General features: G+C 72.5%; 48 protein-coding genes (2 of these 48 cut by a window edge). 25 read left to right on the top strand and 23 right to left on the bottom strand.

Annotation, left to right across the window (positions count from 1 at the left end):
- The 5 genes from AB0C25_RS08410 to AB0C25_RS08390 all read left to right on the top strand — a co-directional run.
- Nucleotides 1–271, top strand: partial view of a RidA family protein gene (locus AB0C25_RS08410; protein ID WP_357252990.1) — the 3' portion only. It extends 191 nt beyond the left edge of the window; 271 of the gene's 462 nt are visible here — the last part of the coding sequence; its start codon lies off the left edge, out of view; the stop codon is at nucleotides 269–271.
- Between the two features lie 122 nt (nucleotides 272–393).
- Nucleotides 394–1,230, top strand: coding sequence for an MBL fold metallo-hydrolase (locus AB0C25_RS08405; RefSeq protein WP_357370887.1), 837 nt, complete (start codon nucleotides 394–396; stop codon nucleotides 1,228–1,230).
- On the top strand, nucleotides 1,227–4,844 hold the full coding sequence (locus AB0C25_RS08400) for an adenylate/guanylate cyclase domain-containing protein (protein WP_357370885.1): 3,618 nt from the start codon (nucleotides 1,227–1,229) through the stop codon (nucleotides 4,842–4,844). Before AB0C25_RS08405 ends, AB0C25_RS08400 begins: the two co-directional genes overlap by 4 nt.
- Before the next feature lie 168 nt (nucleotides 4,845–5,012).
- Nucleotides 5,013–5,516 carry a hypothetical protein gene (locus tag AB0C25_RS08395; RefSeq protein ID WP_357370883.1) on the top strand — a complete coding sequence of 168 codons (504 nt, stop codon included), beginning with the start codon at nucleotides 5,013–5,015 and terminating at the stop codon, nucleotides 5,514–5,516.
- Nucleotides 5,517–5,546: 30 nt separating this feature from the next.
- On the top strand, nucleotides 5,547–7,043 hold the full coding sequence (locus AB0C25_RS08390; RefSeq protein ID WP_357370881.1) for a serine/threonine-protein kinase: 1,497 nt from the start codon (nucleotides 5,547–5,549) through the stop codon (nucleotides 7,041–7,043).
- Here the strand turns inward: AB0C25_RS08390 and AB0C25_RS08385 are convergent.
- Nucleotides 7,030–7,371, bottom strand: a complete 342-nt coding sequence (locus tag AB0C25_RS08385) for a hypothetical protein (protein ID WP_357370879.1) — start codon at nucleotides 7,369–7,371, stop codon at nucleotides 7,030–7,032. The genes AB0C25_RS08390 and AB0C25_RS08385 overlap by 14 nt on opposite strands.
- Nucleotides 7,372–7,539: 168 nt before the next feature.
- Here AB0C25_RS08385 and AB0C25_RS08380 point away from each other — a divergent pair, with 168 nt between their 5' ends.
- Both AB0C25_RS08380 and AB0C25_RS08375 read left to right on the top strand, forming a co-directional pair.
- The gene (locus AB0C25_RS08380) at nucleotides 7,540–8,481 is read left to right on the top strand and encodes a transporter substrate-binding domain-containing protein (protein WP_357370877.1); all 942 of its coding nucleotides are present in this window, start codon (nucleotides 7,540–7,542) and stop codon (nucleotides 8,479–8,481) included.
- Nucleotides 8,478–9,671, top strand: coding sequence for a hypothetical protein (locus AB0C25_RS08375; RefSeq protein WP_357370875.1), 1,194 nt, complete (start codon nucleotides 8,478–8,480; stop codon nucleotides 9,669–9,671). Before AB0C25_RS08380 ends, AB0C25_RS08375 begins: the two co-directional genes overlap by 4 nt.
- Before the next feature lie 22 nt (nucleotides 9,672–9,693).
- Here AB0C25_RS08375 and AB0C25_RS08370 read toward each other — a convergent pair whose 3' ends face one another.
- Nucleotides 9,694–10,386, bottom strand: coding sequence for a hypothetical protein (locus tag AB0C25_RS08370; RefSeq protein WP_357370873.1), 693 nt, complete (start codon nucleotides 10,384–10,386; stop codon nucleotides 9,694–9,696).
- 70 nt (nucleotides 10,387–10,456) lie between these two features.
- Here AB0C25_RS08370 and AB0C25_RS08365 point away from each other — a divergent pair, with 70 nt between their 5' ends.
- Entirely contained in the window at nucleotides 10,457–10,804 is a 348-nt protein-coding gene (locus AB0C25_RS08365; RefSeq protein WP_357370871.1) for a PadR family transcriptional regulator, read from the top strand.
- Nucleotides 10,801–11,814, top strand: a complete 1,014-nt coding sequence (locus AB0C25_RS08360) for a hypothetical protein (RefSeq protein ID WP_357370869.1) — start codon at nucleotides 10,801–10,803, stop codon at nucleotides 11,812–11,814. The genes AB0C25_RS08365 and AB0C25_RS08360 overlap by 4 nt, the downstream gene beginning before the upstream one ends.
- Before the next feature lie 118 nt (nucleotides 11,815–11,932).
- Here AB0C25_RS08360 and AB0C25_RS08355 read toward each other — a convergent pair whose 3' ends face one another.
- From AB0C25_RS08355 to AB0C25_RS08325, 7 genes are all read right to left on the bottom strand, one after another.
- Complete coding sequence (locus AB0C25_RS08355) at nucleotides 11,933–13,123, bottom strand: acyl-CoA dehydrogenase (RefSeq protein WP_357370867.1); 1,191 nt, start codon at nucleotides 13,121–13,123, stop codon at nucleotides 11,933–11,935.
- A gap of 13 nt (nucleotides 13,124–13,136) precedes the next feature.
- A complete protein-coding gene (locus AB0C25_RS08350; RefSeq protein WP_357370865.1) occupies nucleotides 13,137–15,173 on the bottom strand; it encodes a biotin carboxylase N-terminal domain-containing protein in 2,037 nt (678 codons plus the stop codon).
- A gap of 17 nt (nucleotides 15,174–15,190) precedes the next feature.
- The gene (locus tag AB0C25_RS08345; protein ID WP_357370863.1) at nucleotides 15,191–16,792 is read right to left on the bottom strand and encodes a carboxyl transferase domain-containing protein; all 1,602 of its coding nucleotides are present in this window, start codon (nucleotides 16,790–16,792) and stop codon (nucleotides 15,191–15,193) included.
- Nucleotides 16,789–17,985 carry an acyl-CoA dehydrogenase family protein gene (locus tag AB0C25_RS08340; RefSeq protein ID WP_357370861.1) on the bottom strand — a complete coding sequence of 399 codons (1,197 nt, stop codon included), beginning with the start codon at nucleotides 17,983–17,985 and terminating at the stop codon, nucleotides 16,789–16,791. The genes AB0C25_RS08345 and AB0C25_RS08340 overlap by 4 nt, the downstream gene beginning before the upstream one ends.
- Nucleotides 17,986–18,158: 173 nt before the next feature.
- A complete protein-coding gene (locus AB0C25_RS08335; protein ID WP_357370859.1) occupies nucleotides 18,159–19,835 on the bottom strand; it encodes an acyclic terpene utilization AtuA family protein in 1,677 nt (558 codons plus the stop codon).
- A complete protein-coding gene (locus tag AB0C25_RS08330) occupies nucleotides 19,832–20,629 on the bottom strand; it encodes a TIGR03084 family metal-binding protein (RefSeq protein WP_357370856.1) in 798 nt (265 codons plus the stop codon). The genes AB0C25_RS08335 and AB0C25_RS08330 overlap by 4 nt, the downstream gene beginning before the upstream one ends.
- A gap of 39 nt (nucleotides 20,630–20,668) precedes the next feature.
- Complete coding sequence (locus tag AB0C25_RS08325; RefSeq protein WP_357252940.1) at nucleotides 20,669–21,274, bottom strand: TetR/AcrR family transcriptional regulator; 606 nt, start codon at nucleotides 21,272–21,274, stop codon at nucleotides 20,669–20,671.
- 236 nt (nucleotides 21,275–21,510) lie between these two features.
- On the opposite strand from AB0C25_RS08325, the gene AB0C25_RS08320 reads away from it, so the two are divergent.
- Nucleotides 21,511–23,265 (top strand): helix-turn-helix domain-containing protein, encoded by a 1,755-nt coding sequence (locus AB0C25_RS08320; RefSeq protein ID WP_357370854.1) that lies wholly within the window; start codon nucleotides 21,511–21,513, stop codon nucleotides 23,263–23,265.
- 100 nt (nucleotides 23,266–23,365) lie between these two features.
- Here AB0C25_RS08320 and AB0C25_RS08315 read toward each other — a convergent pair whose 3' ends face one another.
- The 3 genes from AB0C25_RS08315 to AB0C25_RS08305 form a co-directional block, all read right to left on the bottom strand.
- Entirely contained in the window at nucleotides 23,366–25,450 is a 2,085-nt protein-coding gene (locus tag AB0C25_RS08315) for a hypothetical protein (protein WP_357370852.1), read from the bottom strand.
- Between the two features lie 227 nt (nucleotides 25,451–25,677).
- The gene (locus AB0C25_RS08310; protein ID WP_357370850.1) at nucleotides 25,678–26,433 is read right to left on the bottom strand and encodes a metallophosphoesterase family protein; all 756 of its coding nucleotides are present in this window, start codon (nucleotides 26,431–26,433) and stop codon (nucleotides 25,678–25,680) included.
- Nucleotides 26,434–26,571: 138 nt separating this feature from the next.
- Nucleotides 26,572–27,249 (bottom strand): Crp/Fnr family transcriptional regulator, encoded by a 678-nt coding sequence (locus tag AB0C25_RS08305; RefSeq protein ID WP_110563686.1) that lies wholly within the window; start codon nucleotides 27,247–27,249, stop codon nucleotides 26,572–26,574.
- Between the two features lie 142 nt (nucleotides 27,250–27,391).
- On the opposite strand from AB0C25_RS08305, the gene AB0C25_RS08300 reads away from it, so the two are divergent.
- The 6 genes from AB0C25_RS08300 (at nucleotide 27,392) to AB0C25_RS08275 (ending at nucleotide 32,751) form a co-directional block, all read left to right on the top strand.
- Nucleotides 27,392–28,054, top strand: a complete 663-nt coding sequence (locus tag AB0C25_RS08300; RefSeq protein WP_357370849.1) for an adenosylcobinamide amidohydrolase — start codon at nucleotides 27,392–27,394, stop codon at nucleotides 28,052–28,054.
- Between the two features lie 56 nt (nucleotides 28,055–28,110).
- Entirely contained in the window at nucleotides 28,111–29,292 is a 1,182-nt protein-coding gene (locus AB0C25_RS08295) for a CapA family protein (protein WP_357370847.1), read from the top strand.
- Between the two features lie 41 nt (nucleotides 29,293–29,333).
- Nucleotides 29,334–30,122 (top strand): endonuclease III, encoded by a 789-nt coding sequence (gene nth, locus AB0C25_RS08290; RefSeq protein WP_357252930.1) that lies wholly within the window; start codon nucleotides 29,334–29,336, stop codon nucleotides 30,120–30,122.
- Nucleotides 30,119–30,820, top strand: a complete 702-nt coding sequence (locus AB0C25_RS08285) for a TlpA disulfide reductase family protein (RefSeq protein WP_357370845.1) — start codon at nucleotides 30,119–30,121, stop codon at nucleotides 30,818–30,820. The genes nth and AB0C25_RS08285 overlap by 4 nt, the downstream gene beginning before the upstream one ends.
- The gene (locus AB0C25_RS08280; protein ID WP_357370843.1) at nucleotides 30,817–31,509 is read left to right on the top strand and encodes a CoA pyrophosphatase; all 693 of its coding nucleotides are present in this window, start codon (nucleotides 30,817–30,819) and stop codon (nucleotides 31,507–31,509) included. The genes AB0C25_RS08285 and AB0C25_RS08280 overlap by 4 nt, the downstream gene beginning before the upstream one ends.
- A gap of 63 nt (nucleotides 31,510–31,572) precedes the next feature.
- Complete coding sequence (locus AB0C25_RS08275) at nucleotides 31,573–32,751, top strand: MarP family serine protease (protein WP_357370841.1); 1,179 nt, start codon at nucleotides 31,573–31,575, stop codon at nucleotides 32,749–32,751.
- Between the two features lie 13 nt (nucleotides 32,752–32,764).
- On the opposite strand, the gene AB0C25_RS08270 is transcribed toward AB0C25_RS08275, so the two are convergent.
- From AB0C25_RS08270 to eccCa, 4 genes are all read right to left on the bottom strand, one after another.
- Nucleotides 32,765–33,469, bottom strand: coding sequence for a phosphatase PAP2 family protein (locus AB0C25_RS08270; protein ID WP_357370839.1), 705 nt, complete (start codon nucleotides 33,467–33,469; stop codon nucleotides 32,765–32,767).
- Between the two features lie 37 nt (nucleotides 33,470–33,506).
- Nucleotides 33,507–34,298: a phosphatase PAP2 family protein gene (locus AB0C25_RS08265; protein ID WP_357370837.1), complete on the bottom strand. Its 792-nt coding sequence runs from the start codon at nucleotides 34,296–34,298 to the stop codon at nucleotides 33,507–33,509.
- 53 nt (nucleotides 34,299–34,351) lie between these two features.
- The gene (gene mycP, locus AB0C25_RS08260) at nucleotides 34,352–35,689 is read right to left on the bottom strand and encodes a type VII secretion-associated serine protease mycosin (protein ID WP_357370835.1); all 1,338 of its coding nucleotides are present in this window, start codon (nucleotides 35,687–35,689) and stop codon (nucleotides 34,352–34,354) included.
- A gap of 74 nt (nucleotides 35,690–35,763) precedes the next feature.
- Complete coding sequence (gene eccCa, locus AB0C25_RS08255; protein ID WP_357370833.1) at nucleotides 35,764–39,747, bottom strand: type VII secretion protein EccCa; 3,984 nt, start codon at nucleotides 39,745–39,747, stop codon at nucleotides 35,764–35,766.
- A gap of 101 nt (nucleotides 39,748–39,848) precedes the next feature.
- On the opposite strand from eccCa, the gene eccD reads away from it, so the two are divergent.
- Entirely contained in the window at nucleotides 39,849–41,252 is a 1,404-nt protein-coding gene (gene eccD, locus AB0C25_RS08250; RefSeq protein ID WP_357370831.1) for a type VII secretion integral membrane protein EccD, read from the top strand.
- A gap of 32 nt (nucleotides 41,253–41,284) precedes the next feature.
- Here the strand turns inward: eccD and AB0C25_RS08245 are convergent, their stop codons facing one another.
- Entirely contained in the window at nucleotides 41,285–41,791 is a 507-nt protein-coding gene (locus AB0C25_RS08245; protein ID WP_091403280.1) for an inorganic diphosphatase, read from the bottom strand.
- 393 nt (nucleotides 41,792–42,184) lie between these two features.
- Between AB0C25_RS08245 and dacB the strand changes: the two genes are divergently transcribed.
- The 3 genes from dacB (at nucleotide 42,185) to tilS (ending at nucleotide 46,001) form a co-directional block, all read left to right on the top strand.
- Nucleotides 42,185–43,837, top strand: coding sequence for a D-alanyl-D-alanine carboxypeptidase/D-alanyl-D-alanine-endopeptidase (dacB, locus tag AB0C25_RS08240; RefSeq protein ID WP_357370829.1), 1,653 nt, complete (start codon nucleotides 42,185–42,187; stop codon nucleotides 43,835–43,837).
- 91 nt (nucleotides 43,838–43,928) lie between these two features.
- On the top strand, nucleotides 43,929–44,999 hold the full coding sequence (locus tag AB0C25_RS08235) for a zinc-dependent metalloprotease (RefSeq protein WP_357370827.1): 1,071 nt from the start codon (nucleotides 43,929–43,931) through the stop codon (nucleotides 44,997–44,999).
- Nucleotides 45,000–45,008: 9 nt separating this feature from the next.
- The gene (gene tilS / locus AB0C25_RS08230) at nucleotides 45,009–46,001 is read left to right on the top strand and encodes a tRNA lysidine(34) synthetase TilS (protein ID WP_357370825.1); all 993 of its coding nucleotides are present in this window, start codon (nucleotides 45,009–45,011) and stop codon (nucleotides 45,999–46,001) included.
- Between the two features lie 48 nt (nucleotides 46,002–46,049).
- Here tilS and AB0C25_RS08225 read toward each other — a convergent pair whose 3' ends face one another.
- On the bottom strand, nucleotides 46,050–46,733 hold the full coding sequence (locus AB0C25_RS08225) for a hypothetical protein (protein WP_357370823.1): 684 nt from the start codon (nucleotides 46,731–46,733) through the stop codon (nucleotides 46,050–46,052).
- Nucleotides 46,734–46,755: 22 nt separating this feature from the next.
- On the bottom strand, nucleotides 46,756–47,718 hold the full coding sequence (locus AB0C25_RS08220) for a helix-turn-helix domain-containing protein (protein ID WP_357370821.1): 963 nt from the start codon (nucleotides 47,716–47,718) through the stop codon (nucleotides 46,756–46,758).
- A 99-nt stretch (nucleotides 47,719–47,817) separates the two neighbouring features.
- Between AB0C25_RS08220 and AB0C25_RS08215 the strand changes: the two genes are divergently transcribed.
- The 4 genes from AB0C25_RS08215 to folE all read left to right on the top strand — a co-directional run bounded on the left by AB0C25_RS08215 (nucleotide 47,818) and on the right by folE (nucleotide 51,877).
- A complete protein-coding gene (locus AB0C25_RS08215) occupies nucleotides 47,818–48,006 on the top strand; it encodes a hypothetical protein (protein ID WP_357253067.1) in 189 nt (62 codons plus the stop codon).
- Between the two features lie 100 nt (nucleotides 48,007–48,106).
- Nucleotides 48,107–48,682: a hypoxanthine phosphoribosyltransferase gene (hpt, locus tag AB0C25_RS08210; RefSeq protein ID WP_357252898.1), complete on the top strand. Its 576-nt coding sequence runs from the start codon at nucleotides 48,107–48,109 to the stop codon at nucleotides 48,680–48,682.
- 475 nt (nucleotides 48,683–49,157) lie between these two features.
- The gene (gene ftsH / locus AB0C25_RS08205) at nucleotides 49,158–51,176 is read left to right on the top strand and encodes an ATP-dependent zinc metalloprotease FtsH (RefSeq protein WP_357370819.1); all 2,019 of its coding nucleotides are present in this window, start codon (nucleotides 49,158–49,160) and stop codon (nucleotides 51,174–51,176) included.
- Between the two features lie 35 nt (nucleotides 51,177–51,211).
- Complete coding sequence (gene folE, locus AB0C25_RS08200; protein ID WP_357371076.1) at nucleotides 51,212–51,877, top strand: GTP cyclohydrolase I FolE; 666 nt, start codon at nucleotides 51,212–51,214, stop codon at nucleotides 51,875–51,877.
- A 100-nt stretch (nucleotides 51,878–51,977) separates the two neighbouring features.
- Here the strand turns inward: folE and AB0C25_RS08195 are convergent, their stop codons facing one another.
- Both AB0C25_RS08195 and AB0C25_RS08190 read right to left on the bottom strand, forming a co-directional pair.
- Nucleotides 51,978–52,697 carry a hypothetical protein gene (locus tag AB0C25_RS08195; RefSeq protein WP_357370817.1) on the bottom strand — a complete coding sequence of 240 codons (720 nt, stop codon included), beginning with the start codon at nucleotides 52,695–52,697 and terminating at the stop codon, nucleotides 51,978–51,980.
- 28 nt (nucleotides 52,698–52,725) lie between these two features.
- Complete coding sequence (locus tag AB0C25_RS08190; protein ID WP_357370815.1) at nucleotides 52,726–55,305, bottom strand: FtsK/SpoIIIE domain-containing protein; 2,580 nt, start codon at nucleotides 55,303–55,305, stop codon at nucleotides 52,726–52,728.
- Nucleotides 55,306–55,499: 194 nt separating this feature from the next.
- Between AB0C25_RS08190 and AB0C25_RS08185 the strand changes: the two genes are divergently transcribed.
- Nucleotides 55,500–56,057: a hypothetical protein gene (locus AB0C25_RS08185; RefSeq protein WP_357371074.1), complete on the top strand. Its 558-nt coding sequence runs from the start codon at nucleotides 55,500–55,502 to the stop codon at nucleotides 56,055–56,057.
- A gap of 2 nt (nucleotides 56,058–56,059) precedes the next feature.
- Here the strand turns inward: AB0C25_RS08185 and AB0C25_RS08180 are convergent, their stop codons facing one another.
- Complete coding sequence (locus AB0C25_RS08180) at nucleotides 56,060–56,659, bottom strand: hypothetical protein (RefSeq protein WP_357252886.1); 600 nt, start codon at nucleotides 56,657–56,659, stop codon at nucleotides 56,060–56,062.
- Between the two features lie 13 nt (nucleotides 56,660–56,672).
- On the bottom strand, nucleotides 56,673–57,671 hold the 3' portion of the coding sequence (locus AB0C25_RS08175; RefSeq protein ID WP_357370813.1) for a M23 family metallopeptidase. Its footprint extends 177 nt past the window's final position; 999 of the gene's 1,176 nt are visible here — the last part of the coding sequence; its start codon lies off the right edge, out of view; it ends in the stop codon at nucleotides 56,673–56,675.

Below are 57,671 nucleotides of genomic sequence, written 5' to 3'. Positions count from 1 at the left end.
GAAGGATCTGGCCCAGCGGTGCGCGCTCAACGCGCTGGCCGCGGTCGACTCGCTGGTCGGCCTGGAAAATGTGGTCAAGGTGGTCAAGGTGACCGGTTTCGTAGCCTCCGCGCCCGGCTTCACCGGTCAACCCGCAGTGATCAACGGTGCCTCCGACCTCTTCGGCACCGTCTTCGGTGAGGCCGGCCGCCATGCCCGCAGCGCCGTAGGGGTGGCCGAGCTGCCCCTCGACGCCCCGGTCGAGGTCGAGCTGATCGTCGAGGTCGCCTGACGCTCCGCCACACCCCGCGATCTTGCGCGTCCGGCGCGGAGAAAAGCCCTGAACGGTGACGAATCAGGGTCCGCGCGGGCAAGATCGTGGGGTGTTGCGGGCGGGGTCGTACGATCGCAGCCATGAGCGGGCACGTGACGGCGCCGGCGGCGGCGGTCGCCGACGAGCTGCCGACCTGGGTGACACTGCTGCGTGCGCCGAACCCGGGGCCGATGACCCTCGACGGCACCAACACCTGGGTGCTGCGCGCCGCGACAGCCGAGGCCGCCATCGTGGTCGACCCGGGGCCGGCCGACGAGGGGCACCTGGCCCGGATCGCCGAGCACGGCCCCGTCGGGCTGATCCTGATCACCCACGGCCACCCCGACCACACCGAGGGTGCGGCCCGGCTGAGTGAGCTGCTCGGCGGTGTCCACGTCCTCGCCGTCGACCCGGCGCACACCATCGGCGGCGCGCCGCTGACCGAGCCGGGCGAGCACTTCGGCGGCTTCGGCCTGGCGGTCCGTCTGCTGAAGACCCCGGGGCACACCGCCGACTCGGTCTGCTTCCTGGTCGAGCACGGCGACGAGCGGGTGGTGCTCACCGGTGACACCATCCTCGGCCGGGGCACCACCGTGGTCGCCCACCCGGACGGGCACCTCGGTGACTACCTGACCAGCCTGGAGCTGCTGTCCGCGTACACCGGGATTCCGGCGCTGCCCGGGCACGGCCCGGCGCTCGCCGACTGCGCCGCCGCCGCCGACTTCTACCTCGCGCACCGCAAGGCCCGGCTGGACCAGGTCCGGGCCGCGGTCGCGGCCGGTGCCGCCACGCCCGCCGACGTGGTCGCGGCGGTCTACGCCGACGTGGACCGCTCGCTGTGGTGGGCGGCTGAGTGGTCGGTCCGCGCGCAGTTGGAGTATCTGGGTGTCGGCACCGGGGAATCCGCGCCGGGGGTCAGTGGGTTGGAGCACATGTGACCTGCCCCGTGTGTGGAACCGTTGCCGTTCCCGGCGCGCGGTTCTGCCACAACTGCGGTGCCGCGCTGCCGGCCGCCGCCACGTTGCCGGCGGCCGAGCGTCGGGTGGTCACCGTGCTCTTCGGCGACCTCTCCGAGTTCACCTCCTGGTCGGAGGATCTCGACCCGGAACGCGTCGGCGCGGTCACCGACCGGGTGCTGGCCGCCCTCGCCGGTGCCGTGAAGACCTTCGGCGGGCACGTCGACAAGCTGACCGGCGACGGGATCATGGCGGTCTTCGGTGCGCCGGTGGCGCACGAGGACGACGCCGAACGCGCGGTCCGGGCCGCCCTGTCCATGCAGCGGGCCGTCCGCCGGGTGCTCGACGACGAGCGGGGCGGCGGCGCGCCGCTCGGGCTGCGGGTCGGGCTCAACACCGGCGACGTCATCGCCGGCATCCAGGCCGCCATCGAATACACGGTCATCGGCGACACGGTCAACACCGCCGCCCGGCTGGCCGACGCCGCCGCGGTCGGCGCGGTCTACGCCGGCGGGCGCACCGCCGCCGCCACCCGGCACGTGTCCTCCTGGCGGGCACTGCGCCCGCTGCGGCTCAAGGGCAAGCGTGAACCGGTCGAGGCGTACGAGTTGCTGGGTCTACTGGACGCGCCCGGTACCCGTTCGGGGCTCGGCGACGAGGCGCCGTACGTCGGCCGGGAGACGGAGATCGGCCGGATCGCCGGGCGGCTCGCCGAGGTGATCGACCAGGGTGACCCGCGGGTGCTGCTGATGACCGCCGAGGCGGGCATCGGCAAGTCCCGGTTCGCCGCCGAGGTGGAGCGCCTCGCCGCCGGGTACGACGTGGGCGCCGGCCGGTACGCCGCGCACACGGGCGCCCGGGTGCTCTCGGTGCGCTGTGCCGCGTTCGGTGAGCGCCGCCGCCTCGCGCCCCTGGCCGACCTGGTGCGGGCCGCCGTCGGCCTGCCCAGTGACGCCGCCACCGCGCTGACCCGACCGGCGGTGGAGGAGAGGCTGCGGCGGCTCGGGCAGCGGCTCGCCCGCTCCGGCGGTGAGACCCCGCCGATCGCCACCGAGCAGTTGCTCGCCCTGCTCGGCTACGCCGAACTGGCGGCACACGGCGGCACCGACACCGGCGAGTGGAGCGGATCGGGCACCCCGGCCGCGGATGCCGAGGTGGTGCCGAACGCGGTCGCCGACCTGCTCAGTGGGCTCGCCTCGGAGGCGCCGCTGGTGATCGTGGTGGACGACCTGCACGACGCCACCGCCGAGACGATCGGCGCCCTCGGACTGACCCTGTCCAGGCTCACCGGCCCGGTGCTGGTGCTGCTGCTCGGCCGCCCCGAGCTGGTGCGTACCGCCGGGGCGCTGACCCGGGTCGCGGACGCCGAGGTGCACTCCCTGCCGCCGCTGCGGGGTGCCGACGCGGCGCGGCTGCTCACCAGCTACCTCGGCGGCGGCAAGTTGCCACCGGCCGACGCGGACCGGCTGCTCGCCACCGCGCAGGGCAACCCCTTCTACCTGGCCGAGTTGGTCACCCTGCTCATCGAGCGGGGGGCGCTCACCACGGAGACAGCGCGCGGTGTCCGTGCACCGTCGGAGCGGGACCAGAGCACCTCGGCCGGCTGGCGGTTGGTGCCCGGTTCGCTGGGCAGCCGGCTGCTCTCCCGCGACCTCGCCGCCGTGCTCGCCGCCCGGATCGACGCGCTGCCGCCGGACGCCCGCTCGGTGCTGCGTGACGCCGCGGTGATCGGTGACACGGTGCCGACCGGCGCGCTGGAGGCGCTGCGTGAACAGCGCGCCGGCCGCGACGGCCGGCCGTCGGCAGTGGTCGCGGTGGAACTCGACCGAGCCGTCGAGGAACTGCTGCAGCGCCGGATGCTGCACCGCTCCCGGGCCGGCTACTCGTTCGCGACCCCGCTCATGCGGGAGGCCGCGTACGCCGGGGTGAGCAAGGCGGAGCTGGCCGAGCGGCACGCCGCGTTGGCCCGCTGGGCGGCACCGGCGGACGGCACCACGGCCGGGTCGCCGGGCGGGTTCACCGACGAGGCCCGGGACGACTTCGTGGCGACGCACGTCGAGCGGGCCGCCACGCTCGCCGACGCGGTGAAACTGCGCCCGGACGCGCCGGCCCGGGCGGTGGTGCCGCTCGGCATCGCCGCGCTCGGCCGGGCCGCCCGACGGTCACTGTCCGCCGGTGAGCCGGTGCTGGCCATCGAGTACGCCGAACGCGCCACCGAGTTGGCCCGCGACGGGCTGTCGGCGGCCGACCGGGTGGTGCACGCGCGGGCGCTGCTCCAGGTCGGTCGCGTCGCCGACGCGCTGGCGTACGCGGAGAAGATCGCCGCGAACGCGGGGGACGAGGCCACCCGGGTCGGTGCCCTGCTGCTCGCCGGGCAGGCCCAGGAGACCCTCGGTGACCAGGGCCGGGCGATGACCGCCTGGCACGAGGCGTTGCAGGTCGCCACGGCCGGTGGGTTGCCCGTGCAGCGGGCGACGGCGATGCGCCGGCTCGGCATGGCCGACTTCGTGGCCGGGCGGCTGAGCCAGGCGAGCAGCCGGTTGGCTGCCGCGTACCAGGTCAGTCTCGGTGCGCAGGACCGACGCGGGCAGGCGTGGTCGTTGCAGAACCTGGCCTGGGTGACCACCACCCGGGGTGACTTCGCCGGCACCGACGCGGTCCTCGGCCGGGCCGCTCGACTCTTCGCCGAGCTGAAGGACCCGTACGGGCGGGCCTGGCTGCGCGGCACCACGGCGTTCGCCCGGCTGCTCGCCGGCCGACTGCGCGAGGCGTGTCGGATGGCGCAGGTGTTCCTGCCCTTCGGTGAGCGGGTCGGTGAGGCGTGGGCGGTGGGCACCTTGCGTGCGGTGGCGGCGTTCGCCACCGCCGAGTTGGGCGACCTGGCCGAGGCGGACCGGGAGGCCCGGCGGGCGTACCGGGAGTTCGCCGCCGCCTCCGACGACTGGGGCCGCGGGTTCGCGCTCGTGGTCCGGGCGGTGGTGGCGCGTGGGCTGGGCGAGCCGGAGCACGCTGCGGACCTGCTCACCGACGCCCTGGCGTACGCCGAGCGCACCTCGCACCCGCTGCTCACCGGAATGGCCGGCACGTTGCGCGGCTTCGTGGCGTTGGACCTGGGCGACTGCGAGACCGCCGAGCGGGTGGCCCGCTCGGTGCTGATGGCCGTGGAGCCGCACAACCCGCAGGCCCCGGCCCAGGTGGCACCCCGGGTGCTGCTGGCGACGGCCCGTCTGGCCGCCGGTGACGCGGCGACCGCCGTCGGGCTGCTCGCCCCGGTGGCGACGGCCGCCGCGAACGCACCCTCGTTGCTCCTCTCCCGCCGCCAGACGATGGCCCAGTACGCAGCGGCCCTGCTCGCGCACGGTCAGCGGGAGCAGGCGTTGGACTGGGCTCGGCGGGCGGTCACCGCACCGGCGGAGGACGTGCGCAGCCAGGTGATCGCGGCCGGTGTGCTGGCCGAGGCGCTGGCGGCCTGCGGCTACCTGGCGGAGGCGCGGTCCTGCGCGGACGAGGCGGTCCGCCTGGCGTACGCGACCGAGCAGCGCAGCGAACGGGCCGCCGCCAACGCCCTCCGCGCCCGTCTGACCACCTCGGCCTGACCCTTGGTGACGCCTCCCTGACCGAACCCTCTGATCGGCCGGTCAGGGGTGTTGGTGGCACGGTTTTTGTCGGTTCTGGGGATGTGGCGGTCGGGGTGAGGGGCTAGCGTGTCACCACCGTGTGCCGGTCCACAGTGGTGACCGTCGCCGTGCCTGGGGAGGCCCTTCATGAAGCTGCCGCGTTCCATCGCGGGCTGGACCATCGCGGTCTTCGGCGTGTTGGCGCTGGTGCTGGGCGCGGTCGGGCTGCTCTGGCCGGAGGCGCAGTTGCGCATGCTCGGGCTCGAGGTGCCGGCGACGCGTGCCGTCGGTGACCACACCGGCACGTTCCTGCTGGCGTCCTCGATGGCGGCGTTCAACATGGGCGTCTACTACCTGCTCGCCACGATCACCGAGTGGCGGGCGTTCTACCGGTTCACCGTGGTCTTCCGACTTGTCACGTTCACCGTGTTCACCATCGCCGTGCTCTCCGACATCGCTCCGGGCCGGTTCTTCGGGGTGGCGGTCTGGGAGGGTCTGGGGGCCGTGGCCACCGCCGTCGGTCTGCGCCTGGATGCCCGCCGGGGCGCGTCGGCCGGCGGAGTCGCCTCGTCCGACGGTGCCGGGGCGGCTGCGCCCGCCGAGGAGGGTACCGGCCCGTCCGGTGCCGCTCCGGCGGACACGGTGCGCTGAGCCGCCGGCCGGGTTGGGTATTTTCGAGCGGTGACCGACACCCCGACCGGTGGCCCGCCGGTGCCGATCGTGCCGGGTCTGACCGATTTGCGGGTCTTTGCCCGGGGCGGGTACGCGACCGTCTATCAGGCCACCCAGATCTCGGTGGGCCGCGAGGTCGCCGTCAAGGTGGAGAACCGGACGCTCGACAGCGAGCGGGACCAGGCCCGTTTCCTGCGCGAGGCGCGCGCGGCCGGCCGGATGTCGTCACACCCGCACGTGGTGGACCTCTTCGACGTCGGGGTCACCGTCGACCAGCACCCCTACCTGATCATGGAGCTCTGCGACGGCTCGTACGCCGAACGGATGCGGACCTCGCCACTCGACCCGGTGGAGGCCCGCGACCTCGGCATCAAGATCGCCGACGCGCTGGCCCACTCGCACGCGGCGGGGGTACTGCACCGGGACGTGAAACCGGCGAACATCCTCCACTCGGCCTTCAACTCGGCGGTGCTCGCCGACTTCGGGCTGGCCGTGCTCGCGGAGCACCGCGACGCCTCGGTCACCCTGGAGGTGCTCACCCCGGCGTACGCGCCGCCGGAGATGTTCAGCCACAGCCCGCCGTCACCGGCCGTCGACGTGTACGCGCTCTGCGCCACCCTCTACGCGGTGATGCACGGTCGGCCGCCCCGCTGGCAGTCCGAGCGCAACCCCAGCCTGATCACCGTCCTGGAGATGTTCAACCAGCCGCTCCCCGCCCTGCCCGGCGTCCCGGACGAACTGATCGACGTGCTGCGCGCCGGCATGGCCAACGACCCGGCCGAGCGGCCCTCCGCACTGGAGTTGCACGACCTGCTCGCCAACCTGCCACTCGGACCACCGTCGGCCCCGGTCAGCGGCGCCCCGGTCAGCGGTGGCGCGACCCGCCCCGGCCCGTACCCGCCCAGCCGGCCGGTGCCCCGGCCGCCCATCGAGGACACCCAGCAGGTCGTCCCCGGCGTCCGACGCTGGCGGCGCTGGTTCCTCGGCGGTGCCGGGGTCCTCGCGCTCGCCGGCTCCGCGACCGCCGGGGCGTGGTTCGCCGACCACGCGGCACCGCCGACCCCGAGCCCGACGGCCACCCAGGTCGCCGCACCGGCGACCGGGCCGCTGCCCGGCTGCACGACCGGCAGCGGCACGCCCACCGTGCTGCCCGAGGGCGCCCGGTGCCTGCCCGAGCTGGAATGCTTCGGCCCGATGCGCATCCGCGGCGACCGCGCCGAGGCGGCTCGGCTGTCCTGCACCGGTCGGCACACCTGGGAGACGTACGCCGAGGGCATCCTGCCGGTGCCCCTGGTCGGCGCCAACTACGACGACGTGGTCGCCGCCGCGCAGGTGCGACAGGTGTGCAGCGCCAAGACGTTCCGGTTGACCACCGGGATCGCCGAGCCGAGCGGCTGGCACCTGGAGGTGCTCCCCCCGGTCGACGGGAGCATCGACCGGACGTACCGGTGCCTGGCCGGGCGGGGCGTGGATGCGCTCACCGCGCCCACCCTCACCGGCCGCTGATCCCGTCCGACCCGCGTCGCCGGTCCCGCACCGCCCGCAGGGCATCCCGACTGTCCAGGGCGTCGAGGGTGTCCGCGTCGATCCCGTACGGCATCAACTCCGCCGGCCCGGTGGTCGCCGGCCGGTCCTCCGGCTCCGGGTCGTCGGCCTGACGGGCGGCGGAGAAGGCGACCCCGGAGACCGTGGCCAGCAGGACGCAGAGCAGGGCGAGAACCACGCCGACCAGGTCCTGTCGGCGCCAGACGACCAGCAGGGCCAGTGGTACGAGGGCTCCCAGTGCCGCGAGCACCGCCACCGTCCGCGCATCGGGCCTGGACAATCGACTCATTCGTTCAGCATGTCGTGACATCGGCGGCTGTCAACCGGAGAGCGGGCGGCGCGCCGATCGACACCGGCCGACCGGTCCGCCCGACGTGCCCGGTCGGTGTCGCTACGGAAAAGCGTGCAGTCGCTACCCTGGGTGTTCCGCAGGCTGGTCCGTCAGCGAGGTCACCCCATGAACGTACGCAGTTCCCGGTCCCGGCTCCGTTCGGTCGCGACGACACTGGCGGCCGCCCTCACCCTCACCCTGGCGGCCGCCGCCGGCTGCGACAGCCGGCGGGAGCCGGAACTGCCGTCCGTGCAGCAGAAGATCCGTGAGTCGCACATCTACCGGCAGGCGCAGTTGCGCATCGGCGTCGCCACCAAGGAGCCGTTGATGGGCGACCTGCGCAACGGCCAGCACGTCGGGTTCGACGTCGAGATCGGCAGGTACATCGCTGCCTCCCTGGGCTACGAGGGTGAGCAGCGGTTGGCGTTCGTATCGGTGGCCACCGAAAATCGGATCCCGGCGTTGCAGGGCGGCACTGTCGACCTCGTGGTGTCCAGCTTCTCGATGACCGAGGAGCGCGAGAAGCTTGTCAGTTTCGCCGGGCCGTACTTCGTCACCACGCAGGAGGTGATGGTGCCGGTCCGCCTCAAGGACCGGATCCGCACCATCGAGGACCTTCGCGACCCGGCGTACAAGGTCTGTACCAGCGGCGGGTCCACCACGGAGGCCGAGCTGGAGAAGCACGGGGTCAAGACGTTCGTGGTGAAGGACGTCGGGGACTGCGTCGACGGCATCCGGGGCGGCCGGTACGACGCGGTCAGTTCGGACGAGACGATCCTCGCCGGGTTCCTCGCCACCTATCCCAAGGAGTTCGAGGTCGTCGACATGCCCTTCGGCACCAGCGAGCTGCTGGGCATCGGCGTGCCGATCGGCGACCCCGCGTTGCGCGACCTGGTCGCGTTCTTCCTGCAGAAGAGCTACGAGCGGGGTCGCGACGGGCAGGTGAGCCCCTGGCAGAGCGCCTACAACCGCACCCTGGGTCCGTGGCTGAAGGTCGAGAAACGCCAGCCTCAGCCGCTGCAGGTGCCGAAGCTCGTCGACTTCGACGACAAGGCGCCGTCGACGTGAGTACGGCGCCGACCGCAACCGGCGCCGACGGCCCGGTTCCACCACCCCGCGCGTCCGTGCCGGGTGTCGCCGCCGCGCCGGTCCCCGACGGCACGGCCGCAGCCGAACCGCCGGCCGAGGTGGTGGACCGGCCTGGCTGGCCGGTTGGCGTGCCGGTCGCCGAACCAGCCGACCCGGTCGTCGCCGACGTCGAGCCCGGGCGGGTCCGTTGGGACCCGGCGGAACGGCGTGCCCGTGCCAGCCAGTCCTTCTGGACGGCGCTGGTGGGCGTACCGGCGATCTTCTCGGTGCTCCGCCTCGGGGTCGAGGCGGGCGGCGAACTTCAGACCACACTGCTGCTGGTGGCGAACGTCGGCCCGGTCAACCTGCTCGCCGGCTTCCTGACCACGGCGGCTCGGCTGCTCTCCACCGGAATGGTCGCCGTGTTCGCGCTCGGGGCGGTGCTGGCCGTCGGGGCGGACCGGCTGCCACCGGGGACCCGCCGTCGCCCACTCTTCGCCCGCTGGGCCGACCTCACCCCGGCCTGGGTGGTGCTTGCCGCTTTTCTGCTTGCCCTGATCACCTGGCCGCTGCTCTACCTGCCGCTGCTGCTGCCGGCGTTCGCGGCCGCGTTTCAGCTGCGCCCCGGGCGACTGCACGAACGGTTGGTGCCCCGACTGGTCATGATCGTCGCACTGCTCGCCGGGTACGGCTGGCTGCTGCTGCCGACGCTGCGGGACGCCGGGAAGCAGGGCGAACTGTTGGTGTTGGCGCTGCTCGCGGTGCCGCCGCTGCTGGCTCTCTTCATCGCGGGGCCGCTGCCCGGTGTGGTGATCCGGCCGCTGGCGTCGGTGACCGAGGTGGCGATGCTCGCCATGCTGGTCTGGGCCGCGGTGCCGGTGATCAGCACACCGGTGTTGCCGCTGACCGTCACGACGGTGGGCGCGGAGAGCGGACCCACCGAGGACGTACGCGGGCACGTGATCACCACCGACGACGTCAACATGGTGATCCTGCAGGAGCGGGGTGGTGTGCGGTACGTGCCTGTCGATCTGGTCCGCGCGCAGGTGCTCTGCCCGAGCGAGGAGGAGTTGCCCCGGTACCAGCTGCGCATCCGGGACTTCCACGTCGAGGACTCGCTGCTGGAGGGCATGGGCCGCCGGGTCCGCCCGGTCCACCGCATCGACGCCGCCTGCCGGATCCCCGGCTGACCCCCGACGGGTGGCCCGCCGATCAGTGCGACAGACGCGCTGTCGCGTCGGCGGCGTCGGCCAGCTCGTCGGCGACCTGAGGGTCGGTCGAGGAGATGGCGGCGGTCCACAGCACGTCGGTGGGCGTCGCGCCGGCCAGCCAGCGCCGCATCGACTCCTGCGCCCGGTCGGGCAGGGGACCCTGGTGCGACAGGCCCTCGAGGACGTCGGCCAGGTGCCGCGCGGTGGCCTCGCCCGGGATGGCCGCGAACTCGGCCAGGTACGGCCCGAGGTCGATCTCCAGCCCGGCGACCGCCTCCAGCAGGCCCCAGGCCGAGGTGGTGGACGGGAACTCCGCGAGGATCCGGTGCCACCAGCCGAGGAGGAACCGCTCGACGGCTGCCCGCTCGGCGGCCGGCCAGCCGTGCCACTGGTCCCGCATCCGCTCGGTGACGGCCTCCGGCGGCAGGTACGACAACTCGCCACTCGCGGCCGCATCGAGCAGCCGGGGCAGCAGGTGCGGCACCTCGGTCCCGTCCCCCCAGGTGCCCCCGTTTCCCAGGTAGTCATCGATCTGGTCGGTGCTCAGCTGCCGCAGCGGGGTACCGACGAAGAGGGCCAGGTCCGCCGGCTCCACGCAGTGCGGGCAGGCCTCCATGTCGGCGGGCATCGGGTGGTCGGCGAAAGCGGCGTAGAGCCCGTCCACCAGCCGATCGAACTCGACGTCGTTGCGCACCCGCTCAGTATTTCCGACGAACCGCTCGGAGGGTGCCCGCATATACAGTCGGACTGTATATACTGCGGCGATGGTGAAGGCTTCCCTGCACGAATCGACCTATCTGATCCTCACCGCGCTCGTCGAGGCCCCACGGCACGGATACGCCGTCCTCGACGAGGTCCGCCGGATCTCCGACGGGCGCGTCGACCTGCGCGCCGGCACCCTCTACGCGGCGCTGGACCGGCTGCGTACCGAGGGCCTCATCGACATCGAACGCGAGGAGCAGGTGCAGTCCAGGTTGCGCCGCTACTACCGACTCACCGCCGCCGGAGTGCAACGCCTGGCCGAGGAGTCGGCGCGCCTGCGGAGCAACGCCGACGCGGCGAGCGTGCGGCTGCGCCGTGCCGGCCTCATCTTCGAAGGCGGTGCGGCGTGACGTTGCCCCAGGTCTACCGGTGGCTGCTGGCCTGCTACCCCCGCGCGTACCGGCGGCAGTACGAGGACGAGTTGATCGGGGTGTTGCTGGACGACGCCGCGCCGGGCCAGCGCAGGCCCTCGGCACGAGACGTGTCCGCCCTGCTCGGCGGGGCGGTTCGGGCGCACGTACGGCAGGTCGGCGCCCGATTCTCGGTCGACACGTGGCGGGACGCGGCGCAGGTGCTCGGCCTGGTCGCCGCGCTGCTGCTGTGCGTGCGCTCCGCGCGCGTTCCGGTGCTGCACCTCAGCATGTACGCGCAGAGCTATCCCGAGGGGATCGGTGAACCGTTCGTCCTCTGGCCGCATGGTCCCCTGGCGGCGCTCTGGCTCGTCGTGGCGGTGTTCACCGCACTCGGGTGGGGGCGGGCGGCGGCGGCGATCGCCGTCGGCGGCGTGGCGTTCGAGGTGGTACGGGTCGCCGAGGCCTACGGGTATTATTCGACGGTCTTCGACATCTGGCCCGTCGTGCTCGCCGCGATGATCCCGCTTGCCCTCGCCCTCCGCGCTCCCCGTTCCGTAACGGCTGTCCTCGCGCGCTGGCGGCTCGGCACACTGGCGGCGGCGACGGTGGTAAGCGTCGGCGCGCCGAGCGTCGCCCTGGTAACCGCCGCTGACGTTTCGACGTCGCCCATCTACGGCACCTGGATGTTCACCAGCGGTGTCGGCCGCGTCGAGGCGATCCTGTTGATCGCGGGGTACCTGCTCTTCGCCCTTGTCGTCCTGTCGACGCCGACGGCGCTCCGACTGCGCCTGCTCGCGCTCGTCGTCCCGGTGGGCGTCACGCTGATTCTCACCCGGGTGGGGCTCGGGACCACGGGGACGTACCTGGAGCACCCCAGCCGCGACGGTGTCCCCGACCCGCTCACCTCGGCGCAGTGGCTGACGTTGGTGCTGGCACCCGTGTTGCTCTTCGCGGTGGCCGCGGCGATCCTGCACCGCCGCGAGCGTTCCGGTCCGCAGCAGGCGTAGGCAGGGATCGGTCCGCCTGGGTGATCGACTCGGTTTCCGCGAAGTCGGGGCGTCGATAGGCCTTGGACGCCCCGGAATCAAGAAGACGGAGTCGATCACCCGTCCGGAACGGGCCGGCTCAGTAGGACTTGTCCTGGCCGAGGACGTGCTGGGCCACGAAGTTGAGGATCATCTCCCGACTGACCGGGGCGATCCGGCCGGCCCGCACCGCGCCGAGCAGGGTAGCCACCCCGTACTCGGTGGTCATGCCGGCCCCGCCGAGCACCTGGACGGCGGTGTCGACGGCGAGCGCGGCTGCCTCCCCGGCCGCGTACTTGGCCATGTTGCCGGCCACCCCGGCCTCCAGGTCGCGGCCGGCGTCGTACAGGGTGGCGGCCTTCTGGATCATCAGGCGGGCCAGCTCCACCTGCACCGCCGCGTGCGCCAGCGGGTGCGACACCCCCTGGTGGGAGCCGATGCTCCGGCCACCCCAGACCTTGCGGGTGGAGGTGTACCCGCTGGCCCGCTCGATGGCGTACCGGCCGGTGCCGGCACCCATCGCGGCCACCGTGATCCGCTCCGGGTTGAGCCCGGCGAAGAGCGCCGGCAGCCCGGCGTCCAGCGACTCACCGAGCAGCGCGTCGGCGGGGACCCGGACGTCGTCCAGGTAGAGCAGGAACTGGTTCTCCGGGGACACGATCTCCATGTCCAGTTTGGACCTGGTCAGCCCGGCCGCGTCGGTCGGCACGAGGAACAGCGCCGGCTTCAGCTTCTGCGGAGACGCGTCCGCTGCACCGGTTGGGCCGTCCTCGACGGCGACGCGGGCCACCACCAGGACGTGATCCGCCTCGTCGACACCGGAGATGTAGCACTTGCGGCCGTTGAGCAGCCAGCCGTCGCCGTCCCGGCGAGCCACCGTGCCGAGCCGGTGGAAGTTGGATCCGGCCTCCGGCTCGGTGATCGCGAAGACGATCTTCTGGGAGCCGTCCGCCAGGCCGGGCAGGTGCCGTTTGCGCTGGTCCTCGGTGCCGTGCCGGGCGAGCACGGTGGCCGCGATGGCGGGGGAGACCACCAGCAGCAGCAAGGGGCAGCCGGCGGCCGCCAACTCCTCGCAGACGATGGCCAACTCGGTGATGCCGCCGCCGCCACCGCCGTACTCGGTGGGGATGTTGACGCCCAGGTAGCCGAGCCGTCCCGCCTCGGCCCACAGTTCGGTGGTGTGTTCTCCCGACTTCGCTTTCGCCACGAAATAGCCGTGGCCGTAGCGGCGGCCGAGCGCCCGCACGGCGTCGCGAAGCTGGTCCTGCTCAGGGGTGAGATCGAAGGTCATCAGGGGGTCCTCCTCAACAGATGTCGATGACGGCCAGCACGGCGCCGGTGCGCACCTGACCACCGGTCGGCACCGGCAACTCGCTGACCACGCCGTCGGTCGGGGCGAGCACGGGATGTTCCAGCTTCATCGCTTCCAGGGTGAGCAACGGCTCGCCGGCCACGACCCGCTGGCCGACCTGGACGTGCACCCGGGTCACCGCACCGGGCAACGGGGCGAGCAGCGACCCGGCCGCCACCTCCGCCGTGGGCAGCGGGAGACGGGGCAACTCGACGAGGCTCGCCGCCCCGTCCGGGCCGTCCACGAAGACCGCCGACCCCACCCGGTGTACGCGGTACGCGCACCGCACCCCGTCGACGTCGAGCACCACCCGGTCCGGGGTGGCCTCGACAAGCGCCACGTCCGGTCGTCCGGCGGCGGGGCCGATGCCGGCAGGGCCAGCGGTGGCGGGTTCAGCGGCGGTGCGGTTGGCGGCGGAGTTGGTGGTGGTCGGGTCGGCGGACCACTCGGCGAGCCCGCCCACGCGGTCCAGCCGGTAGCGGACCTCGACCTCGCCGTCCGGACCACCGAACCGGGTGACCTGCGGGACGGCCGGCACGTTGCGCCAGCCGGACGGCAACCCGGCCAGCACCTTCGCCCCGGCGCGACGGCCGGCGGCCGAGGCGAGCGCCGAGGCGAGCGCCACCAGCGGGCGCCGGCCGGCGGGCAGCAGCGGGGCGAAGACCTCCGCATGCCGGTCCAGGAACCCGGTGTCGATCTCCACGGCGGCGAACGCCTGACTGCGCAGCACCTGGACCAGCAGGTCCCGGTTGGTGGTCACCCCGTGCACCTCGGCCCGGCTCAGCGCGGTGGACAGCAGTCGGGTCGCCTCCGTACGGGTGCGACCCCAGGCGATCAGCTTCGCCAGCATCGAGTCGTAGTGCACGCCGACCACCGAGCCGGCCACCACCCCCGAGTCGAGCCGCAGCCCCGGTCGGTCCAGCCCACCGAACTCGGTCGTCACCTGAGGGACCGCGAACCGGTGCAGGGTGCCCGTGGCCGGCCGCCAACCCGCCCCGGCGTCCTCGGCGCACAGGCGTACCTCGATGGCGTGCCCGGTGCCGACCGGCAGCGTCGCCGGCAGTGGCTCACCCTCGGCGACGAGCAGTTGCAACCCCACCAGGTCCAGACCGGTGCACAGTTCGGTGACCGGGTGCTCGACCTGAAGACGGGTGTTCATCTCCAGGAAGAAGATCTCGCCACCCGGGGCGAGCAGGAACTCCACAGTGCCCGCCCCGACGTAGTCGACCGCGCGACCGGCGGCCACCGCGGCCTCGTGCAACGCCGTGCGCACCCGCTCCGGAACGACAGCCGGCGCCTCCTCGACGATCTTCTGGTGCCGACGCTGGATCGAGCACTCCCGGTCACCGAGAGCCACCACCCGGCCGTGGGTGTCCCCGAAGATCTGCACCTCGACGTGCCGGCCGCGCTCGACGTACCGCTCGATGAAGACCGTGCCGTCGCCGAACGCGGCAGCCGCCTCGCGGCCCGCGGACGCGACGGCGTCGGCCAGCTCGTCGGCCTCCCGGACGATCCGCATCCCCCGCCCGCCACCACCTGCGGATGCCTTCACCAGGACCGGGAGGTCGGTGACCGCGGTGGTGTCGGTCCAACTGGGCAGCATCGGCACACCGGCCTCGGCGAGCAGCCCTTTCGCGGCGAGCTTGTCGCCCATCACGGCGATCACCTTGGCCGGCGGGCCGACCCAGGTCAGTCCCGCGTCGGTCACCGCCGCCGCGAAGTCGGCGTTCTCGGCGAGGAAGCCGTACCCCGGGTGGACGGCGTCCGCGCCGCACCGCCGGGCCGCGTCCAGGATCAGCTCGACCCGCAGGTACGTCTCGACGGGCGAGTCCCCGGGCAGCCGGACCGCCTGGTCGGCCTCGGTGACGAACGGCGCGTCGGCGTCCGCGTCCGAGTACACGGCCACCGTCTGCACGCCGAGCGCCCGGCAGGTCGCGAAGACCCGACGGGCGATCTCCCCCCGGTTGGCCACGAGCAATTTCGTGATCATCGTCGGCTTCGCCCTCTCTACATCCGGAAGACGCCGAAACCGTCGGCGCCCTCCACCGGTCCGCTGTGGATCGCCGAGAGGCAGAGCCCGAGGACGGTACGCGTGTCCCGCGGGTCGATCACCCCGTCGTCGTAGAGCCGACCGGAGAGGAAGAGCGCTCCCGACTGCGACTCGATCTGCTGCTCGACCATCATCCGCATCGCGGTGTCGGACTCCTCGTCGAAGGAACGTCCCCGGGCGGCGGCGGCCTGCCGGGCCACGATCGACAGCACCCCGGCGAGCTGTGCCGGACCCATCACCGCCGACTTCGCGTTCGGCCAGGTGAACAGGAACCTCGGCTCGTACGCGCGACCGCACATGCCGTAGTTGCCGGCCCCGTACGAGGCACCGAGGTTCACCGTCAGGTGCGGCACCGTCGAGTTGGACACCGCGTTGATCATCAGAGCGCCGTGCTTGATGATTCCGCGCTGCTCGTACTCGGTGCCGACCATGTAGCCGGTGGTGTTCTGCAGGAAGATCAGCGGTGTGTTCGCGGCGTTCGCGAGCTGGATGAACTGGGCCGCCTTCTGGGCCTCCGCGCTGAACAGCACCCCCCGGGCGTTGGCCAGCACACCCACCGGGTACCCGTGCAGTTCGCCCCAGCCGGTGACCAGGGCGTCCCCGTACGCCGGCTTGAACTCGTCGAAGTCGCTGCCGTCCAGGATCCGGGCCAGCACCTCGCGGGGATCGAACGGCACCTTCAGGTCGGCGCTGGTGATGCCGAGCAGCTCCTCCGGGTCGTACTTCGGCGGCTGCGGCACCGCCGTCCGGGGCGCCGGGCCGTGCTTGCGCCAGTTCAGCCGGCGTACGCACTGCCGGGCCAGGCGGATGCCGTCCCGCTCGTCGGCGGCCAGGTAGTCGGCGAGCCCGGACGTGCCGGCGTGCATCGCCGCACCGCCCAGCGACTCGTCGTCGGTGACCTCGCCGGTCGCCATCCTCACGAGCGGCGGCCCGGCCAGGTACACCTGCGACCGGTCCCGAATCATGATCACGTGGTCGGACATCCCCGGCACGTACGCGCCACCGGCCGTGGCGTTGCCGAAGACCACGCTGACCGTCGGGATGCCCGCCGCCGAGAGCCGGGTCAGGTCCCGGAACACCCGACCACCAGGGATGAAGATCTCCGCCTGGGTGGGCAGGTCCGCCCCGGCCGACTCGACCAGGTTGACCATCGGCAGCCGGTTGGCCAGGGCGATCTCACCGGCCCGCCGGGTCTTGGCGAGGGACCACGGGTTCACCGCGCCACCGCGTACCGTCGGGTCGTTGGCGACGATCAGGCACTCCACGCCCTCGACCACCCCGATGCCGGTGACCACGCTGGCCCCGACCGGGAAGTCCGTGCCGTACGCGGCGACCGGTGACAGCTCCAGGAACGGGCTGTCGGCGTCCACCAGCAGCTCGATCCGCTCCCGGGGGAGCAGCTTGCCGCGCCCGTGGTGCCGGGCCACGTACTTCTCACCACCACCCGCCCGCGCCTGGTCCAGCGCGGCGTCCAGTTCAGCCAGCCGCTCCAGCAGAGCCACCCGGTTCGCCGCGTACGCCGGTGCGGACGGGTCGACCGCGCTGTGAAGAGTCGTCATAGGCCCATGCCCTTCGCGATGATCTCGTTCATGATCTCGGTGGTGCCGCCGCCGATGCCGAGGATCCGGGCGTCCCGGTAGTGCCGCTCCACCTCGGCGTCGCGCAGGTAGCCGAAGCCGCCGTGCAGTTGCAACGCCTGGTCCACGACCTGGTCGCAGGCGGCCACCGCCACGTTCTTCGCCATCGCCACCTCGGTCACCACCGGCTCGCCGGCGACCACCCGGGTGGCCACCTCGTGCACGTACGACCGGGCCGCCTCGGCCCGGGTGTGCATCTCGGCCAACCGGTGCCGGATCAGCTGCCGGCTGGCCAGCGGACGCCCGAAGGTCTCCCGGTCCCGACACCAGCGCACCGTCAGCTCGACGCAGCGCTGCGCGGTGGCGTACGCCTGGGTGGCCAACGAGAGCCGCTCCGCCGCGAAGTGCTGCATGATCGCCAGGAAGCCGGTGTTCTCGGCGCCGATCCGGTTGGTGACCGGCACCCGCACGTCGACGAACGACAGCTCGGCGGTGTCCGAGCAGTGCCAGCCCAGCTTCTCCAGCCGGCGTCCCACGGTGAACCCGGGCAGCCCCTTGTCGATGACCAGCAGGGTGAGTTCGCCGCTGCCGGGAAAGTCGGTACACACCGCCGTGGTGACGAAGTCGGCCCGGTGCCCGCTGGTGATGTACGTCTTCGACCCGTTCACCACGTAGTGGTCGCCGTCCCGGCGGGCGGTCGTGCGGATGCCTGCCACGTCCGAACCACTGTCCGGCTCGGTGATGGCCAGCGCACCGATCATCGTGCCGGCCAGGGTGGGGCGGACGTACCGCTCGATCAGGCTGTCGTCGACCGGGGACGCGGTGCCGCCGAGCCGGCCGCCCAGCGAGCCACCGGAGCGGGCGCCGGCCGCCGCGACCATGTGCGGCAACGCGATGCCGTGCGTGAACAGGGCCGCCACCAGGCCGGACGAGCCGCCGGACCGGATCAGCTCCTCGGTCACGATGATCGAGTCGAGCAGGTCCCCGCCGCTGCCGCCGACCGACTCGGGAAAGCCGATGCCGAGCAGACCGAGCTTCGCGGCGGTTGCGTGCAGTGACCGGGGCACCTCGCCGGCCCGCTCCCAGCCGTCCAGGTGCGGCAGCACCTCCCGGATCACGAAGGCCCGGGTCAACTCGCGCAGGTGCCGCCGCTCCGGGGTGTCCACGATGCTCACGGGGCTACCTCTGTTCGCGACTGCGGGGCTCGCAGAAGCGGCTCACTCCTCGCGCTCACGGGGCGACCTCTGTTCGCGACTGCGGGGCTCGCAGAAGCGGCTCACTCCTCGCGCTCACGGGGCGACCTCTGTTCGCGACTGCGGGGCTCGCAGAACCGGCTCACTCCTCGCGCTCACGGGGCTACCCCCGGCGCCACCTCGGCTGGCAGGTCGACGATCCGGGCGCGCAGCAGCTCCCCGAGCGCCTTGGCCTGCGGGTCGAACCGGGTGGACGCGGCCACCCCGGCCCCGAGCAGACCCTCGATCACGAAGTTGACCGCGCGCAGGTTCGGCAGTTCGTAGCGCCGTACCGACAGTGGCGCGGTCTCCGGCAACAGTTCGGCCAGCCGCTCGACGGTCAGCCAGGCGCGCAGCCACGCGTACCCGGCTTCGGTCCGTGCCCAGACACCGAGGTTGGCATCCCCACCCTTGTCCCCGGAGCGTGCGCCGACCAGCTCGCCGAGCGCCCCGCGCCGCGTCGGTCCGCCAACCGCCGTGCCGGCGTACGGGACTGTCTCGTCCGCCGGCACGGCGGCGGTGCGGATCGGTGGGGCGATCGGCACCCGTTGACCATCGGGCAGTACCGCGACGTGTGCCACCGCGTCCTGCGGCGTCGAGTCGGCGGTGAAGACGCCGTACGGGGTCGCGTCACCCGGCAGGGTGGTCAGTGTGCAGCCCGGGTACGAGGCCAGCGCCAGCTCCACCGCGGCGGCCGAGAAGGCCCGTCCGGCCCGCGTCCGGTCACCGTCCCGCAGGTGTACGTGCAGCAGGGCACTCGCGGCCTCGGTGTCGGCGGCGTCCACGTGGTCGGTGCGGGCCAGCGTGAACTCCAACCCGTCCTTTCCCACCGCCTCCTCGACCTGCCCCCGGACCAGGGTTGCCTTCGCCTCGATGTCGAGTCCGCAGAGGACGAAGGTCATCGAGTTGCGGAAGCCACCGAGGTTGTTGACGCCCACCTTGAGCGTGGGCGGTGGCGGCGTACCCCGGGCACCGGAGACCCGCACCCGGTCCGGTCCGTCCTGGCGCAGCGTCACCGTGTCCAGTCGGGTCACCACATCCGGCCCCAGGTACGCCGGCCCACCGATCTCGTAGAGCAGCTGTGCGGTGACCGTCTCCACGGTGACGGCGCCACCGGTGCCCGCATGCTTGGTGAGCACCGTCGAGCCGTCGGCGTGCACCTCGGCGATCGGAAAGCCGGGCCGGTGCCCGCCGTCGGGCAGCTCCGTGAAGAAGCTGAAGTTGCCACCGGTGACCTGAGCGCCGCATTCGACGAGGTGCCCCGCCACGGTCGCCCCGGCCAGCTCGTCGAGGTCGTCGCGGCCCCAGCCGTACCGGGCGATGGCCGGGCCGACGACGAGCGACGCGTCGGTGACCCGACCGGTGACCACCACGTCCGCACCGCCGTCGAGGCACGCCGCGATGCCGAACGCGCCGAGGTAGGCGTTCGCGCTCAACGCGTCCGGCCGCTGGAGGGCGTCGCCCTCGACGTACCCGACCCGGGCCGGCAGGCCCAGCCGGACGGCGAGTGCGGTGATGGCGGCGGCCAGGCCGGCCGGGTTCAACCCGCCGGCGTTGGTCACGATCCGCACCCCCCGTTCCAGGGCGGTGCCGAGGCACGTCTCCAGTTGCCGCAGGAACGTCTTCGCGTACCCCAGGTCGGGGTCGCGCAGCCGGTCCCGGGCGAGGATCAGCATGGTCAGCTCGGCCAGGTAGTCACCGGTCAGCACGTCCAACTCGCCGCCGTCGAGCATCTCCTGCCAGGCGGTGAACCGGTCCCCGTAGAAACCGGAGGCGTTGCCGATCCGGATCATGCCGGCGTCCCCTTCCCGCCGGCCGGCTGCCGGCCGTCGCCGGGCGGCCCGGCGAACGCCTGCGCCACGTCGAGCCACTCGTCGGCGACCGGCCCGGTGGCGACCAGGGCGAGGTCCGCGCGGTGTCGGCGCTGGGTGACCAGCAGGCAGAAGTCCAGGGCGGGGCCGCTCAGCCGGTCGGCGGCGTCCGCCGGACCCCAGGTCCAGACGTCGCCGCCGGGCCCGACCAGCTCGACCCGGACCGGCGTCGTCGGTATGTCCCGGCCGTGGGCGGCGAACCCGTGCCCGAGGGTACGCACACCGAGGTGCGCGACGTGCCGGAGTCGGTCGCTCGCGGGTCGGACGACGCCGAGCGTGTCGGCCACGTCCTCGCCGTGTGCCCAGGTCTCCATGATCCGGGCGGTCGCCATCGAGGTGGCCGACATCCGGGTGCCGAACCACTGCAGTTTCTCGCCGGCCGGTACGGCGGCCAGCGCGTCGGCGAGCGCCGCCCGGCCGGCCCGCCAGCGGGCGAGCAGTTCGGCGGGCGGGGCGAGGAACTCCTCGGCGCCGTCATCGACCATGCGGGTCGGGTCCGGCGCGGCGGTCACCGCCGCGAAGAACGCCTCGGCGTCGGTGGCCGCCAGCAGCGACACGTGATCGGTCCAGGCGAGGTGGGCGATCTGGTGCCCGATGCTCCAGCCCGGCGCGAGGGTCGGTCGAGCCCAGTCGGTCGCCGGTAACGGCGCCACCAGGCTGTCCAGTTGGGCGGACTCGGCGGCCAGATCCGCGAGCAGGTCGGTGAGATCGACCATGGGTGCCTCCGGTCGGTTTGTGGCCGGCGCGGCCAGCGGTCAGGGCGTGAGCAGGGTGGCGAGTTGGCGCTTCCAGGTGCTCAGCAGGGCGGTACGGCGGGCCGAGTCGTCGTTGAGCAGGTTGGCCACCCCGAGCCCGCGGAGCAGGTCGAGAGTGGCCTGGACCGCCTCGCGAACACCGGGTCGACGCTCGTCGACACCGAGTAGGGCCACGGTGAGGCGGTGCATCTCTCGGCCGACCGTCGCCTCCAGCGGCACCAGGGCGTCGCGGAGTTCCTGGTCGGTGCGGGCGGCGACCCAGAGTTCGAGGGCGGCCACGAACAGCGGCCCGGTGAACGCCACGCCGAGCAGGTCGATCACCCGGTCCAGCCGCTGCGGACCGGCCGGCAACGCCTCGGCCTCGGTGCGTAGCTCGACGGCCCGCCGCTCGGCGAGATGGGCCACGGCGGCTGTCACCAGCGCCGCCTTCGTCGGGTAGTGGTGCAGTTGAGCGCCGCGCGAGACACCGGCCCGCGCGGCGACGACTGTGGTCGTGGTGCCGGACCAGCCGTGCTCGATCAGGCAGTCGACCGTCGCCTCCAGCAGACGGGCCTGGGTGGCGCGGCTGCGCTCCTGCTGAGGGACGCGCGTCGATGCGGTGGGCACGGAACCAGCCTGCGGCCTCGGAAACAAACAGTCAAGACTGACTTTTTTGGCCCTGTCGCTCCACTCGCCGCCGGGGCGTCGGCGCGGTACCGGTCGGCGGCCAGCCCGAGCGTCGCCCTGGTTGCGGCGGTTGTTCTGGTTTGAGCCGCACGAGGTAGCGGTACGCCGAACGATCGGCTTGAATCGGTCCGCACGGCTGTGGGCGCGCTGGCAGAGACGCGGGGGACGAACGGTCGATGGCGAACGAGCGGTACAACAACGGCACAGCACCTGACCCGGCGACCGCCGGGTCGGCTGCCGAGTTTGTGGCCCAGATGCGGGCGCTACGGCAGTGGTCCGGACTGACCATTCGGCAGGTGTCGAAGAGGGCACGGGATGCCGGCGACGTGCTCCCACACAGCACCCTGAACACCGCCCTGGGCCGGGCCAACCTGCCGAGGGAGACGCTTGTCGCGGCGTTCGCCCGGGCCTGCGGAGGCGATCAGAACACGGTGGACCGCTGGGTCGCCGCGCGCAAGGCGCTTGCCGCGGCCACCGCAGGTCAGCCCGAGCCGGTCGCCGTCGCCGTCGCCGCCGATCCGGGCGTGGCCGATGCCGACTCGTTCGTCGACGAGCCGAGGGTCCGCCCACCGTGGGGGCTGCTCGACGCGGTGCCACCCCTGCCGGCGGAGTTGGCACCGGGACCCGGCTGGGGGCTCGACGACTCGACCGCGTTGGCAGCCGAGACCGCGGAACGCACCGACGACTCGGCGGCTGGTGGTGAGCAGCCTGTCGCCGTCGCGGCGAGCGCCGGTGAGCCGCTCGTCGCCGATGCGCGGGATGCCGGCGGGCAGCCTGTCGCCGCCACGGCGGGCACGAGCGAGCCGCACGGTTCGGTCGCGTTCGGGCCGGGTCCGGGTGTCCCGGGCCGGCGCGTGCCGAGTGACGAGTCGCTGAGCCGCGAACCCGACGCGGCGAGTGGGCGGCCCGAGCCGGTCGCTGCCGAGTCGACGCCGATCGAGGACACGCCGGTCCGTCCCCTCCTCTACGCCGATGGACCGCTGGCCACGGCCGTGAAGGGCCAGCGCAACAGCGCCTGGGCGGGATTGCACCGCAAACGTGCACCGAACGCCGACGCTGCCCCCGCACCACTGCGGCTGCGGGACTTCGTGCCGCCGCTCGCCTTCCGGTTCCGTCGGCCGACACGCGTACTCCTCGGCGTCGTGGTGCTGCTGCTGATCGTGGTGGCCGGCGGCCTGGTCGTCCGGACCCTTCGCGATCCCGACGCGGGCAACGATCCACCGGCGGTGCTCGCCGAGCCGACGGCCAGCCCAGACGTCGACGTGCAGTTGCCGCCCGCGGACGCTGGCGCGCGGACACCGAACCCGAGCCTGCCACCGACCAGCGCCGGACCGGCGGTCACCAGTCCCGCGCCGGGTGCGCCCAGGTCGAGTGCGCCCGCGCTGAGTGCGCCCGGGTCGAGTGCGCCCGGGTCGAGTGCACCCCAGGTGGCGCAGACGAAGGCGGCCACCACGCTGCCCGCCGCGGGGCAGTACCGCATGATGCCGGCAGCCACCGTCGGGCAGTCGTACTGCGTGGGCGTGGGTCCGGAGCCTGGGAACGACCGCCCGGAGGTGGCGACGCTCGTTCCCTGCGCCCAGGCCGAGCCGGCCACCAGCGAACTGCGGAAGGTCGGCTCGAACACGTACCAGATCTACTGGGCGCACCCGTCCGGGGACGGTGGTTGCCTGCAGGTCGACCCCGACCCGAACGGCGAACCGTCGACCGCTGACGGGCAACTGGTGGCCCCCCGCAGCTACTGCAGCCGTCCGGATCAACGATTCGTCCTCGAACCGGCGCAGAGCAGCGCGGGTCAGGGTTACCGGCTGCACGCCACGTCCGCACCGAACAGGTGCATCGGCCCGATCGGCGGCAGCCGGTCCGCGGGTACGGCGATCGCCCAGGTGTCGTGCTCCAACGACACCGCGCAGGTGTTCCTCTTCAAGCGGTGATGCTCTCCGGCCAGCCACTCGTACGTCCTGGTTGGTGGTCGGTCGGGGCGATGTCCCGCGCAGAGCGACCATCGACTGCTCCTGACCGCCTGTTCCCGCCCTACTTGCCGCCGGTCTTCTTCGTGCCCTTGCCACCGGTCTTCTTGGTGTCCTTGTCGGTGTCCGCGGTCTTCTTGGGTGTGGTCTTGTTGCCGGTGGTGGTCTTCTTGGCGGTGGGTGTGGTGGTGGTGTTGCGGGCGTTCTGTTCGCGGAGTTTGCGGGTGCGTTCGGTGACGCAGGTGTCGTAGCCGCCGCACTCGACGCGGGCCTGCCGGTAGGCGGGGTCGTTGTTGGATCGGTTGGCGCGCGTGGTGGTGGTCTTCTTGGTGTCGGTCTTCTTGGTGGTGGTGGTCTTCTTGGGTGTGGTCCGGTTGCCGGTGGTGGTCTTCTTGGCGGTGGGTGCGTTGGTGGTGTTGCGGGCGTTCTGCTCGCGGAGTTTGCGGGTGCGCTCGGTGACGCAGGTGTCGTAGCCGCCGCACTCCTTACGGGCCTGGAGGTACGCGGCGTCGTTGTTGGACCGGTCGGCCTGCTTCTTGAGCTTGGTGTCGAGTTCGCGGAGCTTGCGGGTGCGCTCGACGACGCAGGTGTCATAGCCCCCGCAGTCCTGGCGGGCTCGCTGGTAGGTGGGATCGTTGTTCGACCGGTCGGCCTGCTTCTTGACCTTGGTGTTCAGCTCCCGGAGTTTGCGGGTGCGTTCGACGACGCAGGTGTCGTAGCCGCCGCACTCGACGCGCGCCTGTCGGTACACGGCGTCGTTGTTGGATCGGTCGGCCTGCTTCTTGAGCTTGGTGTCGAGTTCGCGGAGCTTGCGGGTGCGATCCGTGACGCAGGTGTCGTAGCCGCCGCAGTCCCGGTGGGCCTGGAGGTAGTTGCGGTCGTTCCTCGACCGCTTCGCGATGTTCTCGGCCTCCTCGTACTTGATCAGTGCCGGGCCGATCCGCAGCGCCTCGGTCTGTCGAAAGCCCTTCGACCCGTCGAAGTCGCGCCGGGTCTTCTCCCACGGGCTGCGCTCCGGATACTCGCGGTAGTCGGCGATGATGCGCCGGCGCAGCGCCGGATCCTCCATCGCGCGGTGCAGCAGCTTCTCGTCCTCCACCCGGCCGTGCTTGCGGATCTCGTCGGCGATGCCCTGGCCGATCAGGTCGCTGGCGCCGCTGTCGACCCGCGGGCCGCCCGGCCGGAACAGCGAGGACCATGGACGCGTCGCCTTCGGGCCGACGGACCGGGGTCCCTTCGGCTCGGTCCTGGTCGCGCCGGTCGGTGGCTTCTTCGGCCCCTTCGGTTCCTTGGGGCCACGGGCGGTGGTGCCGGAGGCGTCGCCGCCGTCGCCCCTGCGGCGGTCGTAGTCGGCCTTCTCCGCCTCGGCCTCGGCCAGTGCCTTCTGGACGGCGTCGCGCTTCTTCGTCAGCTCCTTCTTGGCGCCTGGCAGAGCACCCCGCCGCTCGGCCTTGGCCAGATCACGGTCCAGATCATCGAGCGTGTTCCGCAGCCGTTTGATGGTCCCGTCGTGGTCGGGCTTGGTGGGCGTCGCATCAAGGAGGCTGCGACGGTTGTTGGCCACGTCCTTCCGCTTCTGTGGCAACTTGGCCGCCGCCTTGGCCCTTTGCTCCGGCGACCGGGTGGTGTCCTTCGCGATCTCCGTCAGCTTCTTGAGCTCTCGTTCGCTCTTCGCAAGCTTCTTTTCCAGGGCCGCAACGCGCTTCTGCGACTTGCGGTAGATCGCCTCGCCGTCCTGGACCAGGGGGTAGAGGTCCTTCAAGCCGAAGCCGGTCTTGCCCTCCGCCACCCACCCCTGGACCCTGTTGATGACCTGGTCCGCGATGATCTTCTTCATGTAGTTCGGGTCGTCCGGGGTCGGTGAGCCCAGGGTCGAAATGTCGTACCCGAGTTTCGCGAGCATCCGGCGGGCTCGCGACATCGCGTTACGGGATTCGGCCGGGTCCGGCGTCGGGCTGGCCGCCGCCGGGCGCTCGTCCGGATCTCCGGGGGCAGCCGACGCTGCCGAGGCCGGGGCGACGAGCAGGAGGCTCGCCGCGACGGCGACCACCGCGACCAGCGGCACCAGCCAACCGCGCACCACCGTCGCCCACCGCGCCAACAGCCAGCCGGTCCGCGTGGAACGGCCTTCCGCATGCCTGGTACCCATCACTGCCCTCCAGTTTTCGTCTGCCACGGTCACCCGCCGCCCAGGGCGGCCGGCCGGCCCGGATCACGACCGGGCCGGTGGGCGCCGGACGTCGCGGCCGGCGCTAACTCGTTCCATGACAGCCGTCCCCACCGTGTCCCGGAAGAGCAGCCGCAGGTCGGGACAGTCCCGGACAGCTCTGGACGGGGTCCGGGCGCAGGGGAGGGGCGGGTAGGGAGGTGAACGGGTCAGACCCGGCTTGAGCGGCCGTCGCGGGGAGCGAAGACGGCGAGCGCCTCGGCGTCACTGTGCCGGGACCGCAGGTATTCCTCGGCCCACTCGGCGGCGTCCGGGAAGGTCGAGTCGGCGGCCACCCGGGCGCAGGCGGCGTCGACATCGAAGCGGGTACGGCGGAGCTGGACGCCCGGCCCGAGCAGCGCCCAGTACGCCCCCGCGCCGCCGTACGGCATGCCGATGCTGCCCGGGTTGACCACCAGACGCCGATCGACCAGTCGGGTGAAGGGCATGTGGGTGTGGCCGCAGACCACCGTCGTCACCTCGGCCGGCACCTCGGCGAACACCTCCGCCCAGCGTTCCATCCGGCTGTCGACGAGGACGACCTCCTCGTCGTCGCGCGGGGTGGCGTGGCAGAACAACGTCGGTCCGAGGCCGTCGATCTCCAGGGTCACCGTCAGCGGGAGCGCGGCCAGCCGATCCAGCTGGTCGTCGCGCAGCTGCCCGGCGGCCCAGTTCGACACCTCGATGGAGGCGGCGCGGCCGGCGCGGGCCTCGACCAGCTCGCGCTCGCAGTTGCCGCCGACCCAGCAGACCCGGTCGCCGAGATCAGCGAGCAGGTCCAACACCTCGACCGGTTGTGGACCGGCCGCGATGTCCCCGGTGAGCACGATCAGATCGGCGGTGGCGACGTCCGGCTCGGCCAGTACGGCCTCCAGCGCGGGCAGCACACCGTGGATGTCGGAGAGGACAGCGACTCGGTTCGGCATCAGCCCACCCTGGGGGCTGATGCTGCGCCGGGTCCAGCGAATCTGCGGCGGGCAGACGACGAAATCCGGCCCGGTCCGCGTGCTGCGGGCCGGGCCGGAACGTCGCGGGCACCGGGGGTGGTAGCCCGGCGCGCCGGGTCAGACGCGGGCGCGCCGGGCCAGGCGCTCCGGGTCCAGGATGATGATGCTCTTGCCGTCCAGGCGCAGCCAGCCGCGCGAGGCGAAGTCGGCGAGCGCCTTGTTGACCGTCTCCCGGGAGGCGCCGACGAGCTGGGCGATCTCCTCCTGAGTGAGGTCGTGGGTCACCCGCAGGACGCCACCGTCGCGGGTGCCGAACCGACCAGCCATCTGGAGCAGGTTCTTCGCGACCCGACCCGGCACGTCCGTGAAGATCAGGTCGGCGAGCGAGTCGTTCGTCCGTCGCAGCCGCCGGGCGAGCACCCGAAGCAGTTGCTCGGCGATCTCCGGGCGGTTGGCCAGCCACGGCCGCAGCGCCTGCTTGCGCAGTCGTACGAGCCGGGTGTCCGTTACCGCGGTGGCGGTCGCCGTACGCGGACCCGGGTCGAAGAGCGACAGCTCACCGACCATGTCCGAAGGCCCCATAACCGCGATCAGGTTCTGCCGGCCGTCCGCTGCGCGGCGACCAACCTTGATCTTCCCGGACAGCAGGATATAGAGGCTGTCACCGGGCTCGCCCTCATTGAAAACGATCTCGCCCTTGCGGACTTCGATCGTCTCCATCTCCTTGGCAAGCGCCTCGGCAGCTTCCGGGTCGACACCCTGGAAGATCCCGCTGCGGGCCAGTACCTCGTCCATCGCGCACCTCCGGTTGCGCGTGCCGTCCGTCGGCCGGGTCCGCCGTCCGCTGATCCCCTCGCGCGCCGCCAAGTCTAGGCGCACATGAGCTTGAATCAGAGGTCGCCCCTGGAATCTTGATCGTTGGCGTAACCTGCCCGACGTGCTGAGCGAGCCAACTCTGACCAGTCGCTCCGAGGACGGGTGGGACATTCCACTGCTCGTCTGGCGCGCCGACGGACCTCTACGGGCCGTCAGCAGTGGCCCGCTGGGCGGTGGAATCGGCGTCCGGCACTGGGTGCTGAACGCGACAGTGCCGATGTCGTACGACCGGGACGACCCGGCCGCCCACCTGACCGCGCTCGCCGCCGACCTCGCCCTCCACGGACCCGGCGTTGGTCTGCTGACCGGCGTCGACGTGGCCGAGGTGGTGCCCCGGGCCGACACCGGGGTCCGGGCCTGGGCGACGGTCGGGCTCGGCACGCCGGTGCTCGCGGCCGCGCCGGCTCCGGCCGGGCTCGTCCAGCGGGTCGGCACGGTCAACATCGTGGTGTACGTGCCAGCCCGACTCGCCGACTCGGCACTGATCAACGCGGTGGCCACGGCGACCGAGGCGAAGACCCAGGCGATCACCGACCTCGGACTGCCGGGGACCGGCACCCCGACCGACGCGGTCACCGTGCTCTGCCCGGTCGACGGGCCGGAGGCCGCGTACGGGGGGCCGCGCTCCACCTGGGGCGCCCCGCTCGCCCGAGCGGTGCACGCCGCGGTGCTCGCCGGGGGTGCTCGGGCGGTCGTTCCCTGGTCAGAGCAGCTTCCCGACTGAACTTCCGACCGATCGGCTGTCGTCGGCGCGTTGCCGGCCCGGTAGGGTCGCGAGCGATGTATGCTCCCGCCCCTACCGCGTCCCGCCCGCGTCGCCGCGTCGTCCTCGGCCTCGCCGGGCTGCTGGCCACCCTGCTCGTCGCCGGCTGCGGCGACCCCGGCGGCGAGAGGGCCCCCGTCTGGCAGCCCGGTGCCGGCGGCGGCGGCACCGGCGCGCCGGTGACCACGGCCGGCCCGGAGGCCACCGGGCCGGCGGACTCCGCCACGGGCGGCGCGATCTCGCTCTCCGCCACCGGCGACATCATCATGGGCAACGCGCCGAGCCGGCTGCCCGCCGCCGGAGGCAAGGGCTTCTTCACCTCGGTCACCGAGGCGCTCAAGGCCGACCTGGTGATGGGCAACCTGGAAGAGCCGCTGACCGTGGACACCGGCACCGGTAAGTGCGGTGCCAACTCCACCCGCTGCTTCCAGTTCCGCGCCCCACCGGAGTACGCCGCGCACCTGCGCGACGCCGGCTTCGACGTGCTCAACCAGGCCAACAACCACGGCTACGACTACGGGCCGAAGGGCTACGAGAACACCCAGCAGGCGCTGGAGAAGTACGACCTGCGCCACACCGGTGCACCGGACCAGATCACCGTGGTCGACGTCAAGGGCGTCAAGGTCGCGGTGGCCGGCTTCTCGTCGTACGTCTGGTCCAACAGCCTGGTCGACATCGCCGAGGCGAAGGCCGTGGTCGCCAAGGCCGCCACCATGGCCGACCTGGTCGTGGTGCAGGTGCACATGGGTGGCGAGGGCGCGGACAAGACCCGGGTCAAGCCGGGCACCGAGATGTTCCTGGGCGAGAACCGGGGCGACCCGGTCAAGTTCTCCCACGCCATGATCGATGCCGGCGCCGACCTGATCGTCGGACACGGGCCGCACGTGCTGCGCGGCATGGAGTTCTACCAGGGCCGGCTGATCGCGTACAGCCTGGGCAACTTCGCCGGCGGCGGCAACTCGCTGAGCAACGACGGCCGCCTCGGCTGGGGCGGGGTACTGAAGGTGTCGCTGAAGCCGGACGGCAGCTGGGCCGGTGGCTCGTTCACCTCGACGTACATGAACGGCGCCGGTAAGCCGACGATGGACTCGAACGACAGGGGTCTGGGCCTGATCGGCGACCTGAGCGGGAGTGACTTCCCGAAGAGTGGCGCCCGGTTCGACGAGCAGGGCCAGATCTCTCCGCCAACGGGCGGCTGACCCGAGCGGGAACGTCCGGGGCGCGACGTAGGCTGACCGTCGTGACCAGTAGTCCCCCCGGTGCCAGCGAGACCGACCTCGGGCGCACCCGCCGTGCCCGCAAGATCGGCCGGGTGCTGACCGAGACGCATCCCGACGCGCACTGCGAGCTGGACCACTCCAGCGCCCTGGAGCTGTCCGTCGCCACGATCCTCTCCGCGCAGTGCACGGACAAGAAGGTCAACGAGGTCACCCCGAAGCTCTTCGCCCGCTATCCGAGCGCCGCCGCGTACGCCGGTGCCGACCGTGGCGAGATGGAGGAGCTGATCCGGCCCACCGGTTTCTACCGCAACAAGACCGACTCGCTGATCAAGCTCGGCCAGGCTCTCCTCGACCGGTACGACGGCAGTGTCCCCGGCCGGCTCGCCGATCTGGTGACGCTGCCCGGGATCGGCCGTAAGACCGCGAACGTGATCCTCGGCAATGCCTTCGACGTTCCCGGCATCACCGTCGACACGCACTTCCAGCGGCTGGTGCACAGGTGGCGGCTGACCAGCGAAACCGACCCGGTCAAGATCGAGCATGCGATCGGCGCGCTGTACCCGAAGCGCGACTGGACCATGCTGTCGCACCGGATCATCTTCCACGGGCGGCGGGTCTGCCACGCCCGCAAACCGGCCTGTGGGGCGTGCACCCTCGCGAAGCTCTGCCCCTCGTACGGCACCGGCCCGACCGAGCCCGCCGCCGCCGCGAAGCTGCTCAAGGGGCCTCGGGCGCGGGACCTGGCGGTGGCCGCCGGGGTCGACCCGGAGCTGGTGCCCGCCCAGGCGGTCGCCGCGGAGGTGCCATGAACCGCCGCCTCGCCCTGGTGATCCTGCCGCTGCTGCTGACCCTCGCCGGCTGCACCAGCGGTGCCGCCGACGATCCGGCCCCCCGTCGGGCCGCCGCTGAGCGACCATCACCGTTCCGGGACTGCTCCACGTTGAGCGCCCGACCCGCGGCTGCCTCGCCCGGCTCCGCCACACCCGGCGCGCCCGGCGCGACTGCCCCCGCGTCGCCCGCCGCCACGCCCGGCGCGACGGCCTCCGTAACCGGTGCCGGCGCGACGGCCCCCGCCGCTGGTGGTCGGGCGCTGCCGGAGCTGACGCTGGCCTGCTTCACCGGCGGCGCGCCCGTCGCCCTCCGGGACGTGGCCGGGCCGGTGGTGATCAACGTGTGGGCCTCCTGGTGCCCGCCGTGCCGCAAGGAGCTGCCCGCCTTCCAACGCCTCAGCGAGCGGGCCGGCGGTCAGCTCCAGGTGCTCGGGGTCAACAGCCGGGACAGCCGCAGCGCGGCCCAGGCCATCGGTGAGGACTTCGGCATCCGGTTCCCGATCCTGGTCGACCAGGGTGAGGCGCTGCAACGCGAGCTGGAACGTAATTTCTTCCCCATGACCATCTTCGTCGGCGTCGACGGTCGGGTCCGGCACGTCGAGGCCAGCGGTGCGCTCGACGATGCCCAACTCGCCGCGCTGGTCCGTAAGCACCTCGGCCTGACGGTGTCCGCGTGACCCGTCGACCGCCCGAGTGGATCGAGCCGTTGCTGACCCGGCTCGGCACCGCCCGCGCCGAGGACTTCACCCGGCTGACCACTCCGGCCGAGGGTGGTCGGGAGAGCGCCGTGCTGGTGCTGCTCGGCGAGCAGCCCGGCGTCGGCCCCGACGTGCTGGTCCTGCAACGTGCCGCCACGCTGCGTACCCACGCCGGTCAGCCGGCCTTTCCCGGCGGCGCGGCCGACCCGGAGGACGCCGACGTCCGGGCCACCGCCCTCCGCGAGGCGAACGAGGAGGTCGGCCTCGACCCGACCAGCGTGACCGTGTTGGCCGAGCTGCCGAAGCTGTGGATCCCGGTCAGCGATTTCGTGGTCACCCCGGTGCTGGCCTGGTGGCACGAACCGCACCCGGTGCACCCCCGGGAGCCGGCCGAGGTGGCGCACGTGGCCCGCCTGCCGGTGAGTGAGCTGGTCGACCCGGCCAACCGGCTGCGGGTCCGCCACCCGAGCGGCTGGATCGGCCCGGCGTTCTCCGCACGGGGGATGCTCGTCTGGGGCTTCACCGCCGGGGTGCTGGCCACCCTCTTGGAGATGGGCGGCTGGGCTCGTCCATGGCCGCGTGAGCGGGTGGTGGAGCTGCCGCCGAGCGGAGCGGCCCCAGCCCCGTCGGCGGGCACCGACGACGCCGACGAGAGTGCCCTGCGCTGACCGCGCCTTCACTTTCCGCAAGCGATGGTCATCCGGTGGGCACACTGCCCGTACGCTTGACCCGTGTCCGTCGTGGATCTGCTCCTGCTCCTGCTCATGCTCCTGTTCGCGATCAGCGGATACCGTCAGGGCTTCGCCATCGGCATCCTGTCGCTCGCCGGGTTCTTCCTGGGTCTGTTGCTGGGTCTCCAGCTCGGGCCGCTGTTCGCCAGGCAGTTCGTGGATCCCGTCGCCCGGGTGCTGATCTCGCTGGTGGCGATCTTCGGGCTGGCAGTGATCGGGCAGGCGCTCGCCGGCTGGCTCGGCTCACGCCTGCGTAAGACGATCACCAGTGAGGTGGGCAGGCGGGCCGACGACATCGGCGGAGCCGTCGTCTCACTGCTCGCGGTGCTCCTGTTCGCCTGGCTGATCGCCGTGCCGTTCGGCTCGTCCGCGGTGCCCTGGATCGCCGCCGCGGTGCGCAACAGCGCGCTGATCACGGTGGTGAACCGGGTCCTGCCCAACCAGGCCCACGATCTGACCACGGCGTTGCAGGACACTCTCGACACCGACGGGTTCCCGGACGTCTTCGGTGACCTCGCGCCCACGCGCGCCCGGCAGGTCGAGCCGCCCGACCCGGCACTGGCCGGCTCGCAGGTGGTGGTCAACGGGCAGCGGTCGGTCGTCAAGGTGCTCGGCTCCGCGCCCAGCTGTTCACGCCGCATCGAGGGTTCCGGCTTCGTGTACGCCGACGACCGGGTGATGACCAACGCGCACGTCGTCGCCGGGACCCGCTCGGTCGCCGTGGAGCTGGGCGGCGAGCGGTACGACGGCAAGGTGGTGGTCTACGACCCGGACCGGGACCTGGCCGTGCTACTCGTACCCGGACTGCCCGGTCCGTCCCTGCGGTTCGCTGCCGGCAACGCGGGCAGCGGCGCCGACGCCATCGTGCTCGGCTTCCCGCTCGACGGCCCCTACAACGCGCAGTCGGCGCGGATCCGCGACGTCGACCGGATCAAGGGACCGGACATCTACTCCGACGGTGACGTCACCCGGGAGATCTACACGATCCGGGCGCTGGTCCGCAGCGGCAACTCGGGCGGTCCGCTGCTCTCCTCCAACGGTCTGGTGCTCGGCGTGATCTTCGCGGCGGCGGTCGACGACTCGAACACCGGCTTCGCGGTGACCGCGGCCGAGGCCCGTCCGGTCGCGCTGGCCGGTGCCGAACGTAACCGGCAGGTCGGCACCGGCGAGTGCACCTGACCGCCGTGCGGGGTCAGCTGGGGGCCGGCGCGGCTCGTCGCGCGGTCGGCAGCTTCGCCCGCCCCCACCGCAGCCCGCGGTCCAGCACGGCACGGGCCATGACCGCGACGCAGGTGCCGCCGTTGAGGAAGGACGCCACCACGTCGCTCGGGTGGTGCATCCCCCGGTACATGCGGGTCAACGCCACGCCCAGCGGCACCATCAGCAGCAGCGTCCACCAGGCGACCTTCGCCCCGGTGCTGCGGACCCGCAGGGCCATCAGCACGGCGATGCCGACGTAGAGCGCCACCGCCGCCGAGGTGTGCCCGGACGGGAAGCTCGACGTGGGCGGCGAGACGTCCATGTGCTCCACCGCCGGCCGCTGCCTGTCGATCACCATCGTGGTCAGCAGGAACACCAGCGCCTGGGCGGTGACCGCCGCGCACAGGAACAGGGGCTCCCGCCAGCGCTTCAGCCAGAGCCGCAGCGCCAGCGCCACCAGCACGGTGACCACGACGATCATCTGGGTGCTGGCCAGTGTGCTGAACACCAGCGAGACGTTGTTCCAACCGCCGGTGCGGTCGCCGGCGAACTCCCGATTCACCGCGTCCTCGACGGTGAACGGCCAGGTCCGGGCGAGGACGCGGGTGACCAGCACTCCGAGCAGCACCATGACGCCGAACAGGAGGGACACCGGCAGCAGCACCCGCCGGACGATCTGGACCACGGTGTCGGGCATGAGCCGGCCAGTACCCGTTCGGCGTCGTCGGCACGCCTCAGGTCGCGTCGGGGTGCCGCTCGACCTCGGGAGCGACGCCTTCGCGGGCCGGCCGGACCGGTCGCAGGCCGGTGTGCGCCCGCCAACTGGTGAACGCGGCGGTGGTCGCCGCTACCACCGCCACGCCGAGCAGCCACCCGCCGAGCACGTCGCTGGTGAAGTGCACGCCGAGCGCCACCCGGCTCAACCCGGTCACCACGGTGAGCAGCAGCGCGCCGACCCAGAGCGCGACCCGTGCCACTCCCCGTCCGACGTACGGCAGAAACACCAGCAGCAGCACCCCGGCGGTCAGGGTGGCGTTCAACGCGTGACCGGAGGGGAACGAATAACCGGCGGCCCGCGCCACCGGGTCGAGCAGCTCCGGTCGGTCCCGGCCGACGAGCAGCTTCAGCAACGGGCCGAACAGTCCACCCACCACCATGGTGGTGGTCGCCCAGAGGGCCAGCCTGCGGGCTCCCCGGCGCAGCAGCCAGATCACCACGAGCAGGGCGGCGGCCCGCAGCGGCATCGGCGCGAACACCTCAGTCCAGGTGTGCATCAGCACGACCCAGGCCGGGTGGTCGACGGCGTAACCGTGCAGCGCCTCGGTGACCGCCGTGTCCAGCCGGTGCAGCGGTGCCCAGGCGCCGAGCACCAGCAGCGCGAGCAGCGCGAAAGGCACAAGCACCAGGAACGCCGCCGTCGCGGCCAGGGTCAGCCGCAGCCCGAGCGAATGGTCCGGGTCGAGTCGGCGGTGCCGCCAGGACGGGTGCCGGGCGGTGCCGAGGGTACGTGGGCCGGGCGCGCTCATGCGAACCGTTCTACCCCACCGTTCAGCCGGTCAGGCCTGCCGGTGGGCCTCGATCACTCAGACCGCCGGCGGAGCCGGCGCACCAGCAGGGTGGCGCCGCCGGTCAGGGCGACGAGAAGCATGAACCCGGTCCACAGTTGCTCCGGTGCCGACGTGTCCTCGCCACCAGCCGCCCGGGCCGTCCACCGGCTCTGCTGACGAGGAGCGGCGAGACCGAGCGGATTGCTGCCGGCGCCGGCCACCGAGTCGTCAGCCGAGCCGGGAGCCGGGCCGAAGCCGGTCACCCCCGGCGACGTCTGATCGTCGAGCGGGTTCGCGGTCACCGGTGGCACGTCGGCGCTCAACGCGGCCACCGGGTCGACCATCCCGTACCCGAAGCGGTCGTCCCGGCCGGTCGGCCCGAGGTCCCGGGCGGTGGTCAGCAAGCGGTTGACCACCTCACCCGCGGACATCTGGGGATAGCGGGACCGGACCAGCGCGGCGGTGGCCGCCACCAGTGGCGCGGCGAAGCTGGTGCCCTGCACCCGCCAGTACCCGCTCGGGGGTTTGGCGCCGACCAGCCCGGTGGCGGGAGCGCTGAGCACCGTCGCTCGGCCGGTGATCGACCCGGACCACAGATCCTTGCTGTTGCGCTCCAGGCCGGCGACCGCGATCACCCCCGGCTCACGCGCCGGATACCACACCTTCGTGCTGCTGGAGGTGGCCAGGTTGCCGGTGCAGGCGACCACGACCACGTCCCGGACGAACGCGTAGTCCAGGGCCGCCGCCAGGGCGGGGCTGTCGCCGCTGCCACCCAACGACAAGTTGATCACGCGGGCACCGTGATCGACCGCCCAGCGGACCCCCTGGGCCACGATCAGCGCGTCGTCGTAGCGGTTGTCCTCGTCGAGCACCCGGACCGGCAGGATCCGCGCGTCCGGCGCGAGGCCGACCACGCCCCGCTTGTCGTCCTTGCGGCCGGCGATCAGGCCGGCGACCGTCGTGCCGTGCCCCACCGGATCCGGTCCCGCACCGCCGCCGGAGCCGACCAGATCCTGACCGGGCAGCACCTGGCCGACCAGGTCCGGATGACTGCCGTCCACCCCGGAGTCGACCACCGCGACGGTCACGCCCCGGCCGGTCGAGCTGCGCCAGGCCGTCTCGGCCTGCAACTCGTCGAGCTGCCACTGCTCGTCGCGGACCTGATCGGTGCGAGCGATCGTGTCGCCGGGGGCGAACACCGTCGGCCCGCCGGCCAACTGGCCGCCGTGGCTGGGCGCGGCCACGGGCACGGCCGCCGCGGTCGGCGCGACGACGGCGAGCGCCGCGGCCGCACCGAGCAGCGCCCGGACGGTCGCCCGTCGGGCGGCCGACGGACCGCTGTGCCGCACCCCTGTCACATCCCCAGCCATTCATCCCGACGGAACCATGACGATCGGAGATTACCGGTTTCCCCACCCGTCACGGGAAGAACCGGCGAGTCGGGTCATTGTGGCGGCAGTTGTGCGAGCTGAACGAGGCGTACGCCCTCCCGCCGGGTGACCAACCGACCACGCCCCGGCGGCAGCGGCCCCGGCCGCACCGGCCCGACGAGCGCACCCTCCTCCGGGCTGCCCGCCATCACCAGGCCGGAGGTGGACAGCTCCCGCAGCCGTTGCACGATCGGCTCGTACTGGGCCCGGCCCGCGCCACCGGACCGGCGGGCCAGCACCAGGTGCAGTCCGACGTCACGGGCGTGCGGCAGGTGCTCCTCCAGCGCCCGCAGCGGGTTGGCCGGCCCGGCCGCCACCAGGTCGTAGTCGTCGACGAGCACGAACAGCTCCGGCCCGGACCACCAGGATCGATCCCGCAGTTGTGGCGGGGTGACCTCCGGCCCGGGGGCACGCCGCTCCAGGTAACCGGCGGCCGACTCGACAAGCTCGGCGGTGTGCGCCGCGGCGGTGCCGTACCCGATCAGGTGCGGCGTCTCGATGGCGCCGAGCAGGCTGCGCCGGTAGTCGACCAGGATCACCCGGGCCTGCTCCGGGGTGAACCGGGTGGTGATCGACGAGGCCAGCGCGCGCAGGAACGACGACTTGCCGCACTCCGAGTCCCCGAAGACCACGAAGTGTGGCTCGGTGGCGAAGTCGAGCCACACCGGCCGCAGGTCCGCCTCCGCGATCCCGATCGGCAGCCGCAGCCCGGTCGTCGCGGTCAGGTCCATTTCGGCGTACGGCAGCACCGGCGGGAGCAGCCGCACCCGGGGCGCCGACGGTCCACCCCAACTGCCGGCGATGCGTTTGACCAGATCGGCGGTCTCTCCGTGATCGGACAGATGGGGCAGCGCGGTGAGGAAGTGCAGGCCCTCGGCGGTCACCCCCCGACCGGAGCGCTCCGGCACGTTGGCGGCGGCACGCCGGGCCACCAGCGAGTCGGACGGATCACCGAGGCGCAGTTCCAGCCGGGAGCCGAACAGGTCCCGGATCGCCGGCCGGAAGTCCAGCCAACGCAGCGCGGTGGCGACCACGTGCAGCCCGTACGACAGTCCCCGGGTGGCCAGGTCGGTGACCAGCGGTTCCAGATCGTCGTACTCGCCCCGGACCGTACTCCAACCGTCGATCACCAGGAACACGTCGCCGAACGGGTCGGCCCCGAGCTGGCTGGTCGTTGGAGCTGCGGCCCGCCGCTGCCGGTACGCGGCCATCGACTCCACGCCCAACTCCGCGAAGCGGCGTTCCCGATCGGCCAGCAGGGTGCTCATCTCGCCGACGGTGCGCCGGACGGCGGTCGGGTCGGCCCGACCGGTCACCCCGCCCACGTGCGGAAGGTCGCGCAGCGCGGCCAGCCCGCCGCCACCGAAGTCCAGGCAGTAGACCTGCACCTCGACCGGGGTGTGGGTGAGCGCCAACGCGCAGATCAGCGTACGTAGCGCGGTGGACTTGCCGCTCTGCGGCGCACCGACCACCGCGACGTGTCCGGCTGCCCCGTCCAGCGTCAGCCAGAGCAGGTCCCGGCGCTGCTCCAACGGCTTGTCCACGACGGCCAGTGGCACTCCCAGCGAGCCGTGCAGCTCCGGGTTGCCCACGCTGAGCCCGCGCTCCGGGTCCACCTCGACCGGGCCGAGCAGCTCGTCCAGGGCCGGTGGCGGACCGAGCGGTGGGAGCCAGACCTGGTGCGCTGGCGGACCCTGCCCGACGAGCCGGTCCACCAGCAGGTCGAGCAGTGTCTCCCGGTCCTCCTCCTCCGCCGCCGCGGCGGGCACGACCGGGGTCGCCGGCTCGGGCACCGGCACCACGTGGGTGGTGAAGGTGAGCAGCCGGGCACCCCCCTCGGCGGCGACGCCGGCCGGCGCGGTCCGCCGGCGGACGGCACCGGAGACGTACGCGGCCTTGAACCGGGCCAGCGGGTCGGTGCCGGCGCGCAGGTAGCCGTGCCCCGGCGAGCGGGGCAGCTCGTGCGCGTCCGGCACCCCGAGCACGGTGCGCGACTCCAACGCGGAGAAGGTCCGCAACCCGATCCGGTACGACAGGTGGGTGTCCAGCCCACGGAGCCGCCCCTCCTCCAGCCGCTGGCTGGCGAGCAGCAGGTGCACGCCGAGCGACCGGCCCAGCCGGCCGATCTGCACGAACAGGTCGATGAAGTCGGGCTTGGCGGAGAGCAGTTCGGAGAACTCGTCGCAGATCAGCAGCAGCGACGGCAGCGGGGCCAGTGGGCTGCCGGCCGCCCGGGACCGCTCGTAGTCGCGCACGCTGGCAAAGTTGCCGGCGCGGCGCAGCAGCTCCTGCCGGCGGACCAGCTCCCCGTTGATCGCGTCGACCATCCGGTCGACCAGGGGTAACGCGTCGGCCAGGTTCGTGATCACCGCCGCGGTGTGCGGCAACCTGTCGAACGAGGCGAAGGTGGCACCACCCTTGAAGTCGACGAGCACGAAGTTGAGCTGCTCGGAGCTGTGCGTGGCGGCGAGCCCCAGCACCAGCGTGCGGAGCAGCTCGGACTTGCCGGAGCCGGTCGCCCCGATGAGCAGGCCGTGCGGTCCCATCCCGTCCTGGGCGGACTCCTTGAGGTCCAGCTCGATGGCTCCGCCGTCCGCGCCCACCCCGATCGGCACCCGCAGCCGGTCCCGTGCCGAGCGCGGCAGCCAACCCTGCTCAGCGGTGAAGCTCTCCGGGTCACCGAGCCCGAGTAGTTCGGGAAGACCCAGGTCGGCCTGGAGCGGGGCGTCCGGTCCGCGGGCTGCGCCGGCGAGCCGCAGCGGCGCCAACCGCCGGGCGACCGCCTCGGCGTCGGCGAGGTCCAACTGATCGGCGGTCCCCACCTCGGCGTGCCCGTCGGACGACCGCGAGTGCAGCCGTCGGCCGTGCAACTCCAGCAGCAACGCGTACCTGTCGAGCAGCCGGGGCGGCGGGGTGTCCAGGTCCAGCACGGTGACCGCGTCGATGCCGCCGTCACCGGCCAGGTCACTGGCGCCGGTCAGGTCGCCGCCGTCGAGGATCACCACCACGTGCGGGCCGTCGGTGGCGGGGCCGGCCGGACTGAACCGCGACCGGCTGGCCAGCACGTCGGCGAGCAGCCGTTCCAGCTCGGCGGCGGAGCTGGTGACCAGCCGTACCGGGCCGAGCGCGTCGGTGCGGCTCGGATGGTGGGCGTGCGGGAGCCATTTCACCCACTCCCAGCAGGCGCGGCGTTCCGGTCCCGCGCAGACGGCGACGAGCAGCTCGTCGGGTGCGTGGAAGACCGCGAGCTGGGTCAGCACCGCCCGCACCAGCGCCTGCGCCGCCGGGTCGCCGGTGGCCGGCCCACCGGTGATCGGGGCGCCGCCCCCGCTCCGGCCGGCGGGACGCACGTGCACCCGGGCGAAGCTGCGCAACGACAGGGCCACCGGCAGGTCCGGCACCACGGAGTACGCGTCCAGAAAGCGGCGCAGCGCGCCGGCGGTCATCGGTTCCAGCTCCTCCAGCGGCCGGGTGACAGGTGGGACGAGCGGGGTGGCCAGGGTCTGCGGCCCGACGGCGACCCGGACCACCGCGAAGTCCGGGTCGGCGGGTCGCCGCTCCCAGACCCGGTGACTGTCCACCGTCGACCAGAGCCCGCCCGGATCCGGGTGCCGGTAGTAGAGCCCGGCCCGCTGCTGTCCCGCGGTGCGTCGCACCCGCCGCCGCAGCGTGGCCAGGTGGCGCAGGTACTCCCGGCGGGCCGCCATCATCTCGGACTTCTTCGGCGTGCCGGAGGCGCTGCCCCAGGAGGTCACCAGCATCGCCAGCGAGGAGAGCCCGAACATCCCACCCACCACGTACGAGTAGGCGCCACCGCCCCGGCCGAACATCATCGCCATCGCCACCGTGCCGCCGAGCATGGGCAGCAGCATGAGCATCTGCTGCCACCGCCCGCCGGTCACCACGGGTATCTCCGGCGGCGCCTCGACCGGCAGTTCGCCGGTGGGTATCTCCGGCGCCGGTCGACGCGGTGGGCGCTTGATGACGACTGTCGACACTCGGCCTCCTGACTGCGCTGGGTAACCCGAACCGGACTCATGGTAGGTAAAGTCCTGTCGTCCGCACAGCCTCCGATCCCTCCCGAGATGGAGACCAGTCGATGACTACCGGTCTGGCCCGCGTCACCATCAGCGCGCCGCAACGACGGGTGGACGTCGCCCTGCCGGAGCAGGTGCCCCTGGCCGAGCTGCTGCCCGACGTGCTCCGGCACGCCGGCGTCGGGCTGGCCGACGACGGCGAACAGCACGGCGGCTGGGTTCTGCGCCGCACCGACGGCGCGCTGCTGACGACCGCACAGGCACTGCTGCCCCAGGGGGTCCGCGACGGTGAGGTGCTGCACCTCGTGCCGGCCCGCGCGCACTGGCCCGAGCTGGAGTACGACGACGTGGTCGAGGCGATCGCCGACGGTGCCCGCCGCCGCGGCGGCGCCTGGTCGCCCACCGCCACCCGGGCCGCCGGTCTCGCCGGTGCGGCCGTCCCGCTCACCGTCGGGCTGCTCGCCCTGCTCGTCGGCGGCCCGACGTACCGGGCGGGCTGGCTGGCCGCCGCCGTGGTGGCGCTGCTGCTCACCGTGGCCGGTGCGGTCGCCTCCCGCGCCAACGGCGACGGCACCGCCGGGGCGACACTCGGCGGCTACGCGCTGCCGTACGCGTTCACGGCCGGCGCCCTCGCGGTCGGCTCCGGCGACCCGGTCGGGCCGTTCGGGCCGGTCCGCTGGGTGGGCGCGCCCGAGTTGCTGGCCGGCTCGGTGGCACTGTCGCTGGTGGCGCTGATCGGCCTGCTCGGGGTGGCCAGCCGGCTACGGGTCTTCGTGGCCGGTGTGACGGTCGGCCTGACCGGTGCCGGGGCGGCGCTCGGTGGGCTGCTGCTCAGCCCGGCCGGCGCGGCGGCGGTGCTGCTCAGCGCACTGGTCTTCGCCGTCGGCGTGATCCCGCTGCTGGCCATCCGGCTGGGCAAGCTTCCCCTGCCGCCGATCACCCTGCCGACCTCGACCCCCATCGAAGGGCCGGAGCGATCCCGGGATCTGCCGGACCGGAGCCGGGTGAACGCGGCGGTGACCCGCACCGAGGAGGTGCTCACCGGGATGCTGATCGGGCACGCCCTGCTGGCGGTGGCCGCCGCGTTCGTACTCGGGGTTGCCGGCACGAAGGCCGGCTGGGTGCTGCTGGCGGTCACCTCGGCCGTGCTGCTGCTGCGGTCGCGGCTGTTCGTGGCGTTGCGGCACCGGGTCCCCACGGTGCTGGCCGGGCTGGCCGGCTACACCGTGCTGGGCGTGGTGCTCGTTGGCCGGGCCGACGACGTCGGGCGGTTGGCGCTGGTCCTGGGCGGTGCGGCGTTGGCTTTGGTGGCCGCCGCCAGCGGCACCGGATACGCCCGCCGGCCGGTCTCGCCGTACCTCGGAAGGGTCGCGGACCTCACCGACACGGCCCTGGCGGTCGCCGTGGTGCCGATCGCCTGCGCGGTGCTCGACCTGTACGACCGGGCCCGAGGGCTGCTCGGTTGAGCGGCCCCCGGGCCCGGTGCGTCAGTGGTACGTCAGTGCATGGATTCGCCGCGCGCCTCGGCGTCCCTCGCCCGCTGGTACGAGGCGTGGATCTCGGCCTCGGCCTCGGTGCGGCCGACCCAGGTCGCGCCCTCCACCGACTTGCCGGGCTCCAGGTCCTTGTACACCTCGAAGAAGTGCTGAATCTCCAGCCGGTCGAACTCGCCGAGGTGGTGGATGTCGCGCAGGTGCTCCTGGCGAGGGTCCTCGTAGGGCACGCAGAGGACCTTGTCGTCCCCGCCCTTCTCGTCGGTCATCCGGAACATGCCGATGGTGCGGCAGCGGATCAGGCAACCCGGGAAGGTCGGCTCGGGGACCAGCACCAGCGCGTCCAGCGGGTCGCCGTCCTCGCCCAGGGTGCCCTCGATGAACCCGTAGTCGGCCGGGTACTGGGTGGAGGTGAAGAGAGTGCGGTCCAACCGGATCCGGCCGGTCTTGTGGTCCACCTCGTACTTGTTCCGGTGACCTTTGGGGATCTCAACCGTCACGTCGAAATCCATCTGCACGCTCCCTCGTCTGCCCACGCTGGCTAACGGAACCACTGGCGGCCCCTCCGGACAGGTGAATGCCCACCCGCCGACTCCGGCCGCCGCATAGTCTTCGGACCGAAGTAGTGTCACCCAAGCCGATTTTCGCTGGGGGAGGAGGGGGTCGTGGGGAGGGAAGATTCACACTACCGCCCGGACGGGGGCTCCGCGCACGGTACCGGACGATCCGGCTCCGGCGGCGCCACGGGCCGGGTCCCGGTGCCGGAGGCCCACCTGCCCCGGGCTTCCGAGCCAGGGACGCCGGCACCTGAGACGCCGCCACCACTGCCCTGGCGCCCGCCCTCCGGCTCGCCCCCGCCCACCCCGAACAACGGCCGCTTTCCGGTAGCCGGCGCTGACCGGCCGATGAGCGGCCCGCCGCGCGGCAGCGCGTCGGTCCCGGTGAGCCCGGCTCCGCCCGGCCCGACCTCGGGTGGTCCGTCGCGCGGCAGCGCGTCGGTCCCGGTGAGCCCGGCTCCGCCCGGTGCGTGGCCTGGCCCGACCGCCACCCGCGGTGACGCCCCACCGCTGGGTCCGCCGATCTCCGCGTTGCCGTCGCCCGCCGGTGCCGCGCCGGCCCCCGCGCCGGTCGCCCCCGCTCGTCGGCGGCGGCTGCCGGTGGTGTTGGCCGTCGTGCTGCTGCTGGTGCTCGCCGGTGTCGGCGTCGTCGTCGTCCGACCCGGGCCGGTCGCCGGATGGCTGGGCGACGACGCCGGGTCCGCGCCGAACGCCGTGGGCGCGACCCCGGAGCCGGACCCGGCGGACGTGCTGTCCGGCCCGGACCCGAACGCTCCGGTACCCACCCCGGACGGGGTTCGTGCCGTACTCGACCCACTTGTCGGGGTTGCCGCCCTGGGTGATCGGGTGAACGTCTCGGTGGCCGATGTCATCTCCGGCCAGACGCTGTTCGACAAGGGTGCGGACGACGGCACCGTGCCCGCCTCGGTGACCAAACTGGCGACCGCGGTGACGGCACTGGCAGCCCGGGGACCCGGCTACCGGATCCCCACTCGCGCGGTGGCCGGGACGAAGGCCGGCGAGGTGGTGATCATCGGTGGTGGCGATCCGACCCTCGCGATCGACAAGAAGGGCTACTACCCGGGCGCGGCGCGGCTCGACGAGTTGGCCGCCCAGGTGCGTACGGCGCTCGGCGGCACCACCCCGACCAGTGTCACCGTCGACGGTTCGGTCTACTCCGGCCCGGTCTACGGCCCGGGTTGGGACGACGACATCCCCACCGGTGGCTCCGGGGGCGCGGTGACGGCGTTGATGACCGACGGCGCGCGCCGGGATCCGAGCGTCCCGCACGGGGCCGCGGCGCGGTTCACCGAGCCGGACCTGGCCGCCGGCAAGGCGTTCGCCCGACTGCTCGGCGTGCCGAGCGACGCCGTGAAGCGGGGCACGGCACCGGCGCCCGCCGCGGCCGGTGGCACCCCGGCGCCGGGCACCGAGCTGGGTGTGGTGCAGTCTCCGCCGATGATCCGGCTGGTCGACATCATGATCAGCGAGAGTGACAACCTGGTGGCCGAGGCGTTGGCCCGTCAGGTCGCGATGGCCCGCAACCAGCCGGCCTCGTTCGACGGGGGCGCTGCCGCCATGGACGCGGAGGTGGCCGAGTTGGGCCTGCCCGCCGACGAGATCACCCTGTCCGACGGCAGCGGACTGTCCCGCAACAACCGGATCAGCCCGTCGTTGCTGACCGACCTGATCCGACTGGCCGCCAGCCCGGATCATCCGGAGTTGGCGGGCGTCTTCGGCGGCCTGCCGGTGGGCGGCTGGTCGGGGACCCTGGACGAGCGCTACCGCACCGCCGCCGGCACCGCCGCCGGGGCGGGCAGCGTCCGGGCGAAGACCGGCACACTGACCGCCGTGCACTCCATTGCGGGCCTGGTCACCACCGCCGACGGTCGGCTACTCACCTTCGCGGTGCTCACGGATCGGGTGCCGGGCGGAAAGGAAACCGCCCAACCGGCGCTGGATCGGATCACCGCCGCGCTGGCCGGCTGCGGCTGCCGCTGACGTCACTGCGGCCCGTCCCGGGGGACGCCATCGCCGTCGATCGGGATCGCGAGCGCGGGCCGGGGTGTCGCGGCGCGGGTACGGTGGGTCCATGGCGCAGTTCGTGGACTGGGATCTGGCCGCCGCCACCGCGGGGGCGTTGAGCAAGTCGGGCCCCCGGGTGTCGTATTCCGAGGCCACCGACGTGGTCGGCGACCTGCGCCGGCTGACCGATGAGGCGGCCGGGCACGTGGCCGACTACACGGGGCTGCGGGCGCAGGTCTCGCATCCACCGGTTCGGGTGGTCGACCGCCGCGACTGGGCGGCGACGAACATCGCCGGCCTTCGCGAGGTGATCACTCCGCTGGTGAGCCGGCTGTCCGGCGACAAGCAGCCCGGTGCGTTGACCGAGGCGGTCGGCTCCCGGCTGACCGGGGTGCAGGCCGGCACCGTGCTGGCGTACCTCTCCGGTCGGGTGCTCGGGCAGTACGAGGTCTTCTCGGCCGACCCGGGCCAACTGCTGCTTGTCGCACCGAACATCGTCGAGGTGGAGCGCAAGCTCGGTGCGGACCCGCGGGACTTCCGGCTCTGGGTGTGCCTGCACGAGGTCACCCACCGGACCCAGTTCACCGCCGTTCCGTGGATGCGGGCCTATTTCCTCGGCGAGGTGCAGGCGTTCGTCGACGCCTCGTCCAGCGGCAGCGAGCATGTCGTCGAGCGCCTGCGGCGCGGGGTGGCCACGCTGTCCGAGGCGGTCCGTGACCCGGAGAGCCGCACCAGCGTGCTGGACATCGTGCAGACGCCGGCCCAGCGGGCCGTACTGGACCGGCTCACCGCGTTGATGACCCTGCTGGAGGGGCACGCCGAGTTCGTGATGGACGGCGTGGGTCCGCAGGTGATCCCGAGCGTGGAGCGGATCCGGGCGTCGTTCAACCGACGTCGGGAGGCGGGCAACCCGCTGGAGAAGGCCATCCGCCGGCTGCTCGGGGTGGACGTCAAGATGCGCCAGTACGCCGAGGGGCGCAAGTTCGTGCACGGCGTGGTGGAGCGGGTCGGCATGGACGGCTTCAACTCGATCTTCAACTCGCCGCTCACGCTGCCCCGGCTGTCCGAGTTGGGTGATCCGGATGCCTGGGTGGCCCGTGTGCACGGCCCGGCCGGCACCATTCGGGCAGCTGGCTGACCCCCAGCGGTGGCCGCGCTCGCCCCGCCGGTGGCCGCGATCCGGGTGGCGGTCCGTCGCGCCCTGACCGGTCTGCCGTCCGGTGGGCCGGTGCTTGTCGCCTGCTCCGGCGGAGCCGACTCGCTCGCCCTCGCGGCGGCCACCGCCTTCGTGGCGCCTCGACTTGGTCGCGCCGCCGTGCTGGTCTCGGTCGACCACGGATTGCAGGACGGCTCCGCGGAGCGTGCCGAGGCGGTGGCCGCCTGGGCCGGTGGGTTCGGGTTCGCGTCGGCGACCGCCGTGCGGGTGGAGGTGGCGGGGCGTCCAGGCGGGCCGGAGGCGGCCGCCCGGGAGGCTCGTTACCAGGCGCTGAGCGAGGTGGCCCGGCAGCAGAACGCGGTCGCGGTGCTCACCGGGCACACCCGCGACGACCAGGCGGAGACGGTGCTGCTGGCGCTCGCCCGGGGCGCCGGTCCCCGGGGGCTGGCCGGAATGCCCGCCCGGCGGGACCTGAACGGGGTGCCGCTGCTGCGTCCGCTGCTGGGGATCGGTCGGGCGCAGACCCGCGCCGCCTGTGCCGTGCTCGGGCTGAGCCCGTGGCAGGACCCGCACAACACCGACCCGTCGTACGCCCGCTCCCGGGTGCGGGCCGACCTGCTGCCGGCGCTGGTGCGGGCGCTCGGACCCGGTGTGGTGGACAACCTCGCGCGTACCGCCGGTCTGGTGGCGGCTGACAACGCCGCGCTCGACGAGGTGGCGGCGACGGCGCTGGCCGGGGCACGGCACCCCGACGGAGGTCTCTCCGTGCCCGCGCTGGCCGGTCTGGCCCCCGCGGTGCGTGGCCGGGTGCTGCACTCCTGGGCGCGAGAGGTGGGCGCCCTGCCGGGAGCGCTGTCGCACCGGCACGTCAACGCCCTGGACGCGCTGGTCACCGCCTGGCGTGGCCAGGGTCCCACCGATCTGCCCGGGGGTGTCCGGGTGCTCCGCCGCGCCGACCGGCTGGCGCCGGTCACCCCCGCCTGACGCCGGTCCCCACCGGCATCCGCCGCGCAGCGCCGTCGATCTACGCGGTCAGCGTTGCAGGCGTTGCGTCATCAGCTCGTCCAGCTCGGTCCCGAGATCACGGGGGTCGACGTCGCCCTCGTAGACCAGGGCGACCTCGCCGGTCGGCAGGTCGGGGGAGAGGCAGTAGAAGAGGAGGCCCCCGTCGGAGCTGATCCGCAGCAGCCGGGTGGAGGAGATGTCGCTGTCCTCGTCCCATCCCGGGATGCCGTCCGGGTAGTCCGCCATCTCGGCGAGGGTCAGCATCTGCTCCGGACGGGCCGGCCCGAACCCGGTGCGCTCCCCCGAGACGAAGCCCGCGTGCACGTCGCGGAGGAACTCCTGCAACGGCTCCGGGAAGGCCGCCCAGAACTGTGGCTGCTCGAAGGTGCGCGGGTCGTAGCCGACCCATGGCACATGGTGGCCGTCGTCGGCGCGTACGACGTACACCAGGGCCGGGCCGTCGGCGGTGCGGTAGGGGACGACGTCGACCAGCCGGTCGCGGAGCACGGCGGCGAAACGGGGTACGAGACGGAGGAACCCGGCGTTCCACAGGGCCACCGCGGTCTCCCGGCGCTCGGCCGGTGCGGTGGCGGTGACGATCGACCGCCACGGGCCGGGCAGGTGTGCGGCATCGTCCACGCCGACCACCACCGGGTCGGACGTCCAGTCCCGCAGCATGTCGGCCAGCTCGGCGGGGTCCACGTCATCCATCTCCGCCACACTCCGCGCGATCTCAGCCACTGTGCGCCCGGTCCCGGAAGGTGGTCCGGTAGCTGTGCGGGGTGGCGCCCACCCGGCGGGTGAAGTGGTGGCGGAGCGCAGCGGCGTCGCCGAAGCCGGACTGGTCGGCGACGGCCTCCACGCTCAACGGGGTCTCTTCGAGTAGCCGCCGGGCGAGCAGCACCCGTTGGTTGGTGAGCCAGGCGTGCGGGGTGGTGCCGGTCTCGGCGCGGAACCGGCGGGCGAACGTGCGTGGTGCCATCCCGGCGCGGGCGGCCAACTCCTCGACAGTGGTCGTCCGGTCCAGGTGACCCATCAGCCACTCCAGCACCGGTTCCAGGGTGGGTGCCTCGGGTGCCTTCGGGATGGGCGCCTCGACGTACTGGGACTGGCCGCCGTCGCGGTGCGGCGGGACCACCATCCGTCGCGCCAGTCGGGTCGCGGTGGCCGAGCCGTGCTCCTGGCGGATCAGGTGCAGGCAGGCGTCGATGCCGGCCGCCGTGCCGGCGCTGGTGAGCAGCCGGCCGTCCTGGACGTAGAGGGAGTTGCAGCGCACCCGGGCGTTTGGGTGCCGGCGTTGCAGCTCGTCCACGTAGCGCCAGTGGGTCGTGCATTCCCGGTCGTCGAGCAGGCCGGCCTCGCCGAGCAGGAAGGCGCCCGAGCAGACGCTGAACAGGTACGCGCCGCGGGCGTCGGCCCGTCGTAGCGCGTCGAGCACCGAGTCGGGAACGGTGGTGCCCTGGCTGTGCGCCGGAATGGCCACCAGGTCAGCCTCGTCGACCGGGCCGAGGTCGGCGTGCGGGGTGAGGTGGAAGCCGGACGACGTACGCACCGGGGCGCCGTCGGGGCTGCACACCCGGAACTGGTAGCCGGGGAAACCGTCGGCGGTGCGGTCGGTGCCGAACACCTCGGCGAGCACGCCGAGCTCGAAGGGGGCGACCTGGTCTAGGGCGAGCACGGCGATGGACCGAAGCATGTGACGAGGGTAACCCGACAGGTGGCAGTAAATCGATGACCAATGGCATTCCTGCCACTGTCCGGTCGGTGCCAGGGGTCGCAGACTGGTCTCAGTCCGGTGCGCACCGGCGGCGAAACCGACAGCAATCATGCGAAAGCGAGCGCCGCCATGGAGTTCCTGCTCTTCCTTCTCTTCCTCGTCCTGCTCGTCGCCGCCTCGGCGGCCGGCCTGACCGTCGACAGCCACGATTCGGCGGACTGGAAGCCCAGCGACGACGGCCGCCGCTGGCGGTCACGTACCAACTGATGCCTTTAGCATTGTTTGCCCAGAAAATCCCCGGCGGGACCGCGCCAAAAGGTGCGGCCCCGCCGACGGAGGCCATCCGACGTACGGCAGGCTAGGAGTCATGGCTGACGGCTCCTGGTACGACGCCGACATCGACCACGTGATCATCTCCGAGGCGCAGATTCGCGAGAAGACGGCGGAGCTGGCCAAGCAGGTCTCCGCCGACTACTCCCACGTGAACGACGGGCTGCTGCTCGTGTGCGTGCTCAAGGGTGCGGTGATGTTCATGGCGGACTTCGCGCGGGCGCTCGGTCGCAACGGCCCTCCGGCCGAACTCGACTTCATGGCCATCTCCTCCTACGGCCAGGGCACCACCTCGTCCGGGGTGGTCCGCATCCTCAAGGACCTGGACCGGGACATCGCCGGCCGACACGTGGTGGTCGTCGAGGACATCGTCGACTCCGGGCTCACCCTCTCCTGGCTGCTGCGCTACCTGGAGTCCCGCTCGGCGGCCAGCGTGGAGGTCGTCGCGCTGTTCCGTAAGCCGGACGCGGTCAAGGTGCCGGTCCCGGTCAAGTACGTCGGCTTCGACATTCCCACCGAGTTCGTGGTCGGCTACGGCCTGGACTTCGGTGAGCGCTACCGGGAGCTGCCGTACGTCGGGGTGCTCAAGCCCGAGGTCTACGCCCGCTCCTGACGCCGGCCGCGAGCCCGCCGGGGTGACCCGGAGTGGCGTGAGGTCGACTCGTATCGGCATTCATCGAGCCGACGTTCAGCGCGCTCTCAGCTCTTACGGCTACCGTGGACCCGGTGGCCCGGAGGTTTCTCCGCGCCCGACCCCCTCGGCCGCGTGATCGGGCCGTCGGGTGGCCGGGCCGGACTCCCCGCCACGCCGGTTTCCACCCGGACCCGCCGTACGCGGGTCGCAGGGCTGGTGGGCCTGCCCACGGTGCGTGCCATCGATATCAAAGGTGCGCCCAGTGCGGGGCTCGCGAGCTCGCTCCTCGCGTACACGGTGTACCGTCGAATGACCGCGGCGCGGCAGTTTTCGCGTCTCGGGGTCGAGGCCGCCCCGCATGGCAGCTCCGACCGCCGCCTCACCGCGGCGACACCAATCAGATGGTCAGGACGTCGATCAGGAGGATGCGGGCGCTCCGGCGCTCGACAACAGTATGGAACGTACGCGTTTCTTCCGCCGACCGGTGGTCTGGATCATCCTGGTCATCCTCGGCGCAGTTGTGCTCAGTCAACTGTTCACCGCTGGTCCCAGCTACCACCGCGTGGACACTTCCGTTGCGCTCGATCAGCTCCACACCGCCAAGATCAACAAGGTGATCTTCCAGGACAAGGAGCAGACGCTCCAACTGGACCTGGCCCAGAAGACCAAGTTCGGCAAGACCGAGACCAACAAGATCGAGGCTCAGTTCCCGTACCAGGTCGGTGACGAGATCTGGAACGAGGTGCTGGACGCGAAGGCGGCCAACCGGGTCACCGGCCCGGCCGACGCCAAGGTGTCCTCGGACAGCATCTGGGTGAGTCTGCTGGTCAACCTCCTGCCGATCGCGTTGCTCGTCCTGCTGCTGCTGTTCTTCATGTCGCAGATGCAGGGTGGCGGCTCCCGGGTGCTCAACTTCGGCAAGTCCAAGGCGAAGATGATCACGAAGGACACTCCGAAGACGACCTTCGCGGACGTCGCGGGTGCCGACGAGGCCGTCGAAGAGCTGCACGAGATCAAGGACTTTCTCCAGAACCCGGCGAAGTACCAGGCCCTGGGTGCCAAGATCCCCAAGGGTGTGCTGCTCTTCGGGCCGCCCGGCACGGGCAAGACGCTGCTGGCCCGCGCCGTCGCCGGCGAGGCCGGGGTGCCGTTCTACTCCATCTCCGGCTCCGACTTCGTGGAGATGTTCGTCGGTGTCGGCGCCAGCCGGGTCCGCGACCTCTTCGAGCAGGCCAAGACCAACGCCCCGGCGATCGTCTTCGTCGACGAGATCGACGCCGTCGGCCGCCACCGCGGCGCCGGCATGGGCGGCGGTCACGACGAGCGTGAGCAGACGCTCAACCAGCTGCTCGTCGAGATGGACGGCTTCGACACCAAGGGCGGGGTCATCCTGATCGCCGCCACCAACCGGCCGGACATCCTCGACCCGGCGCTGCTGCGCCCGGGCCGGTTCGACCGGCAGATCCCGGTCGACGCCCCCGACATGGAGGGCCGCAAGGCCGTCCTGCGGGTGCACGCCAAGGGCAAGCCGTTCACGCCCGACGTCGACCTCGACGCGGTGGCACGGCGCACCCCGGGCTTCAGCGGTGCCGACCTGGCCAACGTGATCAACGAGTCCGCGTTGCTCACCGCCCGCAAGGACCAGAGGGCGATCAGCAACGACTCGCTCGAAGAGTCGATCGACCGGGTGGTCGCGGGTCCGCAGCGACGGACCCGGGTGATGAGCGACAACGAAAAGAAGATCACCGCGTACCACGAGGGTGGGCACGCGCTTGTCGCCTGGGCGCTGCCGCACGCCGCGCCGGTGCACAAGGTGACGATCCTGTCCCGTGGCCGCTCGCTGGGCCACACCCTGGTGCTCCCCACCGAGGACAAGTACACCCAGACCCGCGCCGAAATGATCGACACCCTGGCGTACGCGCTGGGCGGCCGGGCCGCCGAGGAGCTGGTCTTCCACGAGCCCACCACCGGTGCCGGCAACGACATCGAGAAGGCCACCCAACTGGCCCGCGCGATGATCACCCAGTACGGCATGAGCTCGAAGCTCGGCGCGATCAAGTACGGCACCAGCGGAGACGAGCCGTTCCTCGGCCGCAACATGGGCCACGAGCGGGACTACTCCGACTCGGTCGCCGCCGAGATCGACGGCGAGATGCGGGCACTTGTCGAGCTGGCGCACGACGAGGCCTGGGAGATCCTGGTGGAATACCGGGACGTCCTGGACAACATCGTGCTCGAGCTGATGGAGAAGGAAACCCTCTCCACGGCCGACATGGCGCGGATCTGCTCCCGGGTGGTCAAGCGTCCGCCGCTGGCGCCGTACAACGGCTTCGGCAAGCGCCAGCCGTCCACCGAACCGCCCGTGCTCACCCCGACGGAGAAGGACAAACTCAAGGCGCAGGCCGAGGCTGACGGCGCGCAGGCGTCCGTCGGTGGCGGTGCGCCGTCCAACAACTCGGACGGCACGCACTGAGCAACGACCCGACGGCCAGCTCCCCGCACCGGGAGCTGGCCGTCTCCGCGACCGAACCCGACGGCGACGACGACCTCGACTACGTCGCCGCGCGGCTGATCAGCGGCAAGCTGACCGGCCGCCCGGTCGAGGACGCCGTCGACCTGGGCCGGATCGAGAAGGCCGTCCGCGAGATCCTGATCGCCGTCGGGGAGGACCCCGACCGCGACGGGCTCCAACAGACCCCGGCCCGGGTCGCCCGCGCGTACGCCGAACTCTTCGCCGGCCTGCGGGTCGACCCGGCCCAGGTGCTCAGCACCACCTTCGAGGCCAACCACGAAGAGCTGGTGATCGTCCGGGACATCGACGTGATGAGCCTGTGCGAGCATCACCTGCTGCCGTTCCGCGGCAGCGCGCACATCGGCTACATCCCCGGGCCGGACGGGCGGATCACCGGCCTGTCCAAGCTGGCCCGACTTGTCGAGGTCTTCGCCCGCCGCCCCCAGGTGCAGGAGCGGCTCACCTCGCAGGTCGCCGACCTGCTGATGAGCAAACTCTCCCCCCGCGGCGTCGTCGTCGTGCTGGAGTGCGAGCACATGTGCATGGCGATGCGCGGCATCCAGAAATCCGGTGCCAAGACCATCACGTCGGCGGTGCGCGGCGTCCTGCAGTCGGACTCCAAGTCCCGAGCCGAGGCAATGTCGCTGATCATCCCCCGCTGACAGTCCGACGCAGCCCGGCCGGCCAACCCCTGCGGGGGACGGCCGGCCGTCGCCTTCCCGCCCGTCCGCTCTCCTGCCCGGCGCCGACCAGCCGGGCAGGTCAGCCGGCGAGCAGGACCAGCAGCAGGCCGGCCGTCACCAGCACCGCCGGCACCAGACACACCAGCGCGCCGAGACGCACCGTCCGGTCCAGCCGCTCGGCGGGGCTCACCCGGAACAACCGCCCAATGCCCACCCAGCCAGCGACGAATGCGACCGCCGGCATCGGCAGCCCACAGATCAACGCGGCCACACTGGCCGGTCCCACCCCCGTCGCCGCGTACACCGCGACCTGGATCAGCGGCACCACCAGCGCCAGCGGCCCGTACACCAGAAGGTTGCGCACCCGCGCCGGCCAGGATCCCGGCCGGAACCGGGGCCGCGCCGCCAGGACGGCGTCCGCCGCCTCGGCCCGGCCCCGAGCGGCCCGCAGCGCGGCCAGTACGGCCGCCGGACCGCCCGCCATCGACCGGGACGCCTCGGTCACCTCCGGCGGTGACGGCACCAGGGAAATCGCTGGTACGCCCAACTCGCGCAGCCGTTCCTGCTGGCTCGCCAGCCCGGTACGGACCACCGTCAGCTCCTCCCGGGCGGTCTCCGCCGACCGGGCCTGCTCACCGGCGGCGGCAGCCGCACTACGGCGTACCCCGTCCAGCTGGCGGGCCGCGGCCAGATATTCCGCCCACGCCGTGCTGGGCTCGACCGCCGCCGGGGCGGAGTCCCCGTTCGACGCGGCGACCCGCTGGCGCCCCGGCCCGGTCGCCGTCGCCTTCGGACTCATCTCGACATCCCCTGCCCGCGCCACCGGATCACCCGGCCTCGTCGGCGAACGGCACCAGGACCGTGCCCCGCTCGTCCGGACCGTCCCAGAGCACCGCCCGGTCCGGGCGAGCCTGCCACTCCACCGCGTGACCGAAGACCGCGGTGAGCTGCGCGACCGGCACGTCCAGCACGGCCACGGCGGCCAACTTGTCGACCTCGCCCGCCGGCTCGAACAGCGCGGCGAACGGGGGCACCGCGCGCCACCAACCCAACAGGTGTCTCCCCGTCGGCGGTCCGTTGCGTAACAGCGCACGCAACCGCTCCACCGGCAGCTCCCGGGGTCCCGGCCGGTCCAGCCCGAAGGCCACCAGATACGTCGGCACGTCGTCGGCCGGGGCCGCGAGCAGCGTCGGCAGATCCACCAGCTCGGCCGGATGCCGGGTGGCCAACTCCGCAGTCAACGCCTCCGCCAGCGCCCGAGCTCCCGGATCCGGCACCGCCACCAGGAAACGGGCGGTGCCCGGCGCGTGATGGTCCGCGGTGCTCCGAGCCGCCGTAGCCAGCAAGCCGCCCGCCGCGGCACCCGACCCGAGCACCGCGAGGTTGCGGCCCGCGGCCGGCCCCAACGGTACGGCGACCGTCGAGCGGGCCACGTCCACCGCGCGGCCCAGCAGGGCCGCCGGCCCGTGCGACTGCCCCGCCAACGCCGCCCGGTACCGCGGATCGTTGCCGAGCAGCGGGCGCGCGTACCCGGCGAAGACGACAGGCGGCACCGACCCGGCCGGTCGGGCCTCCCACAGCTCGTGCCGAAGCCCCTCCACCACCGCCGGGTGGTCCTGCGGGTCGGGGTGCCGGATCAGCCGTTCATGTCCCCGGATCGCGCCCCGGGGGCCGCCGAGCCCGCCTGCGGTGTTCACCACCGCGCTGCCCACCGGCAGCCCGGCGGCCGAGTCGTTCGTCGGCTCCAACACCGGACTGCCACCCGGCAGCGCCACCCGCACCGGAAACTGCCCGAGCACCGAATCCCGATGACCCGCATCGGCGCGGGCACTCAACCCCAACTCGCCCGCACCGGCCAACACAAGGTGCACGCCGTACGCCCGACCGGCCCGAGCCAACCCGTCCAGCTGGGCGGCCACCTCAGCGGCCAACCGGTCCCGCTCGGCGAACAGCAACGGCACGTTGTCCAACACGCAGACGATCCGGGGCAGCGGCTGGTGCTGACGCAACTCCGCGAAACGTTGGCCGCCGGCCCGCGCCCCAGCTTCCGCCCTGCGCTGCACCTCGGCCGTCAACTCGTCGAGCAGGCCCCGGACGTACTCCCGATCGGCGGCCATCGCGGCAGCGCGCACCTGCGGAATCCACGACCGGTCCCGCTCGGTCTGCAGAAACTCCACGAACGACTCACCATCGGCGAGATCCACAAGGTAGAGCGCCAACTCGTCCGGACCGTACCGGGCCGCCAACCCCAGCAACGCGGTGGTCAGGAACGCCGCGCGACCCGCCGCGGACCGTCCACTGACCAGCCAGTGCGGGGTCAGCTCGGTGAAACCCAGCGGCACCGACCGGCCCCCGGCATCACCGACCGTCGTGGTCAGCCCGTCCGCGGAATCCGCCTCCCAGAGACGCTCACCCGTCGGCGGCAGCAGAGCCGCCAACCCCAACCGCGAACCGGCCTCCACCTGCTCCGCAAGCCGTCGACACACCCCGTCGACCAGCTCAACCGGCGGGTCCACCTCGACGAATACCGGCGAGTTCAGTCCACCCGGCGGATCCGTGCCCGGACTCGCGAAGGACGCCCCCGGTGGATCACCGAGCAACGCGTACGAGTTGCGCAGGGCCAGCGCAGTGGCGTGCGGCAGCGCGGTGCTGCGCGGCGGCGCCGCCCGCGTCGCAAACGGGCCGGCCGGTGGCCAACCCGCCACCACCAGATGCAGCCCGGCGGCAGGCCCCTGCTCGGCGAGCGCCTCGATCCGCGCCAGATCCGTCGGATCCGTCGACTCCGGCAGAGCGGCGAACACGAGCAGCAGCGTGCGATCGTGCCGACGTCGCCCACTCGCCCCCGGAGTGACCCACTGCTCCGCCTCCGTCAGCACCGCACGCAGCCCTGCCAGGTCCACCGCCGGCGGCGGCAACAGGCCAGCATCAGCGAGCGCCCCGAACGGGGTCAACGCCGAACCCGTGGCATCCACCGCCCGAATCAACAGCGCACCCGCCGGCGTCGCCGCCAACAACCGCAGGAGTACGGCCCGGAGCAACCCCGCCACCCGCGGCTCCCGAGCGTCGGCGTCCACGCTCAGATGACCGGTGCCAACCAGCGGCACCAACGCGGGAAAACGCGCATCATCCAACGGCGCCGCCGTGCCGACCCGGACGAACGGCGGCGGCCCGTCACCCGCCGGAGAGTCCACGGTGAGCGAGTCCAACGCAGCGCCCGCCCAACCCGGGGCCAACCCCGCGGCGGCCGCCCGGAGTCGATCGGCCAGCTCGTACTGGCGGCGCTGGTCGGCAGGAGCTGGTCGCGTCTCGTCCAAGATTCCGGCGGCAGCGGTGGCGACGGCCGCTGCCCGACGATGCAGGGCAGCGGCGCGGTTCGTGCGTGCCTTTGGACCGGCCACCGCGTCCACCCCCTCTGCCCGAGGTTGGCAACCCCTCCCGAGCAGAGACGGTATCCCAGCCGAGGCTGCTCCTCCGGGAGGTGCCACGGTGCTGCGCCGGTGATGTCGTGGATCTCACCGATGGGTAGGGGTCCGTCACGATCCGCTGGATCTGGGGCATTGGCTCCGGAGCCTCCAGCCGATAACGTCAGGAGGTGGAATCAGTGCAGCCCCCCGCCGGTTCCCAGGTCTCCCACGTACCGGCCCAACGGGCACCATCCGAGCAGCTGCCACCTGCCCCGGTGCCGCCACAGACGCAGCCGCCGCCCCGCCGAATGCGGACGATGCTCACGGTCGTCGCCGGGGTGCTCGCGCTGCTCTGCCTTGGCGGCCTCGCCACCGGCCTTGTGCTTTATCACCGCGCGTCCGCCCCGGACCGTAGCGCTCCCGACGTGGTGGTCGACAACTATCTGCGCGCGTTTCTCGTCGATCGTAATGACGCGAGAGCAGACCTCTTCACCTGCGAGGGCGGATCTCAGTTGGAGGCGATGCGGTCCTTACGGGCCGATCTGCTTGCGCGTGAGCAGGAGCTCGACGTCACAATCCTGGTCAGCTGGGGCAGCCTTGAGATTAAAGGTGAAGGTGATACGGCCGCCGTTGTGACGGTGATCCGGCGTAGCGCCACAGTCGACGGTATTCAACAGAGCCTAACGGACACGTGGCAATTCGACGTGAGAAAACAGGATGACTGGCGGGTGTGTGGAGGCGTTGAGATAAATTAACCTCATTCGATCCACAGTAGATGAACCGGAACTTCCAAGGTGGTGGGCGACTGGCCACGCCAGGCCCAGCGGTACCACTCCACCTCCGGAGCGATCCGGACGCAGATGTCCCCCTCGGCACCCGAGTAGGTCTCGGTGACCGCGCGCAGATCACGGCGCTCGAGACCGCCCTCGACGTGCACCACCCGACGGCCGGTGACGGCATCGGCCTCGAAGACGGGTGTGGGAGCACGGTGTGCCGGCCCGTCCAGCGAGACCAACCGGATGCCGGTTTCGCGGGGACTCTCCGACTCTGGCCGGCTGCCAACGGTCTCCACCCAGACCCGTTCCACCGGCACCAGTGGTGCGAACACCTCGACCTGGTCGGCCTCGGCCCGGTACCACTCGTGCTCGGGAATCACCGGCACATAGGTCCGGGCGCTCTGCACCACCCGGTCGTCCGCGCGCAGATCTCCTCGCCAACCCAACCCCGGCAGACCGACGAGCACCCGTCGCCCGCGTAGCTCCACCCGATCGGTGGCGGGGACCATGGCCAGCGGGCGGGGTGGTCGGGGCGCCCAGTCGGGCTGGTCGGCGAAGGGGTCCGGCATAGGTCCGGTCATGCCCGTGGTGACCTCACTCGGCAGCGCGCAGCGGGGCACCCCGCTCGCGCATGAACGGGATCGGATCGATCGCACCGCGGCTGGACCGGTCGCCGCGTAGGTGCACCTCGAAATGCAGGTGTGGCCCCGACGAGTTTCCGCTGCTGCCGACCTGCCCGATGACCTCGCCAGCCGGCACGATTTGGTCCGGCGCGACCAGGGGGCGGACCACCATGTGGCAGTACCGGGTGATGTTGCCGCCGGCGTGCAGCAGATCGACGAACCACCCGCAGCCACCCTTGCCGGGGTACCCGTCCACGTCGCAACTACGTCGTCCCTGGTTGTCCGGGTCGCAACGGGCCACCAGAACCCGCCCGGCTGCCGCGGCCCGGATCTCGGTGCCCTTGGCCGCCCCGATGTCGACTCCGTTGTGGCTGGGGCGGTCGGCGGTCCGGAATCCGGAACCGACATCGCCGGGGATCGGGGCGGTCCAGCCGGAAGCGGCAATCTCGCCGCGTTCGGCGGCGTTGCACACAGCCTTGCCGTTGATCTGGACGGTGCGGGCCGCCCCGCCGGCAAGGGCGTCAACGATCTTGCTGGCCAACTCCTCGTGCTTGGCGTACGCGTCCGGATAGGCGCTGATCTGCACCTGCTGCGCCACCACTGTCAGTGGCCGGCGTTGCCAACTCCGCACCTTGACGAGCTTCTCGTAGAACTTCCGAGCGGTGTACGCGGGTGTCATCCGCTCGGCGACCGACCCCCAGCCAGGCCGTTGCTGAAAAAGGCCAAGCGAGTCGTGGTCGGCCCCGACTCCCTCGTGTGGCAGGGCCAGAGACTCGGGGACGCCGCTGTTCGCCAGGTTACGCAGAGCGGACTCCTGCATCGCGGTGGCCAGGGCGATCACCCAGGCCCGCGAGGGCACGCCCAGATCCTGGCCGACCTTGATGATGATCGCGGCGTTGCGCACCTGTGCGTCGCCGTACTCGGTGAACCTCGGCAACTCGCCAACGATGTTCACCGGACGGATCGGGCC

Origin of the sequence: Micromonospora sp. NPDC048839 (genome assembly GCF_040649915.1) — a bacterium.
Lineage (GTDB): Bacteria > Actinomycetota > Actinomycetes > Mycobacteriales > Micromonosporaceae > Micromonospora.
This window is presented reverse-complemented; position numbering and strand designations above follow the sequence as displayed.

Coding starts and splice junctions, on each gene's coding strand:
- AB0C25_RS08225 (WP_357370823.1), bottom strand. CDS start 46,733: ATGGATGACGTGGACCCCGCCGAGCTGGCCGACATGCTGCGGGACTGG.
- AB0C25_RS08395 (WP_357370883.1), top strand. CDS start 5,013: ATGAAGCTGCCGCGTTCCATCGCGGGCTGGACCATCGCGGTCTTCGGC.
- AB0C25_RS08305 (WP_110563686.1), bottom strand. CDS start 27,249: ATGGACGAGGTACTGGCCCGCAGCGGGATCTTCCAGGGTGTCGACCCG.
- AB0C25_RS08350 (WP_357370865.1), bottom strand. CDS start 15,173: ATGATCACGAAATTGCTCGTGGCCAACCGGGGGGAGATCGCCCGTCGG.
- AB0C25_RS08365 (WP_357370871.1), top strand. CDS start 10,457: ATGGTGAAGGCTTCCCTGCACGAATCGACCTATCTGATCCTCACCGCG.
- mycP (WP_357370835.1), bottom strand. CDS start 35,689: ATGGCTGGGGATGTGACAGGGGTGCGGCACAGCGGTCCGTCGGCCGCC.
- AB0C25_RS08310 (WP_357370850.1), bottom strand. CDS start 26,433: ATGCCGAACCGAGTCGCTGTCCTCTCCGACATCCACGGTGTGCTGCCC.
- AB0C25_RS08315 (WP_357370852.1), bottom strand. CDS start 25,450: ATGGGTACCAGGCATGCGGAAGGCCGTTCCACGCGGACCGGCTGGCTG.
- AB0C25_RS08220 (WP_357370821.1), bottom strand. CDS start 47,718: ATGCTTCGGTCCATCGCCGTGCTCGCCCTAGACCAGGTCGCCCCCTTC.
- AB0C25_RS08195 (WP_357370817.1), bottom strand. CDS start 52,697: ATGAGTCCGAAGGCGACGGCGACCGGGCCGGGGCGCCAGCGGGTCGCC.
- AB0C25_RS08270 (WP_357370839.1), bottom strand. CDS start 33,469: ATGCCCGACACCGTGGTCCAGATCGTCCGGCGGGTGCTGCTGCCGGTG.
- AB0C25_RS08265 (WP_357370837.1), bottom strand. CDS start 34,298: ATGAGCGCGCCCGGCCCACGTACCCTCGGCACCGCCCGGCACCCGTCC.
- AB0C25_RS08380 (WP_357370877.1), top strand. CDS start 7,540: ATGAACGTACGCAGTTCCCGGTCCCGGCTCCGTTCGGTCGCGACGACA.
- AB0C25_RS08405 (WP_357370887.1), top strand. CDS start 394: ATGAGCGGGCACGTGACGGCGCCGGCGGCGGCGGTCGCCGACGAGCTG.
- AB0C25_RS08355 (WP_357370867.1), bottom strand. CDS start 13,123: ATGACCTTCGATCTCACCCCTGAGCAGGACCAGCTTCGCGACGCCGTG.
- AB0C25_RS08335 (WP_357370859.1), bottom strand. CDS start 19,835: ATGATCCGGATCGGCAACGCCTCCGGTTTCTACGGGGACCGGTTCACC.
- AB0C25_RS08295 (WP_357370847.1), top strand. CDS start 28,111: ATGTATGCTCCCGCCCCTACCGCGTCCCGCCCGCGTCGCCGCGTCGTC.
- AB0C25_RS08285 (WP_357370845.1), top strand. CDS start 30,119: ATGAACCGCCGCCTCGCCCTGGTGATCCTGCCGCTGCTGCTGACCCTC.
- eccD (WP_357370831.1), top strand. CDS start 39,849: ATGACTACCGGTCTGGCCCGCGTCACCATCAGCGCGCCGCAACGACGG.
- AB0C25_RS08345 (WP_357370863.1), bottom strand. CDS start 16,792: ATGACGACTCTTCACAGCGCGGTCGACCCGTCCGCACCGGCGTACGCG.
- AB0C25_RS08245 (WP_091403280.1), bottom strand. CDS start 41,791: ATGGATTTCGACGTGACGGTTGAGATCCCCAAAGGTCACCGGAACAAG.
- hpt (WP_357252898.1), top strand. CDS start 48,107: ATGGCTGACGGCTCCTGGTACGACGCCGACATCGACCACGTGATCATC.
- AB0C25_RS08385 (WP_357370879.1), bottom strand. CDS start 7,371: ATGAGTCGATTGTCCAGGCCCGATGCGCGGACGGTGGCGGTGCTCGCG.
- AB0C25_RS08180 (WP_357252886.1), bottom strand. CDS start 56,659: ATGACCGGACCTATGCCGGACCCCTTCGCCGACCAGCCCGACTGGGCG.
- dacB (WP_357370829.1), top strand. CDS start 42,185: ATGAGCGGCCCGCCGCGCGGCAGCGCGTCGGTCCCGGTGAGCCCGGCT.
- AB0C25_RS08320 (WP_357370854.1), top strand. CDS start 21,511: ATGGCGAACGAGCGGTACAACAACGGCACAGCACCTGACCCGGCGACC.
- AB0C25_RS08235 (WP_357370827.1), top strand. CDS start 43,929: ATGGCGCAGTTCGTGGACTGGGATCTGGCCGCCGCCACCGCGGGGGCG.
- AB0C25_RS08330 (WP_357370856.1), bottom strand. CDS start 20,629: ATGGTCGATCTCACCGACCTGCTCGCGGATCTGGCCGCCGAGTCCGCC.
- ftsH (WP_357370819.1), top strand. CDS start 49,158: ATGGAACGTACGCGTTTCTTCCGCCGACCGGTGGTCTGGATCATCCTG.